The 43,437-nt window shown below is 44.4% G+C and carries 37 protein-coding genes and 2 tRNA genes; 2 read left to right on the top strand and 37 right to left on the bottom strand.

Annotated features, from left to right (window positions below; all coding sequences use genetic code 11):
* Window positions 1-303: 303 nt before the first annotated feature.
* The 14 genes from Q8P28_08365 to rsxC form a co-directional block, all read right to left on the bottom strand.
* Window positions 304-606, bottom strand: a complete 303-nt coding sequence (locus Q8P28_08365; GenBank protein MDP2682800.1) for a glutaredoxin family protein — start codon at window positions 604-606, stop codon at window positions 304-306.
* Between the two features lie 56 nt (window positions 607-662).
* Window positions 663-1,385, bottom strand: coding sequence for a cytochrome c biogenesis protein CcdA (locus Q8P28_08360; GenBank protein MDP2682799.1), 723 nt, complete (start codon window positions 1,383-1,385; stop codon window positions 663-665).
* A complete protein-coding gene (locus tag Q8P28_08355; GenBank protein ID MDP2682798.1) occupies window positions 1,382-1,885 on the bottom strand; it encodes a redoxin domain-containing protein in 504 nt (167 codons plus the stop codon). Before Q8P28_08355 ends, Q8P28_08360 begins: the two co-directional genes overlap by 4 nt.
* Before the next feature lie 53 nt (window positions 1,886-1,938).
* Window positions 1,939-2,553, bottom strand: a complete 615-nt coding sequence (locus tag Q8P28_08350) for a TlpA disulfide reductase family protein (GenBank protein MDP2682797.1) — start codon at window positions 2,551-2,553, stop codon at window positions 1,939-1,941.
* Between the two features lie 15 nt (window positions 2,554-2,568).
* The gene (gene ccsB, locus Q8P28_08345; GenBank protein ID MDP2682796.1) at window positions 2,569-3,414 is read right to left on the bottom strand and encodes a c-type cytochrome biogenesis protein CcsB; all 846 of its coding nucleotides are present in this window, start codon (window positions 3,412-3,414) and stop codon (window positions 2,569-2,571) included.
* A complete protein-coding gene (locus tag Q8P28_08340) occupies window positions 3,411-4,907 on the bottom strand; it encodes a cytochrome c biogenesis protein ResB (GenBank protein MDP2682795.1) in 1,497 nt (498 codons plus the stop codon). The genes ccsB and Q8P28_08340 overlap by 4 nt, the downstream gene beginning before the upstream one ends.
* A gap of 31 nt (window positions 4,908-4,938) precedes the next feature.
* Complete coding sequence (locus Q8P28_08335) at window positions 4,939-5,535, bottom strand: tetratricopeptide repeat protein (GenBank protein MDP2682794.1); 597 nt, start codon at window positions 5,533-5,535, stop codon at window positions 4,939-4,941.
* Window positions 5,536-5,546: 11 nt separating this feature from the next.
* Window positions 5,547-5,819 carry a CYCXC family (seleno)protein gene (locus Q8P28_08330; GenBank protein ID MDP2682793.1) on the bottom strand — a complete coding sequence of 91 codons (273 nt, stop codon included), beginning with the start codon at window positions 5,817-5,819 and terminating at the stop codon, window positions 5,547-5,549.
* 254 nt (window positions 5,820-6,073) lie between these two features.
* Complete coding sequence (locus Q8P28_08325; GenBank protein ID MDP2682792.1) at window positions 6,074-6,943, bottom strand: RnfABCDGE type electron transport complex subunit B; 870 nt, start codon at window positions 6,941-6,943, stop codon at window positions 6,074-6,076.
* A gap of 95 nt (window positions 6,944-7,038) precedes the next feature.
* A complete protein-coding gene (rsxA, locus tag Q8P28_08320) occupies window positions 7,039-7,632 on the bottom strand; it encodes an electron transport complex subunit RsxA (protein MDP2682791.1) in 594 nt (197 codons plus the stop codon).
* An 87-nt stretch (window positions 7,633-7,719) separates the two neighbouring features.
* Window positions 7,720-8,343: an electron transport complex subunit E gene (locus Q8P28_08315; protein MDP2682790.1), complete on the bottom strand. Its 624-nt coding sequence runs from the start codon at window positions 8,341-8,343 to the stop codon at window positions 7,720-7,722.
* Entirely contained in the window at window positions 8,343-8,906 is a 564-nt protein-coding gene (locus Q8P28_08310; protein ID MDP2682789.1) for an RnfABCDGE type electron transport complex subunit G, read from the bottom strand. The genes Q8P28_08315 and Q8P28_08310 overlap by 1 nt, the downstream gene beginning before the upstream one ends.
* 205 nt (window positions 8,907-9,111) lie before the next feature.
* Entirely contained in the window at window positions 9,112-10,152 is a 1,041-nt protein-coding gene (locus Q8P28_08305; protein ID MDP2682788.1) for an RnfABCDGE type electron transport complex subunit D, read from the bottom strand.
* Window positions 10,153-10,245: 93 nt separating this feature from the next.
* A complete protein-coding gene (rsxC, locus tag Q8P28_08300; protein MDP2682787.1) occupies window positions 10,246-11,565 on the bottom strand; it encodes an electron transport complex subunit RsxC in 1,320 nt (439 codons plus the stop codon).
* 185 nt (window positions 11,566-11,750) lie between these two features.
* Between rsxC and Q8P28_08295 the strand changes: the two genes are divergently transcribed.
* Window positions 11,751-12,977, top strand: a complete 1,227-nt coding sequence (locus Q8P28_08295; GenBank protein MDP2682786.1) for a radical SAM protein — start codon at window positions 11,751-11,753, stop codon at window positions 12,975-12,977.
* Window position 12,978: 1 nt separating this feature from the next.
* Here Q8P28_08295 and Q8P28_08290 read toward each other — a convergent pair whose 3' ends face one another.
* The 16 genes from Q8P28_08290 to Q8P28_08215 form a co-directional block, all read right to left on the bottom strand.
* Window positions 12,979-13,422, bottom strand: coding sequence for a CBS domain-containing protein (locus tag Q8P28_08290; GenBank protein ID MDP2682785.1), 444 nt, complete (start codon window positions 13,420-13,422; stop codon window positions 12,979-12,981).
* Window positions 13,423-13,506: 84 nt separating this feature from the next.
* Window positions 13,507-15,045: an ethylbenzene dehydrogenase-related protein gene (locus Q8P28_08285; protein ID MDP2682784.1), complete on the bottom strand. Its 1,539-nt coding sequence runs from the start codon at window positions 15,043-15,045 to the stop codon at window positions 13,507-13,509.
* 72 nt (window positions 15,046-15,117) lie between these two features.
* Window positions 15,118-15,879, bottom strand: coding sequence for a cytochrome c (locus Q8P28_08280; GenBank protein ID MDP2682783.1), 762 nt, complete (start codon window positions 15,877-15,879; stop codon window positions 15,118-15,120).
* 82 nt (window positions 15,880-15,961) lie between these two features.
* Window positions 15,962-16,837: a cytochrome C gene (locus tag Q8P28_08275; protein MDP2682782.1), complete on the bottom strand. Its 876-nt coding sequence runs from the start codon at window positions 16,835-16,837 to the stop codon at window positions 15,962-15,964.
* Window positions 16,838-16,914: 77 nt separating this feature from the next.
* Window positions 16,915-18,792, bottom strand: coding sequence for a cytochrome ubiquinol oxidase subunit I (locus tag Q8P28_08270; protein MDP2682781.1), 1,878 nt, complete (start codon window positions 18,790-18,792; stop codon window positions 16,915-16,917).
* A gap of 611 nt (window positions 18,793-19,403) precedes the next feature.
* Complete coding sequence (locus tag Q8P28_08265; protein ID MDP2682780.1) at window positions 19,404-20,021, bottom strand: 4Fe-4S dicluster domain-containing protein; 618 nt, start codon at window positions 20,019-20,021, stop codon at window positions 19,404-19,406.
* 20 nt (window positions 20,022-20,041) lie between these two features.
* On the bottom strand, window positions 20,042-20,926 hold the full coding sequence (locus tag Q8P28_08260; GenBank protein MDP2682779.1) for an Mrp/NBP35 family ATP-binding protein: 885 nt from the start codon (window positions 20,924-20,926) through the stop codon (window positions 20,042-20,044).
* Between the two features lie 53 nt (window positions 20,927-20,979).
* On the bottom strand, window positions 20,980-21,975 hold the full coding sequence (locus Q8P28_08255; GenBank protein MDP2682778.1) for a hypothetical protein: 996 nt from the start codon (window positions 21,973-21,975) through the stop codon (window positions 20,980-20,982).
* Between the two features lie 6 nt (window positions 21,976-21,981).
* Window positions 21,982-23,370 (bottom strand): 6-bladed beta-propeller, encoded by a 1,389-nt coding sequence (locus Q8P28_08250; protein MDP2682777.1) that lies wholly within the window; start codon window positions 23,368-23,370, stop codon window positions 21,982-21,984.
* A 76-nt stretch (window positions 23,371-23,446) separates the two neighbouring features.
* On the bottom strand, window positions 23,447-25,234 hold the full coding sequence (locus Q8P28_08245; protein ID MDP2682776.1) for a radical SAM protein: 1,788 nt from the start codon (window positions 25,232-25,234) through the stop codon (window positions 23,447-23,449).
* A 113-nt stretch (window positions 25,235-25,347) separates the two neighbouring features.
* Window positions 25,348-26,229 (bottom strand): ethylbenzene dehydrogenase-related protein, encoded by an 882-nt coding sequence (locus Q8P28_08240; GenBank protein ID MDP2682775.1) that lies wholly within the window; start codon window positions 26,227-26,229, stop codon window positions 25,348-25,350.
* A 31-nt stretch (window positions 26,230-26,260) separates the two neighbouring features.
* Entirely contained in the window at window positions 26,261-27,139 is an 879-nt protein-coding gene (locus Q8P28_08235) for a molecular chaperone TorD family protein (protein ID MDP2682774.1), read from the bottom strand.
* Window positions 27,140-27,206: 67 nt separating this feature from the next.
* Window positions 27,207-28,535 (bottom strand): nitrate oxidoreductase subunit beta, encoded by a 1,329-nt coding sequence (locus tag Q8P28_08230; protein MDP2682773.1) that lies wholly within the window; start codon window positions 28,533-28,535, stop codon window positions 27,207-27,209.
* Window positions 28,536-28,627: 92 nt separating this feature from the next.
* Window positions 28,628-32,098, bottom strand: a complete 3,471-nt coding sequence (locus Q8P28_08225) for a molybdopterin-dependent oxidoreductase (GenBank protein MDP2682772.1) — start codon at window positions 32,096-32,098, stop codon at window positions 28,628-28,630.
* A 709-nt stretch (window positions 32,099-32,807) separates the two neighbouring features.
* Window positions 32,808-34,139 carry a sigma-54 dependent transcriptional regulator gene (locus Q8P28_08220; GenBank protein ID MDP2682771.1) on the bottom strand — a complete coding sequence of 444 codons (1,332 nt, stop codon included), beginning with the start codon at window positions 34,137-34,139 and terminating at the stop codon, window positions 32,808-32,810.
* The gene (locus tag Q8P28_08215) at window positions 34,111-35,916 is read right to left on the bottom strand and encodes an ATP-binding protein (GenBank protein ID MDP2682770.1); all 1,806 of its coding nucleotides are present in this window, start codon (window positions 35,914-35,916) and stop codon (window positions 34,111-34,113) included. Before Q8P28_08215 ends, Q8P28_08220 begins: the two co-directional genes overlap by 29 nt.
* A 178-nt stretch (window positions 35,917-36,094) precedes the next feature.
* Here Q8P28_08215 and Q8P28_08210 point away from each other — a divergent pair.
* Window positions 36,095-36,186: transfer RNA gene (locus Q8P28_08210), tRNA-Ser, on the top strand.
* Here the strand turns inward: Q8P28_08210 and amrA are convergent.
* The 7 genes from amrA to Q8P28_08175 all read right to left on the bottom strand — a co-directional run bounded on the left by amrA (window position 36,187) and on the right by Q8P28_08175 (window position 43,184).
* Complete coding sequence (amrA, locus tag Q8P28_08205; protein MDP2682769.1) at window positions 36,187-36,753, bottom strand: AmmeMemoRadiSam system protein A; 567 nt, start codon at window positions 36,751-36,753, stop codon at window positions 36,187-36,189.
* Window positions 36,754-36,774: 21 nt separating this feature from the next.
* Window positions 36,775-37,215 carry an NUDIX hydrolase gene (locus tag Q8P28_08200; GenBank protein ID MDP2682768.1) on the bottom strand — a complete coding sequence of 147 codons (441 nt, stop codon included), beginning with the start codon at window positions 37,213-37,215 and terminating at the stop codon, window positions 36,775-36,777.
* A 201-nt stretch (window positions 37,216-37,416) separates the two neighbouring features.
* Entirely contained in the window at window positions 37,417-39,864 is a 2,448-nt protein-coding gene (lon, locus tag Q8P28_08195) for an endopeptidase La (GenBank protein ID MDP2682767.1), read from the bottom strand.
* A gap of 33 nt (window positions 39,865-39,897) precedes the next feature.
* The gene (gene clpX, locus Q8P28_08190) at window positions 39,898-41,160 is read right to left on the bottom strand and encodes an ATP-dependent Clp protease ATP-binding subunit ClpX (GenBank protein MDP2682766.1); all 1,263 of its coding nucleotides are present in this window, start codon (window positions 41,158-41,160) and stop codon (window positions 39,898-39,900) included.
* A 22-nt stretch (window positions 41,161-41,182) separates the two neighbouring features.
* The gene (clpP, locus tag Q8P28_08185; GenBank protein ID MDP2682765.1) at window positions 41,183-41,779 is read right to left on the bottom strand and encodes an ATP-dependent Clp endopeptidase proteolytic subunit ClpP; all 597 of its coding nucleotides are present in this window, start codon (window positions 41,777-41,779) and stop codon (window positions 41,183-41,185) included.
* Window positions 41,776-43,071 carry a trigger factor gene (gene tig / locus Q8P28_08180; GenBank protein MDP2682764.1) on the bottom strand — a complete coding sequence of 432 codons (1,296 nt, stop codon included), beginning with the start codon at window positions 43,069-43,071 and terminating at the stop codon, window positions 41,776-41,778. The genes clpP and tig overlap by 4 nt, the downstream gene beginning before the upstream one ends.
* Before the next feature lie 30 nt (window positions 43,072-43,101).
* A tRNA-Leu gene (locus Q8P28_08175) sits at window positions 43,102-43,184 on the bottom strand.
* Between the last annotated feature and the right edge of the window lie 253 nt (window positions 43,185-43,437).

Below are 43,437 nucleotides of genomic sequence, written 5' to 3'. Positions count from 1 at the left end.
TAAGGCTATGGAGCATATGCTGAAACCTCCTATAGCCTCCCATTCTACTAAATATCGGTTATGCCTTCGCATAATGATCCATTATTCCTTAATGTCGCATATGTATCTTAACTTATTCACCCCGTTAGAAGTCTCTTTCCGAAGGAGATAAACTATCCTGAAGCAACAACATTATCAACAGGAACTTCTAACGGGGTCAACCTGCAGATTTTGTGGGTATCCTGTAGAAAAGGATATTTATGAGATATTAGAGGAATGAAATATAATGTTGTGGAAACGGCTATGTGAATTGGCAATATCTAACTAAAATACTCTTTTTTGCTCCACACTTTTTTTACTCCACATCCGGGACAAGCCGCTCTTTATCAACTCTATTCTCAGCTTCTTTCTGAATTCAACCTCATCCACCTTAAACTTGAATGCCTTTTTGCCGTTTATAAAAACAAGAGGTATATCTCTCTCGTATTTTCTGAGAAGTTCTTCACTATCAGCGATATCCACCTCTTTGTAAGAGAACGGCACCTCTAAGCCAACTTTGTTTATAAGCTCTTTGACCTTATTACAGAGGCAGCAGTCTTTTTTTGAATATATCTCAACTCTGACCATAATTTAAGAAGAACGGTTGGAAACAAAAGATAAAACCGTATTTTTTAAAAACAGCATTATGAAAACAGACTGTTTATATGCCTGGTGAGTATAGCAAAAGAATTAAAATAAATCAAGATGCCTGTGATAATCAAAAAACTGCCGGTTACTATTGAAACAACCCGCATGTGTTTTTTAAGCCTATTGAAGTGTTTGAGAAATGTAGTGATGCCAAGAGAGGTAAGAAAAAATGGTATGGCAAGCCCGAGGGAGTAAATAATAAGAAGGAGCACCCCCTGCATTAGGGTATCAGATGAAGCCGCCATCATAAGGATAGCTGCAAGTATCGGCCCTATGCATGGAGTCCAGCCTGCTGCGAAGCCGACGCCGATTAGAAATGAGCCTAAAAGACCTGCCGGCTTTTCCCTAAAAAAGTGCAGTCTTTTATCCTGCTGCAGTATCCTGAAATTTATTATGCCTACAATATGGATGCCAAGCAGTACAATTACTATGCCTCCCACCTTTCTGATTACATCCTGATAGGTGCGCAAGATCTCACCAGCAAAGGTTGCAGATGCCCCAAGGCTTACAAAGACTGCGGAAAAGCCCAATATAAACATGAGCGAATTTATAAGTATGACTTTCTTTAGTTCTTTACCGCCGTTACTATCTGTCAATTCTTCAAAGGATATACCTGTAACAAACGAGATATAGGACGGCACAAGCGGCAGGACGCATGGGGACACAAATGAAAGAAGGCCGAATAAAAATACTATGGGTATTGAAACATCTTGCGTCACCTTTTTAATATCTCCTCTATCAATCGAAACGACTCCGCGGAATCCCACTCCCTTGCCCCCTCTGCCTTGCCAACCACCATGCCTTGCCTGTCAATCAGGTATGTGGTGGGAAGTCCGACTGTCCTGTAAGAATCGCTTGTTACTGAACCATCGGTATCCAGGAGAACAAGGAATGTGTAACCTTTCTTTTTAATAAATTTACTGACCTTTTTCTCACCCTCTTCAGAATTTACCGCCACAACAATAAGCCCTTTGTCCTTAAATCTTTTATGAATGGTCTCCATAGAAGGCATTTCTATTGTGCAGGGCGGGCACCATGTAGCCCAGAAGTTTAAGAATACTGCCTTGCCTTTAAATCCCTTTAAGGAAACCTTTTTGCCGTCAAGTGTATTAAGCACAAAATCAGGGGCCTCTACCGGCTTTTTCTTCCCGACCCTGACCACTCCTGCATCTGCCCAGTAATCCTGCCCGGCAGCATTTATATTTAACGGATATGTCAAAAATGAAACGCAAAAAAATAAGAAAAAGATACTTGGATAAAATCTTAATGACATCAATACTCTGCCTTCTTCTGCTTATACTTATCAGCCGCTCTTGGCCCGTTTGTTAAAAGTTCAACAATTGTTCTTATGCTATCCTGTTTACTCCAGTCCCTTGGCCCCCATACTTTTTCTGCTATAATACCATTTTGGTCTATTATAAAAGTCTCCGGAACACCCGTAGTCTTATAAATCTCTTTTATCTTACCATTTCTATCATGTAGTATGGGAAATGTAACCTCATATTTCTTTGCAAAGGACTCTACTATATCAGGGGCCCCTTTATCAATGCTTACAGCCAAGATTTCAAAATTCGGATACTGCTTTTTAAGCGCCACGTACATCACCTGCATAGACGGCATCTCTTCTTCGCACGGTTTGCACCATGTTGCCCAGAAGTTCACAAAAACCACCTTGCCCTTGTAGTCAGAAAGTTTGACCATTTTGCCGCCGAGTGAACCTATCTGGGGCAGGGTAAAATCAGGGGCAGTCTTCCCTTCCAAAACAGGCTCAAACTTATGCCTCTGCCCTGTTATTATTAATAATACCACAGATACAATTATCGCTACAACAACGGCAATTGCCGTCTTGCTGGATAAACCCTTGTTCTCAGTTGATGGAGTGTTCATAGAAAGAAACCTCTTTTATTGCGATGCATAAGCATGCAGACCGGGCAAGACAAAACTTACGCCCCAATAAAGGAATATGGTTGATAAAAACCCAAAGACGGCAACATAGGCAGCCTTTTTCCCTCTCCAACCCCTTGTAATACGCGCATGGAGGTAGGCTGCGTAGACAAACCATGTAATAAGGCTCCATGTCTCTTTGGGATCCCAACTCCAGTAAGTCCCCCATGCCTTATTTGCCCAAACAGCGCCGAGTATAAGCGCTCCGAGCGTAAAAAATATAAAACCCCACGCTATTGACTTGTAGCTGAGTTCATCCAGGATTGCAGACGCTGGGAACCTGTCTATCAAAAAATGAGATGACTTCCTTTCCTCAAACCTTGCCTTTATTAAATACATTAAGGCCATGCCAAATGCCAGACCAAAACCGGCGTATCCTATAAATGCCGCGAACACATGCAGTTCAAACCAGATGCTCTGAAGCGCCGGATTGAGCGGTTGGATATCCTGAAAACGATATGGCAGCTGAGATGTGGCAATCATTGCTATAAATGCAATAGACATTACAAATGCGCCCACGACCTTTATCCTGTATTTAAACTCCATGACAAGATAGGCGATGGATGTTATCCATACAAAAAAGGCCATTGATTCGTAGAGATTTGAAAATGGGGCATGACCGGATTCCTTAGTCCTGAATATCAGCATCATTGAGATTGCAAATGTGGAGATAATTGCCAGAACAGTTGCGGCCTGGCCAAGCCATTCTTTCCTGAATATCCAGTAACCGAAATATAAAATCATTGTGGCCAGATAAAAATAGTATGCCATGTCAAAAAATAAAAGACTCATTATAACTTTCATTGCTTTATCCCTCCGGAACTGCCGGATTTAATCTCGTCAACTATTTCCGACAACTCCCTCTCAAAAACAAACTTATTTTTATTTATCATCCCGCCGATGTGCACCTCTGTTTCCAGACTGCCTTTTCTTATATTGACCCATATCCTTTGATGGAAGATAAAAAAGGCCATAAAAAAGCCGACTACCATCAATGCAGACCCAATCCACACAACATTTGTCCCCGGATCTTTATTGATGGACAGACCTGTATATAATATACCCTTATAGCCACTAAATACAAGCTCATAATCAGAATCAGGCATGGCTGCGAAGAGGTCGGCATAATTGTAGAACAGCCACGGTCTGGATACAAGTTTGCCCATTTTATACACTTCTATATTTATCGCCGGGTTATTATGCTCTGCTGACTTTGGAAATACTGTCCTGGTTGCAGGGTCAAATGCAAAATCAGACACAAAACCAACAACCTTGATTCTATAATCAGTGCCAGGAATATCATACGGGGTATTCCAGAGGGCGGTAAAAGGCGGGGTTATTGTCTTATGTGTCTTACTGTTCTTTAAATAAAATTCAGCCTGCTTCACCCTGTCGTATGCCGTCCCGTAACTGCTCTGATAGAAGGTCATGCCCTTATAAGAGAGCGGCGCATTAACCCATATCTGCCTTCCTTTAATAACCTCCCTGCCGCTGTCACTAAGCGTCAGGACGCTGTTATACTGTTTTATCTGTCCCGATTCATAATAGTCTATCCAGAATTTATCAAGACGCAGTTGGATATCGGACGCTTTTTTCTGCCTATCTATCTTTGGAAGCGGAATACCGTGCCATGAACGGTCTATGCCTAATCTTAATTCTGTTACAGGTACGGTTATAACCTCTCCTTCATAAAATGCCCCAAAATCTTTGAAGCCGGTTATACTCCCTATTATAACACCACAGAGTATCAGGAGAAGGCTCACATGAACAACATCAGAACCGAACCTCCCTGTCCTTCCCTTCCATGCGTATATAGACATACCCTCTGCCCCCCGATTGGATCTTGCCTCTTTTACATTATACCTTCTTTTTCTGAGGATATTCAGTATCCTTTCCCTTACAAAGGCGGGTTCGTCCTGAAGAATCAACGTATGCTTATTCAGCAGATTTTTAATGAACCTTGCGTCAACATCTGCCTTGCTTTCTAAAGTGGTCTTCCATTTTGGAGGAAATCTGTCAATGGTGCATACAATTATATTCAAAATGAGGAGCAATAGGAGGGTTGAAAACCACCAGGCATGATACATGTCTTCCAGACCAATGCGCAGGATTAAAGGCGCCCATTTGCCATATTCCCCGCTATAAAATTCTGTTGGCTGGTTTTGCTGTATAACTGTGCCTACCACAGAAAATGCAGCAAGGGAAAAGAGCACAAACAGCGTAAGCCTCAAAGAGCCAAAAAAACCCCATATCCTGCTGCCAATAGTCTGCACTACTCTTTTATCGGATATTGTCACTGCCGCCCCTTAAGTTGAATCTTGCAGCATGTCACTTGGCGGCCCCTTTATACTGCTCAAGAAAACCTGCAGCCGACCTTCCAACATCAGTATTAGGGTCAAGGCGGTAGGCCTTTTCCCATGCAGACCTTGCATCAGCAATATTTCCCCTGATAGCAAGTATAAAACCCTTTGTCAGCCATAGCCTCTGATAGGCAGGATTCTTTTTTATTCCTTCTTCCACATATTTAAGCCCATCATCTGACTTGCCTATGTAGTGATAAGAAAGCCCCATATCATTGTATGCATCAATATCCTGAGGGTCCATGGCAATCGCTTTCTTGTAATATTCTATAGCGTCAATAAATTTGTGCTGGTCAAAATAGATATCTCCAACCTCTGCAAATGCCTTTGCATCGTTGGGTCTTTCCTTTAATACCATCTGAATCTGCGCTGTGTAATCATATTGCCCAAACGGCGGCTGATTGATTGGAGACTGCGCTGCTTCTTGAGCCTTGTCCTGATATGCAGCCGGCGGTGAGGCAATATCCTTTTTAGCTGATTGGCCTTTCATCTTTCCAATCACAACGCCCACAACTAATGAAAGTATAACCAACCCTATAATAATCAGAATCTCTTTTTTGCCCAAGGCTCTTCTCCTTAATGGGAAAATTGGGAAAACTCTTTGTCTATAGTTTTTCTAATAGTGAGTGTGTCTTTGCCTTCTTTATAAAGTTCATATGCCCTGATCGCCTCATCTATGCAGATGTCGCATTCGGCGCCGTGTTTAGTCACATAACAGGTCAGAAGACTTTTGTGATTGTGGTGTTTCTTGCATTCACAGTAGCAGTGAATATGGTCCAATACCTCCGGTATCTCCTTTGCTACAGCGTAGGCTGCCGAAGCCTTGCCGACAAAGAGCGCCGGCGACATGGTCGGCCTGGTTTCTCCGCCTTTGATGGAGGCCAGATCCGTTATCTCCTCCGAATGATTGCCGCCGAAATAAGAAGATACCCAGTAGCCGCCGCCAAGGCCGATAACCGAGAGGGAGATAATTACCGGCGTAAACCATTTTTTGCTGTTATTTTTTTTAATCTTATTCACCATCTTTAAATAATTATATCAAGAATACGGTTAAGTTTCAGTTAAGATTTAATTAGCTTTTTTTAATAATTTGACGGAGGGATTTAAACCGCTTTTTTTGGCAGAGATACCTCGTATGCCTCTTTTGTCATACTTTCCTCTTCCCCGAAAAGGATGCAGGCGGTCGGACATCTCTTTGTAGGCTGGTCGTCCTGAGGGCATTTATTGTAATTTATAACAGCGAGGTTGTCTATCACCTCTATGCCGCCTTCTACTGCGCAATCCTTTACACACAGACCGCACGCGATACATGACACCTTGCATATTTTTCGCGCAACAGCCCCTTTATCTTTGTTCCTGCAATAGTTAAAGAGCTTATGCTCAATCGGATGCATCTCTATAATATCCCTCGGACATGCCCTTGCGCATGCGCCGCACCCGTTGCAGACATCATGGAATACAACAGGCAGGCCGTTCTCATTCATAGTCATTGCGTCAAACTGGCAGACGCGGACGCAATCGCCGTATCCGATGCAGCTATAAATGCAAGTTTTTTCACCGCCTGTCAGATTGGCGGCAACGCATGTTCTCTCACCTTTATAGACCGCATTCCTTACCGCTTCTCTATTGCCACCCCTGCACAGCACAACAGCCGCAATACTGTTGGCCTGAGCAGATCCCACACCGAGATATTCTGCAATATTATCAGCTACAGCCTGACCGCCTGCAACACAACCTGTTACAGAGGCTGTCCCCTGTACCAGCGCCTCTGCAAACACCCTGCACCCTGCCCTGCCGCAGCCGCCGCAATTTGTATTGGGAAGGATATTTAAAAGAGCCTCAATCCTCGGGTCTTCCTCAACCTTGAGTTTTTTATCCGCATAGGCAAGAAAAAGCGATAAGGCCGCAGCAATGCCGCCCATACTTACCATTGATATGATTACTATGTTGCCAGTCATGTCGCTTTGCTCCATTGGAAAATGCAAAGTGCAAATTTCAAATTGAAAATCTGGAAATGCCTCCGTAATTTTGCATTCTGCAATTTGCATTTTGCAATTTGCATTTTAACTTACCCTCTTATCAGCCCTGCAAATCCCATAAATGCCAGCGCCAGCATGCCGGCAATAATCAATGTTATTGAGACGCCCTGAAATACCTCCGGCACATCCGCAAATTCCAATTCTTCCCTGATGCCCGACATCATAAGTATGGCAAGGGTAAAACCTGCCCCTGTGCCGAACCCAAAGATTATGCTCTCCAGATAATTATATTTTCTCAAAACCATGAAAAGCGCAAGACCCAGGACAGCGCAGTTTGTTGTAATCAAAGGGAGGAATATGCCCAATGCCCTGTAAAGCGCCGGGCTGCTCTTTCTTATATACATCTCAACTAATTGCACAAGCGCGGCTATGGTTATGATGAAAGAGATATACTCGAGAAATGGCACATTAAACCTGACTATCAGATAAGTATAGATGGGCCATGTTATCGCGGCGGTCAGTGTCATAACAAAGGTAGTAGCAAGCCCCATATTGAGCGCATTCTCTGTTTTGTTGGACACACCGAGAAACGGACAGATGCCGAGGAAGTAGGTCAGCACAAAATTATTAATCAGCGATGCTGATATGAATATAAGTATTAGTTTCATGTCGCTTTGCTCCATTGCAAAATGAAAATTGAAAAGTGCAAATTGTAAATTTTAAAGTCTCCTTTAACTTTGCATTTTTCAATCTTCAATCTGCAATTTTCCTTAATGGCAGATTGTTTCAGCCTTTCTTTTTGACAGATAATTTACCAGCGCCACCAAAAATCCGAACACAATGAATGCGCCGCCCGGGAGTATCATGACTATCCACGGCTCAAACCAATCACCCAGAAGTTTTATATTCAGTATGCTGCCAAATCCAAGCAGTTCTCTTATTGTCCCCATTACAGCAAGGCTCATTGTGAATCCCATGCCGATACCGAATGCATCCATTATAGAGGGGAATACCGGATTCTTTTGCGCAAATGTCTCTGCCCTTCCCAAAATAATGCAGTTTACCACAATGAGCGGCACATACGGCCCAAGCGCCTTGGATATTGGCGGAAACATGGCCGCAAGAAACATATCTGCGACCGTAACATACATGGCTATGATGACAACATAGGCCGCAATCCTTACCTGGGCAGGCACAATCTTTCTGATAGCAGACACAGTTATATTTGAGCAGAGTAAGACAAACAATGTAGCCAGCCCCATTGCAACCCCATTGATAACAGAATTCGTAACAGCAAGAGTAGGACAAGTTCCAAGCACAAGCCTGAACGGCGGTATCTCCTGCCAGAACCCTTTTTTTAATTCATACCAGAGATTGTAATTGTTGTCTGCCATTATTTCACCGTCTCTTCCTGCGGAAATGCCTTCAACACCCTTGACACTGCGTTGTTTATATTTTTTACGACCGCATCCGATGAAATTGTGGCGCCGGTTATTGCTGTTATCTGATTAGGTTTTTCAGGCTTGCGGTATTTAATATATTCTATCTTCGGCTTAATCTCAAGACCTTTAAACTGGTCTACAAATGCAGGTTCTTTTATTCTGTTCCCAAGTCCAGGGGTCTCGTTCTGTTCAAGAACCTTTATGCCTCTAAGCTTTAGATAATCCGTGTTCAGCCCCACCATAATTCGTATGTTCCCCTGAAATCCGCCTCCGTCTGCAATGAATGCCAGTCCTACTGGTTTGCCATCTGCATCAACACCTTTGTATATAGTAATCTTTTCTTTATCAATCTCTTTTTCCATAATCTTGTAATCCTTTGCCCCCGGTAATACAATAAATATTGCCTCCTTGAGTTCTTTCTCCCTGTTTGCCTGAATAAGCGGGTCAGCAACATGAAAAACCCCTGCAAGTATGCCGCCTGATATGGCACCAATAACCGTTAAGACGAGAAACATTTTTACAACAAGATTATTCAATCTGCTCCCATTTTTCTGTAACTCAAGCCTCGTAAGACCTTCAGTCTCTTACGGGGCTTTTGCGGGAGCAGGTTTGTAACCTGCTCCTGAATATTTCACATCTCTCAAAATCACGAACTTATGGGTTCAGGTTGCAAACCTGAACCCGCCTCAGCCTTGAGACCATCAAACCTAAAGGTTTGAGTTACACCTTACTTCCCTCTCCGAAAAATCGCGGCCTTGTATGTTTATTTAATAACGGCACAAAGGCATTCATCAAAAGTATGGAATACATCACTCCCTCAGGAAGGCCGCCGAATAAACGGATGATAATAGCGAGGAACCCCCCGCATATCACAAATATCCATTGTCCAAGCGGCGTTACCGGCGATGTCACCATATCTGTCACCATAAACCATGCGCCGAGCATTGCCCCGCCTGCAAGGATATGGAAGAGCGGATCAGGATACTTTGAAGGGTTTATAAGCCAGAATATCCCGCCTAAAAATGCCATTGAGCCAAGATAGCCCAGAGGCATCTTCCAGTTTATATAACCCCTGTATCGGAGATAAAGCCCGCCCATAAGTATTGCAAGCGCAGATGTCTCTCCAATAGAACCAGGTGTATTGCCGAAGAAAAGGTCAAGATGCGATGTCCACTTACCTTCAAATTTCATAAGCGCCAGCGGTGTTGCCGCAGACACGGCATCCACACCTGCCTTTGCAGCCTTAGAAAGCGGCTCGCTCCATGTGGTTATCATTACAGGATATGTTGCCTGTAAAAATACCCTTCCGAGGAGCGCGGGATTAAATATATTGTAGCCTATTCCGCCGAAAAGCTGTTTACCGACGCCTACGGCAAATATTGAACCCAGAACAGCCCCATAATAAGGAAAACTCGGCGGCAGGGTCAAAGCCATGAGAATGCCTGTGATAGCCGCGCTGCCGTCTCTAATTGTTACAGGCTTTTTTCTTATCTTCTGGCAGGCATACTCTGTAATAAGGCATGACACGGCAGATACGATTATAAGCATGAGCGCCCTAAAGCCAAAGAAATATACGCTTGCAGCCACAGCAGGTAAGAGCGCTAAAATGACAGCATGCATAATCTTTGGGATATCCTCATCCCTCAGAAAATGGGGAGAAGAGGATACAATAAGTCGCTCTATTTGTTTTTCCTGAGCCAATTTTTCTTGCGGTTTATCTGCTGTTTTCTCTTCCATAGCTTTTAAATTATTACGCTCCATCGAAAAATGCAAATTGCAAATTGTAAATTGCAAAATTTTTAAAATTCTATCTTGTAAATTTGCATTTTACATTTTGCATTTTTCAATTTGTACTTACACCTTCTCCCTCTCCCTTATCTTAACCTTTCCTACCCGTATCCAGTGCAGGAGCGGCCTTTTAGAGGGGCATGTATAAGAGCAGCAGCCGCATTCTATGCAGACCATGCCGCCCCATGCCTTGAATTCATCCAGTCTGTAAAGCCGCCCTAAATCGCCTAACTTATACGGCATGAGGTTTACAGGACAAACTTCAACACAGCTTGCGCATCTTATGCACGGATCGTATTTAAACGGCTTTATCTCTTTACCCGTTAGGACTGTTATGCCTGATGTGCCTTTTATTACAGGCGCTTCAAGGGTTGTCTGGGCAATCCCCATCATCGGGCCGCCGTTTAAAACCTCTTTTTCGCCTTCCCCTGTTATCCCGCCGCACTGGTTTAAAACATCTTCAAAGCTTGTCCCTATCCGGACAAGGAGGTTCTTCGGCTCTCTTACACCGTTTCCGCTTACAGTTATAACCCTTTCAATCAAAGGCTTCTTGTATTTGACTGCCTCATAAACAGCAAACGCTGTCCCGACATTGTTTACCACACAGCCCACATCCATGGGGAGCTTGCCGACAGGCACCTTCCTGTCTATAACGGCCTTTACAAGCATCTTTTCAGCGCCCTGCGGATACTTTGTTTTCAATGCAACAACCTTTATATTGCTGCCTCTGGTTACTCTCTCAAGGGCATCTATTGCATCAGATTTATTTTCCTCTATGCCTATAAAGCCGTTCTCAACCCCTACTGCCTTCATCATGGCCTTCATACCCCACAAGACCTTTTCAGGCTCTTCAAGCATCAGCCTATGATCGGATGTCAGATACGGCTCGCACTCACATCCATTGAGGATGAAGCTATCTATCCTTTTTCCCTTTGGCGGGCTTAATTTCACATGCGTAGGGAATGCAGCCCCGCCCATGCCTACAATCCCGGCCTCTCTTATAATATTCCTTAGATCTTCCTTTGCGAGCGATTCAAGCTCAATGTCTGTGTCCCCGCTCCCCCAATCCTTTACTGTCCCGTCTCCTTCTATTATGACAGACAAGACCTTGCCGCCGCCGGGATATGGGAGTCTTTCTATTTCCTTAACCTTTCCTGAGATTGAAGAATGGACAGGGGCGGTAACAAAGGTGGTTGTCTCGCCTATCTTCTGCCCCTCTGCTACCGTATCTCCCTTTTTAACAAGCGGCTTGCAAGGGGCGCCAATGTGCTGTTGAAGAGGGATGACAACCTTAGATGGAAGGGATGCCTTCTCTATCTTTTTGCTTTGAGTTAACTCTTTATTATAAGAAGGATGTATGCCGTGATTAAATGTCTTTAAACTCATAAAATATTCTGACTTCCAATAAATAAAATAATGTAAGATGGTATCAACCTTGATATATTTGTCAAGTCTTTTTGTATTTTTTGTATCATACATAAATTTACCACACTGTCAAGCCACCAGAAAATCATTGACTTTGTCTCCTCTGAGGTTTTAAAATACGACCAAGATAATTTCACAAGGAAGTTATGGATTTTATACCTTTTCTCATATCCTGGAATATAACAAAAAGATGCAACCTGAGGTGCAGGCACTGCTACCTTGACGCATCAGAGTTGGAACATGGGAACGACGAGCTATCTACTAATGACGCAAAAAGGGTCATAGACGAGGTAACTGCTGTCAACCCGCAGGCAATGCTCATCTTTACAGGCGGCGAGCCTCTGCTCAGGGATGACTGCTTTGATCTTTTTTCCTATGCAGCGAAAAAAGGGTTGATGGTTGTGCTTGGAACAAATGGAACGCTCATTGATGCTCAGACTGTAGAAAAAATGATAGAAAGCGGTGTCAAGGGCGTTGGGATAAGCCTTGATTCAATAGGCCCATCATATCACGACAGGTTCAGGGGAGTGGAAGGGGCTTGGGAAAAGACCATTGCTGGAATGGGTATCTTAAAAAAATACAACCTTGATTTTCAGATTCAGGTGACTGTAACAAAGGACAATTATTCAGAAATACCGGATATAATAGAATTTGCGTATAAAAAAGGGGCCAGGGCAGCAAACATATTCTTTCTTGTCTGCACAGGCAGGGGACAGGAAATGACAGACATAACACCCAAACAATATGAGGAAACCCTGACATATCTTGTAAAGGCAGAAAAAGATTATGAAGGGAGAATGATGGTAAGGGCAAGGTGCGCGCCGCATTTTCTGAGGATCGCTCATAAGCTTAATCCTGAAAGCCAGCTTTTAAAAGGCGCAACAAGCGGCTGCATTGCAGGCACAGGATATTTCAGGATTACCCCTAAAGGCGATGTAACGGCATGCCCGTATATGCCGACAAAAGTGGGAAATCTTATGGAGGCAAGCCTGTCTCAGATATGGACAACATCGCCGGTATTTCAGTCTCTCAGAAATCCAAATTATGAGGGGAGATGCAGGGAATGTGATTATAAAGAGGCCTGCGGCGGATGCAGGGCAAGGGCGCTTGCAGCGACTTCCAGTATTATGGGAGAAGACCCGTGGTGCGAATATGAACCGGAGGGTCAAAGAGTCAAAGAGTCAAAGAGTCAAAGAGTCAGAGGGGCAGAAGAAATACTCTGGACAAAAGAAGCGCAGGAAAGGCTCTCAAAAGTGCCTACCTTTCTCATGGGCATGGTTAAAAAGGGCGTGGAAAGATACGCAAGGGAAAAATGTTTAAAAGAAATTACCCCTGAGATTATGGCTGAACTTAGAAAAAGGGCTGGAAAATAATTTATAACCAGAGCGGTGGTTTTGAAGTAGCTCTCAAATAGCCAAACAGGAGGTCCCGCCTCGCCACAACCCCTACGAGTTTTCCACCCTTCACTACAGGAACCCTTATAAGGCGCTCCTTCTGGAGGAGGGTTCCAATCTCCCCTGCATTTGTATCCTCAGTAACGGTAACAGGTTTTTTCCCCATAATATCCAGGGCTGTTATCTTACTCAAGTCTTTTCCTTCTATAAGCGCTGAGAGCAGGTCTTCTTCTCCAACAACTCCCAAAAGCCTGTCTTCCGCATCAACAATGGGAACACTCCCAAAATGCCATTTTGTCATAGCCTCTGCCATCTCTTCCCATGCGGCTTCAGGGGTAAATGTTTTTACATCTATCTCCATAAGCTGCGCGGCAGTCAACCTTTTAAAATCTTCACCGCCTAATATAAATTCGGAACGTTTCATATATGTAACACCTCCTGCCTCTCTATATATTTTATCATTTCTTTTTAGCTAAGCTTAATGACAGCTATCAGTCAATTTGGGCAGCTACTTTCTTGGTTTCCTGATAAGTAAAAGCTCGCCGCCAAAAACTAACAATCCTACAATAACAGGAATAATATATACGGTATTGGATGTTACGGGTTTCATCTGTATCCAGTACCATGTTGACAGGACATGCTTTGAGCCTGTTTCCCCGTTGCTGCCATCCCATGCGGCAAATGCCAGAGGTATGAATTTACCCTCTACAAACTGTATGTCCTTGTCTTTCTCTTCAGTTGTAAGCGGCCTCTTCATAACAACCCGCCATGTGCCGTTACTGTAGGCGCTGCTTGCCTTCAAACCTGCCTTTGCAGCGTCTCTCTGTTCTATCTTCTGGAAGCCGTTGGCATTGATAAGTTTCACGCTCTCGGGTGAGTCTTTTTTCCCGCCTTTCCACTGCCAGATATTGACGGGCTTTGCGCTGTCACCCATGCCGAAATACGGCTTTTCCATCTCTTCAGGTATTGTTACGGAAAATTGCAGAGCCACGCTGTCCTCAAACACATCGCTGCCTTCTGCAAGCTCTTTTGCCTTTTCATCCCCAGGTATGCTCTTTGTCCTGTCATCCCATTCAAGCAGTATTGAAATCTCCTTATCATTAAAAAATGCCCTGGAAGTAATGCCATCTATCGTGGGCGTAAAAAACCTCTCCTTTGCAATTATCTGGGGGATGAGATAGAAACTTGTGGGTTGTGCTTCCTTCCATCTCGGATCATCAGGCTTGTCAGGTAATTCCCCTTCAAGCCTTATGGCCTTCAGGACAGTATCCGCGTCATTCGGCTTTTTTGTATCATCACCGATGGAGTTTACATAGTTTGCAACATTCCATCTCTCTTCGTCAGAAAGTGTCTTTTTGCTGGCTGGATCTGCAAATGACGGCATCTGCGTTCCAGGGATACCAACGGATATGCGGGTATATATTTCTTTGGGATCGTTATTAATCCTGAATGTCCATGGTTTTGTAAGATTTCTCGGCCATTCCCTGAAGCCGAGGTCGTCCTTTAATTTCTTTGTGCCACTGCCCTTCCCTTCCTCTCCGTGGCACTCTACGCACAACTTTTGGAAGATTTCTTTGCCCTTTCCAATGCTTTCCTTTGATGTCTTTACCTGATTCTTATAATCAATTGACGGTTTTTTAGGTTTCTCCAGATGGCCGAGTGAATCAGTAATATACGCAACCAAGTCCCACCTCTCCTGCTCCTTAAGCTTATCGTCCCAGTTTGGCATGGCTGTGCCTGACAGACCACCCCATGAAGAAGCGTGATTCGTGCCTCCGCTTATCACCCTGAAGATGTCTTCATCGGCGGGAAAAAGCTCATCAAACGGTGTTGACTTAAATTTAAACCAGCCTGCCGTAAAATCCCTTGGCGGGGGACTTAAAAAATTGGCAGCAGGCCCGTCGCCTGCGCCGTTCTCACCGTGGCACCACCAGCATTTTTTGTCGTATATTACCTTCCCGTTTTCTTTATTGCCCTGGGCCGCAATAGCCGGGATTGAAACCAATATAATGCTTAAGGCAACTAAAATTAGGAGTTTTTTCTTCATAGGTTTTTGACCATCCTTTTCATAATATTGATATTAGAGGAATCCTAACCCCTTAACTTCTTAATACCTCTTTTATTTTTCCCATGACCTCGGCACATACCCTGTGTAGTTGTATAGGAAGAGTATAACCTTCCACACCTCATCCTCTGTCAGGAAATTCTGCCAGATAGGCATGGCAGATATCCATGGAGCCCCTTCTTTGGGCAAACCAGGTCCCCCCGTTGTGATCCTCCAGAATAGAAACGATTCCTGCAGCTGAGCGATGGTTCCCACATCCGTGAAATTAGCCGGAATGGGATTAAGGCCATGCGCATAATGCCCTCTGCCGTTCAGCTTATCGCCGTGGCAGTAGAAACAATTTTTAAAAAATACTTCTCCCCCCTCTTTGACAAGCTGCGCAAATTTCTGAGGGTCTTCCTTTTCTATCTTTCTATAAGGGTTTTCCAACGTCATCAGATTAAATGTCTTGCCAAATACCTTAATTGTAGACGGCGGCGCAGGGTGGATGGACCGCAGTTCCACAGGCGCCTCGTAGGTGGGCCTTAACTGCGCATAGGTTATCCCTGCTCCAAGCAGCGGGACAATAAGAAACACGATATTCCTCAATATCCTTTTACTAGGGTCTTCTATGAGAGCCTTTATCGGTCCCACAAGCCCATTCATACCCTCTTCCGTGGATGTAATCCACAAGAGGCTCATAACCGTAACAAAAAACATGTACATCTGCACAAGACTTGTTGGGATTGGTTGTTTCACTATAATCCCGAATAGTTTAAATACGCTGTATGCAACAGATAGGATAATTACAAACAGCAATAATCTTGGTATCTTCATCCAGTTGGACCTCCTCAAGATTTATCATATCCCGCTAAACATAATAACAAGGCCTAACGGGGATTATCTCTAATAATATCTCTTATTTGGAATTTGATAGAAAATTAACCATCATATTAAACTCCTGCGCAAGGATTTTAGCCCCGAAATCCTGGGGCATGACACCCGGAGGAAAACCAGGCGCTACAAATGTACCTGGTTCTAAAATAGACTCTGCTATATATCCAGCGGCATCCTTTGCCTTACCCTTGTAATCTTTATCCTTAATCCGTGTCTTTGCTACTGCGCCTATGTGCATAAGATCAGGACATATTGGACCCTGCTGGCCAGCTACCTTGTGGCAGACGCCGCAACCGTACTTTGCTACAAACTCTTCCGGGGTCTTTGCCGGCGCAGCAGGCGGGGCAGCCGCTTCTGTACTGGCAGGAGCCGGAGCCCCTGTCGGTATCTTAACAGTAACAGGGACACCCGCATTTGTCTGGAAATAGGCAATAACAGCATCCACTTTCGCGTCTGTTAAACCAATGGCGCCGCTGGTAGTAACAGGCATTGGGCTCACGGTGTCATTGGTACCCTTGACACCATAACCCGGAACAACAAAGGCAGAGGGTTCATTCTCAGACTCCCGTATATATTCCTCGCCATTCTTTGCCTTACCCTTATATCTTGGGTCTTTTACCCTTTCCTCAGCCCTGGCTCCAATAGGCGGGCCGTCCTTACCTGCCTGAATCATGAGGGGCGCCCTCCCTCCCACAGGGTTATGGCACAATGTGCATATATCGTTGAATACCTTCTCTCCAAGTCCTACAAACTGCTCCATAGTCATGGAACCTAAATCAAGCTTTTCCTCTACAGGGGGCGGCGCTGGCCTAACCTGCGGAATAACTATGTTTGCAAAAAACGCATAGACGCATGTTACTCCTAAGCTGAAAATCACTATCTTTAAAAAGGTCTTCATCTCATACCCCCTCTAAAATCGCTGCCGTAACTGATATTGTTTCAAAGATTTTAGCTGCGGCAGCATGGTTTCTTGGTTTAATGGTTAGCTGCCTTAAAGCTCTTTTTCGCGCCAAACTGGGCAAGCCAGAATATGAATATTATAATGGCCATGAATATAATAACACCCGTGGATATTACCCGCGCCCCATATCCAATGGTCGGGGTAAAGGCGTCAGGAGAAGCATCCCTGAATACGCCGTTCACATGCCAGTGCTGTCGTATGCCAGACCGTATAAAACCCATAAGACCCATGAGCCATGTAAATGTTACTGCGAGAACGAACAAGGCATACTGACTCCTGTCAGGCATCTTGCCCCATTCAAGCGGCGCTGCTTCCTTAGCGCCTTTGAACATGAATATATCTATAATTGTAACTGATATAAGCACCGTAAGGGTGGATGAAACCTGCAGGACCGAAGACGCGACCTTATATACAGTATTGGTAAAGTAGCCGAAATAGACGCCGCATATGACTACATTGATTACGGCGGCCGTAAATATTGCCATCTGTATGGTGTTACCCAGAGGAGCCCATGAAACTGTGGCAATCTTACTGCAGCGCTTGTAGAGCGTGAAACTCAGGAAGGTAAATATCAGCATTATGTTGACAGCCGTATTCTTGGCAGGCATAATTCCCAGTGGACCAAGATATTTATGATATGGTCCGCCGAGGGCCTTTAATTCCCCTGGTTTCAGAACCAATGTATGAGGCGTAAACCATACAAGGAAACACATAACTATGACAAAGGCAATATATTTGGTGTATTTGATGTACCTCTCCGCGCCCTTGGTTCTTTCCATCCCGCACCACAGATAATAATTGGCAGAAAGAAAGAGTCCGCCGATAAGAATTGCCTGCATGATAAACCACCATGCAAATGAGCCGCCCATAAGGGTTATGCCCATTTGCTGGCTAGTTGCGTATATCTCTGCCACAAGCCAGTAACCTGCAAAGGGGAGCGGGAGCAGGCCTGCTATGGCTATGAAGTTTGCCGTATAGCCCATCCAGTCATAGTGGGCCTTTTCTTCTTTTGTCTGCACGCTTAAAAATTTATAGGCCGCGTATGCGCCGACGACCCCGCCGCCGAATGCGACATTTGCCACAAATCTATGGAGGTTTAACGGATTCCACAGATGGTTATGTATGGCAGCCCATACATTCCCCTCAAATACGCCGGTGGCGCTTACACCATGCGGCGCCATCATAAATGAAGCCCACGCGCTGGTAAGGAGCATCATCGTTGTACCTACCACATTCAACATCCATCCTATGGTCAGATGCATCCACTTGCTGAATCCTGTCTCCATTGCATGCCAGCCATAATAATAGATGTAGAGACATAGACTCTCTGCAAAGAAAAGAAAGGCATAGGCAAGCATGGTTGAACTGAAGACACCTGACATGTATTTTATGAAATCAGGATAAAATATTATTAATGTAAATAAGAGAAGACCGCCTAATACGGCAGTTACGGAATACGCTGTGAGGCTTACCTTAATAAATTCATAGGCCATCTTGTCATACCGCTCGTCCTTTGTGGCCATACCAATGGCCTCTATAATAAAGACGAAGATGGGAACGGCAAGGACAAACGCAGCGAACCAGAGATGCAACTGCGCTGTAAGCCATGCCATAACCCTGCCGTTTATATACTTGTTCTGAGGATAATCGCTTGCTTTAAGTTTTGGCGCCGGCTGGTATTCTTCTTTTTTGGCTTCCGGCTTTGCCTCTGCATCTGCGGGTTTTTCAGCCTGGACAGCCTGTTCAGAGGCATGTGCCGTATTAGTTCCAATCAGAAAAAATTTTGCTGGTTTTAAAAGCGGGAGGGCAAATAGAAAAGCAAAAAAGAACAGGGCTGCTATAAACCCCCTTTTAAAGAGGCCTTTACTGATAACAACTGAAAATAATTTCATCGTCTCTGCTCCTTTAAGTTATTTTTTAGTAAGACAGGCATACCACCCCTGATAGCTATCTAAACAAAAGCCTCTAAGGTTTATATATTGGCGACAATCCCTGGAGCTTTAAGAGCGCTGCATCAAGCCCTATAAAATATACCGCGACTATTGCCAGGGCAATGATAAAACTGATAACTGTTTTCATGGCCTTTCTCCTTTGCTATTTTCAAGGCTAAAGCCTTGAGTTACTCCATGCTGCAACTCAAACCTTTAGGTTTGAGATTTTTTTACTGCGCCTTGGTAAGAATCCAATAAAAGAATATCAATGTGGTTATTAATACTATTATAAATACGGCCGGGCCTGCCTTACCTGACTTTTTTTCCTGCATCTTAACCTCACCTCAAATTTAATTTGACAAACTTATCTTTTAATACTATACTGTCTTCCATGTTTAAAAACTGGAAAACAACACCTGCTGATTATCTTATATTCATTGGACTTGTTGTCAATGTGGTTGTAATAACCTTTCTGCTTATCTATTACTTCACCAGATAAAAAACATTTTCAAATAAGTTGGTCTTCTATAACAGTTTAAAATATCCTTGTCAAGCTTTTTTTTACTTATTTTTTATTGAGTAAGAATTAATTTTTGAGCAGGGGTTATACTTATGGCGCCAGGAGAGTTTACAGCCTGGCAAATATTTTCACATATGCCACACCCTACACACTTTTCAGCCCTTAAAACAGGTCTATAGTCATCATCAAGGTATAAAGCCTCGTCCTTCAAGGGGCACTGTCTATAGCATTGCTGACAGGCTGAGAACTTCTCCTCAGCATAATCAAGACACCTTTTCTTATTAATAACTGCCACCCCCATCTTTACATCTCTCATATTATTAACAGGTTTCAATGCGCCGCCCTTACAAGCCGTTATACATGAAAAGTCTGAACATAATCTACAGGCTGAAACCCTTGCCACTATTACAGGGGTGCCTAACCCGGTATCTGAGTCAGCATATCCTATGCACTGATAAGGGCATACCTTTATACATTCATCACACCTTGTGCAAAGGGAAATAAACTCACTTTCCGCCACTGCGCCAGGCGGACGCAGATAAACAATCTTTTTATGCTTTTTATCTGATTTCTTATCTTCCTTATGCAACAATTCTGTTGCATAGCTTGCAACAGTTACAAAGGTCTCTTTAAAGAATTGCCTCCTGTCAGATAATCTTTCTTTTTCCATTAAAATCCACCCCGAACAAATTATGACATTACATTAACTACATTACTATTTACAAATTTATCACACTTATCCACAATCTCCTGAAATATCTCTCCTGCCGGCGAATCCGGGCAGGCAATTATATAAGGCTCGCCGCTGTCAGCCTTCACAGCTATCATTGGGTCTATAGGTATCCTGCCTAAAAAGGGAACCCCCATTTCTACTGCCGCCCTTTCACCGCCGCCTATCTTGAATACCTCTACATCCTTGCCACAATGCGGACATGTGAGACCGGCCATATTTTCTATGATTCCAATTATAGGAAGATTGTTTATTTTGGAAAAGGTAATAGACCTCCTTGAGTCTAAAAGCGCCACATCCTGCGGCGTGGTAACTATCACAACCCCGCCCACCTTGTTAACGAGTTCTATCGTAGTTATAGATTCGTTGCCGGTTCCAGGAGGCAGATCAACAATCAGGTAGTCAAGTTCACCCCAGTTAAATGACCCAAATAACTGCTGGAGGAAATCGTATTTCCAAACATCCCTCCAGACAATTGGTTCATCTGTCCCCTCCATGAGAAAGGCTATAGAGGCAATCTTTAAGTTAAATGCCTCATAAGGCTGTATGCCGGCATCCGTTATCCTGAGCCTCTTACCTTCAGCCCCAAACATCTTAGGGATATTTGGACCATGTATATCAGCGTCGGCAATACCAACCTTATATCCCTTCTTTGCAAGGGATGCCGCAAGATTTGCAGAGACTGTGCTCTTTCCCACGCCGCCTTTATTGCTCATGACAAGCACCTTATGCTTAACCTTGGCCATCCTGTCCGCAATAATAGTTTTATCGTGGGCTTCCTTATCTTCCTTGCAAGCCTCCTGATTATCGCATAAACTGCATGAATAAAGACGTATACAAGCCATTTTATCTATCTACCTCCAGCCCTTTGCCCATATGTTACCATTGTTGTCCGGGTTTATAAATTAGCTTCCCTTTCATCTTCCTCTACATTAAATTTATAAAGCTCTGCGCACCTTTCACACAGGCCTTCTTCTACCGTCCACTTTGGGAAATCCGCCTTTATGGCATTTTGCAGTTTCTTTGCCTTTTCATCCTGAAGCTGAACATCCTCTGCCCACTTATAGGTAGGAAATTTACATAATGGACAGGGCCTGCCTGACCAGTAGGTTTGCTTCTCCTTTTCCAATTCTGCATCAGTGGCATCCCCACCCAATAACGGCACCGCCTGCATCATGTCGGCCGCCATATCCAGTATCTCTTTATGGGTAATCTTCTCCTTATTCCAGAAGTTGTCAAACATAACGACCTTCTGCTCATTTGGAAGCTTCCTGTATATGCCGCTAAACCATGCAAACCTCTTCTCCTTGGTCTCCATGGTTTCTTTGCCTTCCTTTATAAGGCGGCTGTCAATATATATATCCCACAATATCTTGTATCTATCCCTTAAAAAGTTTTCCTCTGTAGTATTAAGGCCGGCAGGAACCTTTATATCATAGCCATAATCGTCATCAAACATATCCTTAACATGCATAAGTTCGTGTCTTATGGACTTTCTCAGTTCATTTTTGTCGTCAAATATCTCAGGCCTCATCTTAAATTTTATTTTTCTTAAATTGCCAGGCTCGTCAGGGTCCTTTTTCATTAAATTGGCCTCTTCCCTCATAAGGTCCATATTAATGTATATATCGCTTATCTTCTCGTTTAAAAAAGGGAATTCATCAAAGACCTCTTTTATCACCTTCTCGTAGCCGAGGTTGTTTAAAAAAAACTTTTCGTATAGTTTGTCAAACTCCTCTTCCCTGTCTATAACATCGTCAATATCGTATATGGGGTCAACCTCTTTATGGTATTCCTCCATAAGGCTTAAATCACCCGCCCGCTCCTTTTTGTCTACCTCCTGGCGCACTACCGCCTCTGTTAATTTAGTGTCGTATAATATAGTTATAGCCATATTTTCTCACCCCTTATTATTAGTTTGTTCCTCTTTTGGCCGCGGCACATACTTGAATTTCTGCACTGTTGCATTAGTTCTGTCCAGGACATAGATATATCCCTCTTTGTCGGTTACAACAAAGACCGGGGCATTGAATTCGCCTTCGCCGGCGCCTGTTAAGCCAAAGCCGTCTATAAAATTACCGTCTTTGTCAAATTTATGGACCCGATGGTTGCCGGAATCCGCCACATACAGGTGTCCTGAGGCGTCGATTGCTATGCCTAACGGCAATTTAAGATTTGTATCACCTGTCCCCTTTCTACCCCATTTCCCGATAAACTTTCCCTCTTTGTCGAATTTCTGGATACGATTATTGCCCATGTCAGAGACGTATACAGTCTGCGAATCATCTACCTCAATATCAGATGGATAATGCAACATGCCGTCAAGGCTCCCGTTAATCCCCCATGCTAAAAGCAGTGTGCCTTCTTTGTCGTATTTCTTGATTCTATGATTGCCGGAATCCACAACAAATAAATTCCCATTCTTGTCAACCACTGCATTTAACGGGTCGTAGAGCTCCACACTGGGATCTCCACCCCGGCTAAAAGTGGTTTCATTGCCGTCACTGTATGACATCTCACCGGGCTTCTTTTCTTCCACAGGTTTTACGACATTGCCCCATTGCTTAATAAAGTTTCCTTTGGCGCTGAATTTCTGTATCCGGTTATTTCCGGAATCCACTACATATACATCCCCTGATGATGCGTCTGTTGCTACACCCCTTGGGTAATAAAACTTTCCATCGGTCTTGCCTCTGCCTTCGCCCAATTGTCTGATAAAATTAAAATCCTTATCAAATACCTGGACCCTGTGATTATCTGTGTCAACAATATAAAAACTGTTGTCCTGGCCTTGTGCAATTGCAGATGGCGCAGTAAACTCCAGCGCACCGGTGCCCGGCTGGCCCCATTTTTTGATAAATTCGTATGAGGTTAAAAGTATAGTAACAACAGCCGCAGTTGAGACATTCCACTCCCCATCCCTGCACCACACATAGATGGTCTTCATCCCGTCTTTTGGGTCTAATGTATATCCAATCGTTGTTGAGTAAAAGGTGGCTAATGGGTAACTCTGGGGTATGACAACCCATTTTGAGTTTGTTGTCGGCGGGGTCTTATCCTCTGAAACAAAATATCCTGCAATCCCAAAACCCCTTTCCTCTTTGGCAGAGATAAGAAGCATAATATCCATTGAGGTAGTCCATTTGGCGCCACCTTCAACCTCTATTGTTATCTTGGGTTTTTTTGCCTCCTCCTCTGCTGCCGCCGCTGCTGCCTTGGGATCTTCCTGTACAACCACAGGTTCTTCTGGTTTCCAGTATTCCTTATGCCTTTTTTCTCTTATTGACATATCTTTGTTACCTCCTGTTATCTGATTGTTTATTCAATTGATAATTTAGGCCTTAATATAGACGAAGTCAAGTCTCCTAAGACACTGTTGTTTCTTTTTGACCCTCTGCCTCTGCAGCCTGGGCAGAAATCCCTTCGCCTTTAGACCTTGCAATATATAATAACCCGTCAGACATGGAGTAGGTAAAGGGGAAGGGGGAGAGCTTTTCATATGTCTTATCCATTATCTGGTTATATGTCTCTTCTGCCTCTTTAGGCGTCATACCCTTGTCAACTTCATAACGGTAGCCGAGGCTTAGGTCATGCCCCTTCGGCTCCATAATCTTGGTAATGCCGTAAGATGGCGGCAAATCCATGATTGGAGACGACTTTTCAAGCTCAAAGAGCGACGGCTGGCAGGAAAACCCTAAAGAATTTACAAGGGTCTCGTTGTTTAAAATGTAATCCACTGATTCAATGGCCTCATCCCTGGTCTCGGTTGGAAAGCCTGTAATAAGATAAACATGTATTGCCATCTCCTTTTTAAGGCAGTCTTTAATAATCCTGTCAACGGTCTCCCTCTGTATCCCCTTTTTCATCATGTCAAGCACCCTTTGATTGGACGACTCCAGGCCGAATACAAATTTAAGACACCCTGCCTTTGACGCCTTTTCTATAAGCCCTGCGTCTAGTTTATTCTCAAATCTCATGCCGGTTATCCATTTTATGTCAATCTTATCCTCTATAATCCTGGTTGAAAATTTCTTAAGGGTAGGAAGCGGCATTGCCTCGTCGGTTATGAAAAAATATTTTGTATTGTATTTCTGCGACAGCTTTTTAATATCCTCCACAACCGTATCAACCTTTCTTGTCCTGAATACCATCTGGTCAACATGGAGGTTGCAGAATGCGCACTTTTTATAATAACACCCCCGCGAGGTCTGCACCGGGAGAACCAATTTCGGCGTAAAATAAAGCGATAAGGGAAAACCGTCGTAATCAGGCGTGGGGAGATAGTCTACATCCTCCACTATCAATGGCTCGTTCATTGCCGTCCTTCCATTATGTCTGTAAACAAGATTCGGGACCTTGGTAAAATCCCTTTTATCTTCAAGCTCGCGTATCAGCGTAAGGAGGGCATGCTCACCCTCATAGACTATAAAACTATCTATAAACGAGAAGAGGGCATCTTGTTTGAATATATTATCTATGAGTCTTGTAAAGACGCCGCCGCCGATTGTTATGTGGATATCCTTTTTTGCCTCTTTTATAAGCCTTGCCATTGTAAAGGCTGGTATTATCTGCGATGTGGATGTAACGGATATGCCTACAAGTCCCGGGGCGTCCGCAAGGATTGATTTTAGAAAGTGCTTTCTGAATATGTCAAGGAAGATGTTTTCCTTTTCATTATTTATTGCCTCAAAGACATCCTTTGATGAGTAGACAGAGTAGTTGGTCAGGTTATTGCCGACAAGCGTTAATTCCGAAGGGTAATACGCATGAGATATCAGGTTAAGCCATTTGCCGATATTACCGAGGCTTTCCATATATTGGTTAGAATCATAAAAACCCTCGCCTCGTAAGACAGCCTTTGCTTCATCCAGTTTCCTGGCAAAAACAGGTATCTCTTCGAGTGCGTTTATAAGGCTACTGTAATCTTCTTTTTCTCCTGTGGCTGTAGGGGTCCTCTTAGAAAGCCTGTTAGCTATCCTTTCTAAAAAATACTCATGATTGTCCTTGTTAAGGAGAACCTCTAAAAACTCTATGTTAATATCTCTCTGTGTAACATCAACCCCTTCCCTTCTTAAAAATCCGGTCAGCGCCGGAAGGCTTAAATAGGGCTGGGATGGATGCCATGAGGGGGGAAATAAAAGGGTTGTTTTCATTTTTGTCCTTTATCCTTTTTCGGGTCAGTGTGGTATAAACAAAAATGCCCTGAGGGACTTTATAGGCAAAATATTAAGCCCCTCAGGACATAATGCTTTGAAAAATGCTTTACTTACTTTATCTCAATATAGTTCCACTGCGATATGGACTTAAGTCCGTCCCTCTCGGCGTTGCTGCCATCCCATACTGCAAATGCAATCGGGAATTTACCGGTGCCAAACTGCACATCATTTGCATCCTTGTCGGTAAGGGTTCTCTTAAACACGACACTCCAGCCGTTTTTATCCCATGTCCCATATCCATCTACATCCTGGCTCTTCTGGGTGGTGAGAGAACCAAATCCCTCTGCGTTTAAATCTTCCACAGGTGAATGCCTTAAATCAACCTGGGCAAATATATTATGGCTGTAAGCAGCAGGGTCAAATGAGCCTAAGTTTTTTCCCTGTCTGTCATGATATGATATCTTGCCGTCCGGCTGCTCGTCCACATACCAGTCTGCCGACATATTGGGATATACATCCTCCATGTCCTGCCTTCTGGCGCCGTCTTTCTGCCACTCTGCCTTCCAGTGCCATATGTTTACCATATCACCGGAATTCCCCATTGTGTATGCTGGCTCCTCGCCTGGGGTTACAGCCTTAACAGCGAATTCAAGGGCTGCGGCATCCCTGTATTGCTCATGGACAATATTCAATTCATCCTTTGACTGGTCGCTCCATCTAAGCCTTACGGCAAGCTCCTTGCCGTTTGTAAGAGCGGTTACCTCTACAACCCTTGTAGCGCAATTCATGTTCTTGGGCTCTGCGAGAACCTGGCAGTTCAGATCAACATATGTAATAGGGACCGGCCTCCATGCAACATTGGCAGGGTCAAGCGGGATATCCCCTGAAACCTTCACTGCAGTTATCGTAACCTCTGCAACAGCATCCCTTTCATAGCAGCCGAAAACAAATGCCGCTAAAACCAAAAATACCACTAACAAAATCTTTCTCATCGCTTTTAACCTCCTTATTATTAGTTTGGATTCAATTGGGTTTCCCCACTCCGCGAGCATATGTCGCTGTTGTGTCGCATGTTATTAATTCATCTTCAGGGGGTTCGACTGAAACCTCCTCGCTCTTAAGCCTTCTTGGTTTAACCTTCAGATAAGTTATCTCCTGCTCTACAAATGCCTTTGTAAGCTGTGAGACCTCTTTATAAAAACCGGTCTTTGTCTTCTTTGCCAGATATTTGGCGAAGACAGGCACCCACATGGCTATATGCTCCCTTACAAATTTCTTCTGGGCAGATGTAACAATATCTAACTTATCCTCAGCATCCTTATTTTCTATGCCGTATGCCTCTTTATTGGCAAGAAAATACATAAACTCAAATTCAACGCTGATGTGGTCAACCCGCTCCTTTGTAGCCTGGGAGTCGGTTAGATCAAGGCCAAAGGCATTGTAAAAACCTGCTATATCCCCTAACTCATGGCATTTATGAAAGACATCTTCTGCCTTTATCCCAAACTGGGTCTCATACTGCGGACACTCCTGGCTTATAGTATGGGTAAAGACCTTTGCAAACTGTCCCTGAAAACCAGTTAAGTGCCCTTCCTTTAATATCTTAATAGCTTTATCAAGAGACTCTAAATTGTCTAATATCTCTTCTGCCTTTCCATCATCTTTTATATAATTCAACAAAAGATAAGAAAAAGAGTTTCTAAGCTCTTCTACGAATCCATTCTTAATCAGAGAATAACTCCCCTCATTAGGATACAGATACGCCTGAGCAAGAAGGTGATATATGCGGCTTCTAACCTTTGCGGTTATTATCTTCTTTTCTTCCTCTGCCGCAGTATCTATGGCAACTTCTTTTTCTTTTTTGTCCTTAACAACTTCTTTTTCTTTTTTGTCCTTCTTCATCTGATTAATCCTCTCTTAATTAAAGCCCCCGCCTTAGGCGGGGGCCATAAACGCCAGAGACATCACATTATATTGTATTATAATGTATATCTCCACGCCTTATATAGGTAGGCTCCTCTATCGGTGTTCTGAAGAGCTCCTCGCCCTTTTTATTGTAGGCGACGACCGTGTCGTTATAGAGCTCAAACTTCTTCCCGTGGAAATTGGGGTTCTCAAACACCTTTGGTCCCTCTATACGTTTAAACTTGAATATTATAGACTGGTGTTTACGGAAGAGGTTCATGCAGGCAAGGAGGTCCCTGCTCGGATTCATGAATGTCTCAACCGCAGCATCAGCGCCTGGCCCAAACATCTGCCTCAGATATGCCTTTGGCACGTGTCTTGGCGGGATGTAGTAGCCGTTTGGCTCTGTGCCAAGGACTGGGTATATGGGCAATGCCACCTTTGCTACCCTGATCAGGAAGTAGAGGGGGTTTTCAGGGTCATGAACCCATTTCCCGTCCTCGCCTATCTGCACAAGTCCCTGAAGCCTTATCTGGCCTACGCAGACTGCCATACAGCGCGTTTCCATCGGGTCGTTCTGCGATGGGGTTGTCATGCTGTACTGAAGCTCATGAGGCCCTTTGGTCCCTTTATACTGGGATACAGGGTCTTTACCCTCTATACGCGGGTAACATGCGATGCACTTCTCAGATACCCTTGTGGTTCCTCTGAACATCGGCAGCTTATAAGGACACTGCTCAACGCACTTCCTGTAACCCCTGCAGCGGCTCTGGTCTATTAGGACTATGCCGTCTTCCTCTCTCTTGTAGATTGCCTTTCTCGGACATGCGCCGAGGCAGCCTGGATATGTGCAGTGGTTGCAAAGCCTTGCAAGATAGAAAAACCATGTCTTGTGATGCGGCAATTGCGAGCCCTCATGCATTGTGTCAGGCGCTGCAACAGGATACCCTGTGGCAGTGTCTTCATAGAAGTTTGGCGCCCTCCACTCCCTATCTGTCGGGACATAGCCGAGCGCATTCTGGCCTGTGCCGGCATGGACTGCAGCCTCAAATATGGTCATGCCGTCAAATATGCCGTATGGCTTCTCAGGCGATGTTGACGCTACTGCCCATCTCTGCCTACCGGGGTTTTCCTTATCCAGGATATTTAATATCTTCTTGTCCCATGACTGGGGATACCCTCCGTATGGCATATGCTCAACACGGTTCCACCACATAAACTCCTGTCCCTTTGAGAATGTCCATGTAGACTTGCATGCCATTGTGCATGTCTGACACGCGATACAGCGGTTTGTATTGAACACGAATGCAAACTGCCATTTCGGGTGCTTCTCCTTATACGGATATGCCATCGTTCTTCCTAAATGCCAATTATAAACCTCTTGATGTGCCATATTTTTTTCTCCACCTCCTTATTTAAGTTTCAACTCCTGCGTTTTTATGCGGGGATGGCGCTCTGCCATCCCCATTCCAATCCAACAAACATTTAATCGCGCTTTACATTCATTATCGTAACGAGCTCGCCATGCAGATACCTCTCCATAAAGTCGCTCTCATGGCCTGGTGTATATCCTGTCTTTACCGGATCCCATACGCCCTTGCCGTTCATGCCGCCGTCCTCTGCCTTGGATACCTTTACAACGATCTCCTTTGGCACTGAATTGATGCCATGGTTGTCCGCCTCATAGCCGAATGTCGCGGCATACATAACCTTTTTCTTGTGGAAGAGGTTGTCTGTCTGATGCATCGGCATAAGCCATGATGTGGTAAGAGACTGCTGTGAGCCTGACCTGAAGTTTGACGAATATCCTGTATCCTTTGATAACGCCCTTCCGTCCGGCCTTGTCTGGGCAGCCTTATAGCTTCTCTCAGTAGAGATATTAGCGCCGCCGTGCTTCATCATGAGCACATTGTATGGATACGCAGGGTTGTATTTAGCCCTGAGCATACACCTTGTTGCCTTGTATCTCTCCTCGTTCGGCTTCCAGCCTACATAAGGACGGTCAGCAGGATTTGCGTCCACATACATGTAATCGCCGTCTTCTATGCCGAAGTCCTTTCCTGCTGTTGGGTGGATATGGACCTGATGCTCGCCTACGCTCGGCATCCTCTTATCCATCCTGTATGGGTCTCCATAGTTTGACGCCCATATAAGATTCCAGTCAACCTCATTCCATGACGAATGGGTAGAGTGCCTTGTCTTTGGCGTTACGCACCAGAACCTGTAGCCTGCCTCCCAGAGGAAGTTAGTTGTCTGCTTTGCCTCGCCCCATGCCATCTTGATATTACGCACTGTCCTCTCATCCCTGCCTTTGGCGTCCAATGGTATGCCGTTGTCGTCAGGGCGGAGATATGGGTTTGTGCTTATAATGACGTTCTGCATAAACTGTGTTGCCTCAGGCCCTTCTCTCTGGACGATAAAGTTTTCGCCTGTTGCTATGGCCTCAGGGATATCGCAATATGCGTCAAATCTCCCTGTGGATGTCCAGACCGGTTTTGATTCGTGGACCTCCTCCCAGAACGGCTGCCTCGGATATGTCCTGAAATTCAGAAGGGCTGTCCCACCCTTTGCCACAATATCCTTTACCTTGTAACCCCTGCATGTTGTTGACCCATCCCAGAGTCTCTGTAGATAGACAGAGTGCTTTCCCTCAAGGGCAAACTTATACATATTATAAAACCTCTGGTCGCCTGTAACCTTTGCAAGACCATTTGCAATACCTGCCTGGATATTTAAGTCATCCAATGTATCCCCAAGCGGGTCTATGCTGATGCCCTTTCCTCCCCAGACCTCAACAAATGGATTGGAGCAGGAGGATGTTGTTTCATGAACCTGCTTTTCCACCCATGTGTTTGCCGCAAGACCAATATCGGCATATTCAATGGAAGATGTCATTATAACATCCGAGGAAACTATCATATTTATCCTTGGATTTACATTAAAGAATAGGTGATAGGCCCATTTTGCCTGATTAAAGAGGTTCACATTGGCGAAGTGAAGGGTCTTTGTAGGTGTCGGCATATGCGTATCGCCTGTAAAACACTTCCTGCCGTATTTAGGGGTGTTTACAACCAGCGGCATATCCCCATGCGCCCAGTATCCAACCTCCTCATCCCTTGCCCTGCCATGGGCATGTATCTCTTTTCCATCTGCATTCTCATCGAGGTTCGGATGGAACACATCCTCTCCTATCCAGCCGTAAAAGCCAGGGCCTGAGTGCTTCGAGCCCTGCCAGTTTGCGGCCTTGTAATTGCCAGACCATCCATGTGAGCCTGAGCCGAATATGCCTAAGTTGCCTGTGAGCATGAGCGGCAGATATGTCGCCCTGTTCATTAAGGTGGCATGGAAATAGTGACCGACACCCTCGCCGCAATGGATTGACACCGGTTTAATAGTGGCGATATCATGGGCAAGCTTCACCATCAATTCCTTTGGCGACCTTGTGATCTCTGCCACGGTATCCATGTCATAGTCCTCAAGATGGACCTTATACATCTGGAACACAGGCATTACCGGCACTTCATGGCCGTTTGCCAGTTTTACCATGTATGTCCCCTCAAGGGCCGGGTCTATACCGGTCGCGGTAAGTTTATCACCCACCATATCCCTTGTTACAGCCTTTACTGAATTGGTCTTCTTATCCCACACGCAATAATCCCCGCCTATCTGGTCATACTGCGCCTTTGTAATGCCCTGAATCTTTAAAGAATGGCCCTCCGGCTTAAGGCCAGGGGTATAGTTCGGGAATACATCCCTTGCAAGGAGCCTCTTTAGATTGTCGGTCCTTATCAATATCGGGAAATCGGTAAAATTCTTTACAAACTTCACATCATAGAGGTTTTCATCTATGATAATCTTTGTGATGCCAAGGAGAAGCGCTGTATCAGAGCTTGGCCGGACAGGGATCCAGTAGTCAGACTTGGTGGCTGTCGGGTTATACTCAGGCGATACAACTACAATCTTACCGCCCCTCTCCATCATCTCATTTAACCAGTGGGCCTCTGGCATCTTGTTCTCAATCATGTTTTTACCCATGTGGATGGTAAGCTTGCTGAATCTGTGGTCATTTAAGTCCATGTCAGACTGCTGCAATCCATGTATAAATGGATGGCCTGGGTCTTGGTCTCCGTGCCATGTATAGTTACACCAGTTCCTGCCGCCGAGGGCCTCGTCTTCAAGCTCATGTGTCAAATTCCGGGTAATTGAGTCAAGGATAGCCATCGTGTTTGCTACACGGTACATGCCGTATATGCCCAGTACCTGCAACTGCCCCATGCCGCCGCGGAATTTAAATGTCCTTGTGCCGGCGCCCTGGCATGCGCGTATCATCTCCTCATGATACCCCTCATCCCTTAAAAGCTGTGCGCCTGCCTCCCCGCTGTATCTCTTTGAGGTTACCACATAACACTTTGCCATGTAGGTAAATACCTCATCCCATGTTACCCTTACAAAGTGATCAGATGCCCTGTCGCTAAATTTATATTTGTGCATCACATCCTTGCTCAGATATGGAAACCCGTCGTCTGCCCATTGCTTCCACTGACTCCTCATGATTGGATATTTAAGCCTGTATGGGCCGTAAACCTTTCTGTGGAAGGTGTAGCCCTTAAGACACATCCTCGGGTTCCAGTTCCTTGTGGCCTTGTTACCATATAAATCTTGTGCCTCCTGATGGCCGTAGTTGCTCTCCACCCTCATGATGATTCCATTTCTTACAAATGCCCTTACCTTGCACCCGTGGGTATCGTTCGGGGAGCAGTTAAATGTATAGCTCCTGTCATAACGATACTGGTCGTGATAGACCTTTTCCCATGCCCTGTCAGGGTAGACCTCCAACGCATTCTCGATGCTTACCACCGGCTTTAAGGTAGTGAGCGCAAGTGCCTTGCTCCCTATAGCGGCAACACCTGCTGCAGCTGCGCTAATCTCTAAAAAACTTCTTCTTGTTAAATCCATTAGTTTCCACCTCCTTTTAATAATTAACTGATTTTATTGCCTTATTTGACTTCTACTGCAAAACCTTTTAACCTTTCTTTCCTATAATCTACCCTTAATCTATCCTCCTTTCTTTCTTATATTCAATACACAAAAAGCAAATCCTTTAAGATAATAACTGATATGATAGAGAACATACTTTACTGCAACAACTATGCCAGAGTTTATAAAATTTAATAATTCTACTTAACCTTTTGATTTTAATGGGTATTTTAACAACGTAGAACGGGAGGGGGGTTTTGGAATCACCTATCGCTTTGGGCAATTACTGCACAGTGTTTTTGGATATATCATTTAACTTATTGAAATTAAAGGTATAATACGTATAATACAATGTGGGCTATATCTGCCCAAGTTATACACTAAGTGTGCAGAAAAACAACAAGCCATGTGCAATGTTTGCCCAAATTAAATATTAAGTGTATAAAAATTGCAATTCAGCAGACTTATTTATTCAAAACATGCATAAATATGGGGGTATAGCGGAGCCTGCAGGGGGAGGAAGGCACGCCAACACCCTCCGCCCCCTTAATCCCCCGCCAGCAGAGGACAGTTGTTTCGAACACTGGACTCCGGCCTTCGCCGGAGTGACGGTATTAAATCAGAGGTTCCATAATGTAGTGTATTATTTTCTGCTTAAGAAGGGGTTTGTAAAAAGAGGATTAGGTTTTCACTCCTGCTCTTTAATGCCATAGGCAATAATCTTGTCATAAAGGGTTCTTCTCCCTATACCGAGTATCTCGGCCGCCTTTGTCTTGTTCCCTTTCACAGCCTTGAAGACAGCTTCAATATGTTCCTTTTCCAGGTCATGGAGGTTTTTGTAATGCCCTTCATCAGGTTTGATTGTTCCCTTCATCCCTATGGATAAATTTTTTGGCGTTATCAACTTATCTTTCTCAAGGATAACAGCCCGTTCAATAACATTTTCCAGTTCACGGACATTGCCGTGCCAGTAATATTCCATCAAGGACTTAATCCCCTGCGCGGTAATACCGCTAACCTCTCTATTATATAGTTTGTTGTATTTTTTTATAAAATGCTGAATAAGCGCAGGGATGTCGTCTTTACGCTCCCTTAAGGGCGGCAGCTTCAAGGAGACAACACTCAACCTGTAAAACAGGTCATCCCTGAAACCTCCCTCTGCCACCTCTTTTGATAATTCTTTATTTGTAGCCGCTACTATCCGGACATTGACCTTTTTCAGGTCAGTGCCTCCAACAGGCCTTATCTCCCTATCCTGAAGCACCCTTAACAGTTTAACCTGGAGGGGGGGAGACATCTCGGCTATCTCATCAAAAAATAATGTCCCGTTCGTTGCTGCCTCAAAAAGCCCTTTCTTTGATTCTACTGCCCCGGTAAATGCCCCCCTTGTGTGGCCAAACAGCTCGCTCTCCAATAAGGTCTCAGGCATTGCGCCGCAGTTTATAGGAATAAAAGGGCCGTCCTTTCTCGTGCTATTTTGATGGATAGTCCTTGCTACAAGTTCCTTGCCTGTCCCGCTCTCACCTTCTATAAGGATATTGCAATCAGTCCCTGCTGTTTGTTCTATCATTCTATAAATTTCCTTCATAGCCTGGGTATCACCCACAAATAACTCAAACCCTGCTGTTCCTTCAGTCAGGTTAGTTTCTGTCAGTAATGGCTTCTGCTGGGAAATGACCTTTTTAACCACAGAACGGATATCGGATGCCTCAAAGGGTTTTACGAGATAGTCGCTTGCCCCTTTCTTTATGGCCTCAACCGCAGTTTCCACGCTGGCATAGGCAGTAATCATCACTGTATCCAGACCGATAGCTGTTGCCTCTTCCAGAACCTCCATCCCATTTTTACCAGGCATCCTTATATCAAGAAGGAGCAGGTCAAAGGTGTTTTCCCTAATCATCTTGAGGGCCTCCAGGCCATCCTTTGCTGTAGAGACCTCATACCCTTCCTTCGTTAAAACTTTGGAACAGAGGTCTAATGTATCAGGTTCGTCATCGGCTATAAGAATTTTGTAAGGCATATTTATCCCCCGGTAATATAATGATAAAGGCGGCGCCTTTCCCTAATGTGCTATGGCAATCAATGGCTCCGCCGTTGTTTTTTATAATAGTCTGGCTCACTGCCAGACCCAGGCCTGTTCCACTCCCCGGCTCCTTAGTAGTAAAGAAGGGGTCAAATATCTTGTCTATAGCATCCTTGGCTATTCCATAACCGGTATCGGCTATCTCAATCTTTACAGAGCCTCCTTCTTCATAGGCCTTTACAGTAAGCTCACCTCCATCCTTCATAGCATGGCAGGCGTTAATGACTATATTTACAACGGCCTCTTCCATCTGCTTTTTATCGGCCTTTACCCATAAGCCTTGCTCTGTTATCTCTTTCGTCACCTTAATCTTTTGAGAGAAAATGCTATGGTGGCACATGGAAAGAACGTCTTCTATCACCTCTTTTACATTTACAGACTCCATCTTTTTAGGGGTCTCCCTTGTAAGGTTTAAAAACTTCCTTACGCTTTCCTTGCATCTTATGGCTGCCTTTAGAACTTTGTCTAATTCCTCTTTTCCTGAGACCTCGCCCCGCGCCTCCAGCAGGTAGGAGACATAACCGGTGATAGAGTTTAACGGGTTATTGATTTCATGGGCAATACCTGCCGCTATCTGCCCCATTGCGGCCATTTTCTCAGACTTGACGAGCCTCTCTTGCAGCTTCTTCTCAAGGGTTATGTCTTTAGCAACATGGATGGTCCCTATCATTTTGCCATCTTCATTGAAGTATGGAAAGGTAGACGAGAGAAATATTCCCCCTAATGATTGATATTCTTTTTCGCTCACCGACGGCTTGCCTGTCTTTAATGTCTTTTCATTGGGACAGTCAGCACATTTCCGCTTAGAGTTATCATATATTTCCCAGCAGTGTATCCCCACCAAAGCCTCAGGGGTCGTATTGAGCCTTAGGGCAAGGGCGCTGTTGGCCTTAGCAAGCCTATAATCTATCTGATGGATGGAGATAATATCTGTTATGGAGTTAAAGGTATTTTCCCACTTTATATCCGCCTCCTTTAACCTTTTTACCATTGAAGAAAAGCTGCGCTCTATAACCCCTAATTCATCATTTCTCGGAACAATAGGGATATTTTTATACCTTCCATAGTCTATGTTGTCCATTACCTTTGCAAGCCTTCTTACAGGTTTTAACATCGCGTTAATCCCAAAGTGTAGCAAGAGGATTGCGCCTGAAATAGCAATCAGAGTCCGGAGGAACATATTCTTAGCGCGGAGGGTCAGCCTGTCATATAAATCCTTCAGGGAGAACTCTATCCTTAACGTGGCAAGCCTTTTTTTGCCGGCCATCAGCGGTGTTATGGCTTCCAAAACAGGCCCTCTCTCCTTATCCTTAATCTCACGCAAAAATGTAGACTTATGCGCAATGACCTCTCTTGCGTCTTTATAAAACTTTTTGTGCTCAAAAGAGTTGCTGTGCGCTATGGGCATTCCATTATTATCAAAGATGCTGATTGTAAGTATGCTCTTTTCTTTGCTTAAAAGGTCTTGTATATAATAGTCAATATTCTTTGTCCCCTCTGGGGCTACTCCCTGATGGAGGATGGTATTGCTAAAACTTGTCCCTGCGGTTTCCGCCAGAACCCTTGCCATATCCTCCCTGTCTCTGAAATAATAGGACCATTCGGTCGAAAGGATGATATAGACAGCAACCCCCATAAAAATAATTACAAAAAAGGTGCCGATTATAATTGCCTTACCTCTTAAAGAAAAAATAAATGCCTTAATCTTAGTCATCTATTAATAATACCTCTGCTGAATACCTTCTTCACAAAAAATAACTTTATCCCACATCCCTCTCTTAATCAAGATAAAAGGAAAAAATGTGAAGGAAAAAATTTAAAGATTTTGACTTTAATAAAAAAAAATGTTAGAAATTAAAAGCTGATGTGTATTTAGACTGTAAGGATTGTATGGAGAGGTGGCCGAGCGGCTGAAGGCAGCTGACTGCTAATCAGTTGTAGGGGTAAAACTCTACCGGGGGTTCGAATCCCCCCTTCTCCGCCATCAAAGACAGCGATCAGTTTTCATTCCTTCCCCAAACACCTCTGCCTCAAATGTATATATATCAGCGCCGCTCTCTTTCCAGCAGCCGGGTTGAAGGCCTGCCTTAAGGCAGGTGTGTTCTAAAAAGGTATCGCGGTCCCATCCGCATTCTGTTGCAACCTGGGGGAGAAGGACGCCCCTGCAATATCCTTTGACAATATAAATGCCGTGCCTCCCTACTTGTATCTCGGATACATCTTTTATCTTTTTCATCGGTGTAAGACATGAGAGTTCAATGGATATTTTTGAAAGTTTAGAAGGTATTAGCGGTGAAAACCTGGGGTCCTGGGTAGAGGCACAAACAGCCATATCTACTACCGTCAGATATAGAGGCTTATCTGATGTGAATACGCCGATGCATCCCCGTAGTTCCCCCGATTCCTTAATACAAACAAAAACCCCGCGGCTTTCCAGCAATGACTGGCTCTGCACATCAAAACATGGGATCTTTCTTGCCTTGATACAGGATTCAATGGTTTGTCTTGCTATATTTAAGAGAAGCAATTTATCTTCTTTTGAAAGGGGCATAGCTTATTTTTAATTTAAAATCTACAATTTGAATCCTTCAATTTCAAATACTTTAAACCCCTCCCTTTTCCATCTGAAATAATATTCCAATATCATCTTATGATCAAATGCCAGAGGCTCCGGCAAATTATCCTCTGTAAAAACGCCGATACCTTTTGCATCATCCCCTGCTGTTGGAGTTCCATCCGCCTCTGCAACAAAAACAGTAGAGACGGTATGAAATCTGTTATCCCTTTTTGGGTCCGAATAGGAATGGAGCTGACACTTCAACTTTACATTCAGAGAGGTTTCTTCCAATGCCTCTCTTTTTGCCGCCTCTTCAAGTGTCTCCCCGTAATCCACAAAGCCGCCGGGAATTGCCCAGCCAAAAGGCGGGTTTTTCCTTTCTATAAGGGCAATGCCCTGTTTTTTGAGTTCGATTATAATGTCCACTGTCGGGATGGGATTTCTGGGTTTTTGCATGTAGGTAGTAGAAACGCATTGCGATGCGTCTCTACAGGACTATACAGAGCGTCATAACTTCGCATACCTGCGTTGCTCCTCGCTCATCGTTGCGGCGTATGCTAAAAATACGCCTCACTCCTCGCTTCGTCGCGCCTTGGTCTGCTTTGTTCTGACGCTCTGTATGCGGATTTATTTATGTCGTTGTGTATAATTGGGCATTTAGTGGGTGATAATCCCCTCGTTTTGCGCCGGTGTGCCAGAGATACCTTCTTTTTGATATATATCCTTTTCCTGAGCCTTTTTAAATATCTCGTCAGGCCTTTCCAGAACAAGAGCGGCCTTTAACACATCATCCATATGCCCTACAAAAATAATTTCCACTTTTTTCAAAACACTTGAAGGGATATCTTTTATGTCTTTTTCGTTTTCCTTTGGCACAAGGACCTTTGGTATCAAACCCCTGTGCGCGGCAAGGATCTTTTCCTTTAAACCGCCGATAGGCAGAACCTTTCCGCGAAGAGTAATCTCGCCTGTCATGGCAATATCCTTTTTTACAGGAACCTTCATAAGGGCGGAGGCAATCGCTGTGGCCATTGCAATGCCGGCGGACGGCCCGTCTTTCGGTATCGCGCCTTCCGGCACATGTATATGTATATCAACCTTCTGGTATAAATCCTTTTCTATACCAAGAACATCCGCCCTTGAACGTATATATGTCAGGGCTGCCTGGGCAGACTCCTGCATCACATCGCCAAGTTTCCCTGTTATGATGAGTTTGCCTTTTCCGGGAACCACCGTTACCTCTATTGATAAAAGCTCTCCTCCGGCCTCTGTCCATGCCAGACCGGTTGAAACCCCTGTCTCATCCTTTTCTTCCATTCTGCCATAGCTATATTTTGGTATGCTAAGGTATTTAGCAAGACCTTTGGCAGATACTCTTATATTTATATCCTTGCCCTTTTGCAGAACCTCCTTTGCAGCCTTTCTGCAAATAGAGGCGATCTCCCTCTCCAGATTCCTTACACCCGCCTCTCTTGTATATCTTCTTATAATGGCCATAACCGCGCCGTCGGGGATTTCAAGATTCGTGTCAGAAAGACCATGCGCCTTTAATTGTTTCGGCATAAGAAATCTTTTGGCAATGTGGACCTTCTCCATCTCTGTGTAGCCGGCTATCCTTATTATTTCCATCCTGTCCAATAAAGGATACGGAATCCCCTGAAGGTTGTTTGCCGTGGTTATAAACATTACCTTTGAAAGGTCATAGTCTAAGTCAAGATAGTGGTCGTTGAAGGTATGGTTCTGTTCGGGGTCCAAAACCTCAAGCAGCGCAGACGCCGGGTCGCCCCGAAAATCTGTAGACATCTTATCAACCTCGTCCAATAAGAAAACAGGGTTATTTGCGCCTGCCTTTTTTAAAGACTGGATTATCCTGCCTGGCATAGAGCCTATATATGTCCGGCGGTGCCCCCTTATCTCAGCCTCATCCCTTACCCCTCCAAGGGATAAGCGGACAAATTTTCTGTTTGTCGCCCTCGCAATGGATTTAGCCAATGAGGTCTTTCCGACCCCAGGCGGCCCCACAAGGCACAATATCGGCCCTTTCATCTCCTCTACAAGGCCATGGACAGCAAGATGTTCAACAATCCTCTCTTTGACCTGTTTCAGGCCATAGTGGTCTTCTTCAAGGCGCTTCTCCGCTTCATTTATATCCTTTTCCTCTTCTGTCACCTCTGCCCACGGAAGGGATAACAACCAGTCCAGATAGTTTCTAACCACTGTGGCCTCAGCGGCCATAGGCGGCATAAACTTGAGCTTTTTTAATTCCTGCTTGGCCTTTTTTGCGGCCTCCTTGGAGAACTTCTTATTCTTTATCTTCTCTTCCAGTTCCTGCATTTCGCCCTTAAATTCATCTTTCTCGCCAAGTTCCTTCTGGATAGCCTTCATCTGCTCGCTTAAATAATACTCTTTCTGCGTCTTCTCCATCTGCTTTTTGACGCGCTGTTTTATCTTATGCTCAGCCTCAAGTATCTCTATCTCGCCCTCCATAAAACCATAGAGTCTTTCAAGCCTGTGTGTGGCATTTGCAAGTTCCAGAAGGGCTTGTTTATCATGGAGTTTTATCAGGAGGTGGCTGGCTATGATGTCTGCAAGCCTGCCTGGGTCATCAATTGAAGACACTGACATAATCATCTCAGGAGGTATCTTTTTGTTGAGTTTTACATATACCTCAAAGGCCTTGACTACATTCCTTATAAGCGCCTCTGTTTCTACAGTATCATCTACCTCTTCTGCTATTTCATCAACCTTAACTATGAAACATTCCTTTGAAGGAATAAATTCCTTTATCCTTGCCCTTTTCACACCTTCCACAAGCGCCTTTACGCTTCCGTCAGGCAGCCTCAAAAGTTGCAGTATATTGCCAATGGTTCCAATCTCATAAATATCTCCCTCTGCCGGGTCGTCTGTCTTTGCCTTTTTCTGCGCCGCAAGCAGAATGCTTTTATCCTGCGACACGGCAAGCTCCAGCGCCTTTACAGACTTATCCCTACCTACAAAAAGCGGCACAACCATATGCGGAAAAACTACTATATCCCGCAAAGGTATAAGCGGAACCGACATCTCTTTTATTTTCTCATCCATATCTTTATTGTCTTTAAAAAACATTATTCACCCCCAGACAATCTTTAATCACTGTCTTTATGCTGATTCTGCCTTTTTCTCGTAAACCATTATCGGAGTTCCCCTGCCAAGTATCATATCTTCATTCACAAGACATTCCCTTACATTAGCCTGCGACGGCATCTCATACATTACATCCAGCATGGCGTTTTCAAGAATGGCCCGAAGCCCCCTGGCGCCAGTTTTTCTTTTCATTGCCTCCCTTGCAACTGCCGCAAGGGCGCTGTCTGTAAAATTAAGCTTTACATTCTCAAGTTCGAAAAGCTTTTGATACTGCTTGACAAGCGCATTGCGCGGCTCTGTCAGTATTTTAATAAGGGCATGCTCATTCAGTTCATCCAGAACAGCTACAACAGGCAGCCTTCCGACAAATTCAGGTATCAGGCCGTATTTTAACAGATCCTGAGGCTCTATCTCGCGGAGGAGTTCATTTACCTGCCGCTCTTCCTTCTTTTTTATATCCGCGCCAAAACCAACGGTCTTCTTGCCTATCCTCTGCTGAATGATATTTTCCAATCCGGTAAAGGCGCCGCCGCATATAAAAAGTATATTGGTTGTATCAACCTGAAGGAATTCCTGCTGGGGATGCTTCCTGCCGCCCTTTGGGGGGATGCTTGCGATAGTCCCCTCAATTATCTTTAAAAGCGCCTGCTGAACCCCTTCGCCTGAGACATCCCTTGTAATAGACGGATTGTCGGACTTTCTTGATATCTTGTCTATCTCATCAATATAGACAATCCCCTTCTGGCACTTGTCTATTTCATAATTGGAATTTTGCAAAAGGCTTAAGATTATATTTTCAACATCCTCGCCTACATAACCCGCCTCTGTCAGGGTTGTGGCGTCGGCTATGGTAAACGGGACATTTAATATCTTTGCAAGGGTCTGGGCAAGAAGTGTCTTGCCTGAGCCGGTCGGGCCGAGCAGAAGTACATTGCTTTTCTGAAGTTCAACGCCGCCCATATTGAACTTCTTCTCCCTGCTTTCAATCCTTTTATAATGATTATGGACCGCGACAGAGAGGATCTTCTTTGCCCTATCCTGTCCTACAACATGTTCATCCAATATCTTCCTTATCTCCGCAGGCTTCGGAATCGTCAGTTCCCTGGCATGCAGGACTTCTTCCTTGTCATATTCTTCGCCGATTATATCATTGCACAACTCCACACACCCATCGCATATATAGACCATTGGACCGGCGATCAGCTTTTTTACCTCAGCTTGGTTTTTACCGCAGAACGAACAGATCAGGGTCGAATCTCCTCTTTTTTTATCTGCCATACAGCCTCCTTCCAGATATAATCTACGCTTTGAGAGTTGCCCGCTTCTCTATTACCGCATCGATTATACCATATTCCTTTGCCTGCCCGCCAGTCATAAAAAAATCCCTCTCAGTATCTCTGCTTATCTTCTCAATCGGCTGGCCGGTGTGCTTTGCGAGTATCTCATTCAGCTCTTCCCTGAGTCTTAATATCTCCCTTGCCTGAATGCCTATGTCAGTCGCCTGCCCCTGCGCGCCTCCAAGCGGCTGGTGTATCAAAATCCTTGAATGGGGAAGGGCGCATCTTTTACCCTTTGCCCCTCCTGCAAGAAGAAGGGCTCCCATGCTCGCCGCCTGCCCCATACACATTGTTGAAACCGTTGGTTTAACATACTGCATTGTATCGTATATCGCCATCCCCGCGCTTACAATCCCGCCGGGCGAATTTATATAAAGATGTATCTCCCTGTCAGGGTCCTCTGATTCAAGAAAAAGCATCTGGGCTATTACAAGATTAGCCACATCATCGTCAATAGCTGTGCCAAGAAATATTATCCTTTCTTTTAACAGCCTCGAATAAATATCATAGGCCCGCTCACCGCGGCCTGTCTGCTCAACCACCATTGGGATAAGCGTCATTTTGTCTCCACCGTTATATCAGCCTTTGCCATGATAAAATCAAACACCTTTTCCTCCAGCATTCCTACTGCCACCATAGATTCAGCTTTATGTTCCGCAAGCTGTTTTTTAAACTCATCAACACTTTGATGACGTTGAGCGGCCATTGCCTTTATCCTCAAATTTATCTCATCTTCCGAAACGGTTATATTTTCCTGCCTTGCTATGGCATCCAATATCATCTCTCCCTTGACCCTTGCATCCGCCACTACAGCATAATTCTCTTTCAGTTTTTCAGGGTTCGTCTCCATCTCTGAAAGCTCCTCCGGCCCTAAATTTCCTTTTCCTATCCTCTCCAGATCCTTTGAGACAAATGACTGCAAATAATTCGCCACAAGCGAAGGTGGGGCGTCAAACTTATTCTGTTCAATGAGCTTATCAATAGCCTCTTTTCTAAGCCTTTCCTTTTCCACACCCTCTTTCTCACGCGTTAGGCCCTCTTTTACCCTATCCTTTAACTGGGCAATATTGTCAAATTTTAAATCCTTTGCAAATTCATCATCAATGGCGGGCAATATCCTCTCCTTTACCCCCTTAACCTTTACCTTAAAAACCACCTCCTTGCCTGCAAGCTTTTCATGTTTAAATCCCTCAGGGAGTGGCATCTTAATCTCTTTTTCATCCCCCTTTTTCATCCCCTTTAATGCGTCCTCAATGGCAGGGGAAAGGGCATGCGTGCCAATTACCACAGGATAATCGGATGCCTTCGTACTTTCAATAGGCTTGCCGTCTGAATAAAACCCCTCAAAACCCATAATAACCAAATCCCTATCCTGCGCAGGCCGCTCAACCTCTTTAACGTAGGCGCTCCTTTCCCTTAACAGCTCCATGCCTTTTTCTATATCATCATCCCCAACTGTTACTCTCTCTCTTTTAAGTTTTATGCCGATATAACCTTCAACATTTACAATAGGCTTTATTTCAAGAGTCATGTTGTATGAAAAGGGCTGTCCTTCTTCTATGCTGCTAATAACCTCTATTTCAGGCTGCGCGACAAGAGACAGTTTTTTTTCTTCGATAACCTTTTGATATGAGTTCTCAATAAGCTTTGTACCAACCCCTCCAAGCACACTGTCCTTATAACGGCTTTCCAATACTGCCTTTGGCGCCTTTCCTTTCCTGAAACCGTCGATGGAAGCGCCCTCTTTAAGTTCTTTGTATGCAGCATTAAACTCCCTGTCAACATCCTCGGATGGAAGCTCCACCATTATCTTCTTTTTTACAGGGCTTAAATCTTCGATTGTTACCTTCATTGAACCTCCTTGTTTGATATGTGTTATATTTGGTGCGAGAGGGGGGAGTCGAACCCCCATGGTTGCCCACCAGATCCTAAGTCTGGCGCGTCTGCCAGTTCCGCCACCCTCGCATAAATACATGGGTTAGGGTGTATGGGAGAGGGACAAACATCCATTAGATTATTTCCTCACTTGCTAATAATATAGGTTAGCAGACAATCAAAGTCAAACAATAAAAAAAGGGGGTAATGTCAATTATTATGTGTCAGTAAGAAAGGGGTATTAGTTCCCTCCTTTTTGTTTTCATAGGTAAATACAGCATACAGTATTCTTTCCATACTCGTTCTGTCGCTGAACACACCCATAGGTCTTGTCCTTCTCCTT

This window comes from Deltaproteobacteria bacterium, assembly GCA_030690165.1.
In the GTDB taxonomy this organism is placed as follows: domain Bacteria; phylum Desulfobacterota; class GWC2-55-46; order UBA9637; family UBA9637; genus JACRNJ01.
This window is presented reverse-complemented; position numbering and strand designations above follow the sequence as displayed.

Coding starts and splice junctions, on each gene's coding strand:
- lon (MDP2682767.1), bottom strand. CDS start 39,864: ATGTTTTTTAAAGACAATAAAGATATGGATGAGAAAATAAAAGAGATG.
- clpP (MDP2682765.1), bottom strand. CDS start 41,779: ATGACGCTTATCCCAATGGTGGTTGAGCAGACAGGCCGCGGTGAGCGG.
- Q8P28_08245 (MDP2682776.1), bottom strand. CDS start 25,234: ATGAAAACAACCCTTTTATTTCCCCCCTCATGGCATCCATCCCAGCCC.
- Q8P28_08350 (MDP2682797.1), bottom strand. CDS start 2,553: ATGAACACTCCATCAACTGAGAACAAGGGTTTATCCAGCAAGACGGCA.
- rsxA (MDP2682791.1), bottom strand. CDS start 7,632: ATGGAGCAAAGCGACATGAAACTAATACTTATATTCATATCAGCATCG.
- Q8P28_08255 (MDP2682778.1), bottom strand. CDS start 21,975: ATGGCTATAACTATATTATACGACACTAAATTAACAGAGGCGGTAGTG.
- Q8P28_08265 (MDP2682780.1), bottom strand. CDS start 20,021: ATGGAAAAAGAAAGATTATCTGACAGGAGGCAATTCTTTAAAGAGACC.
- Q8P28_08275 (MDP2682782.1), bottom strand. CDS start 16,837: ATGAAGACCTTTTTAAAGATAGTGATTTTCAGCTTAGGAGTAACATGC.
- Q8P28_08200 (MDP2682768.1), bottom strand. CDS start 37,215: ATGCAAAAACCCAGAAATCCCATCCCGACAGTGGACATTATAATCGAA.
- amrA (MDP2682769.1), bottom strand. CDS start 36,753: ATGCCCCTTTCAAAAGAAGATAAATTGCTTCTCTTAAATATAGCAAGA.
- Q8P28_08260 (MDP2682779.1), bottom strand. CDS start 20,926: ATGGCTTGTATACGTCTTTATTCATGCAGTTTATGCGATAATCAGGAG.
- Q8P28_08220 (MDP2682771.1), bottom strand. CDS start 34,139: ATGCCTTACAAAATTCTTATAGCCGATGACGAACCTGATACATTAGAC.
- tig (MDP2682764.1), bottom strand. CDS start 43,071: ATGAAGGTAACAATCGAAGATTTAAGCCCTGTAAAAAAGAAGATAATG.
- Q8P28_08230 (MDP2682773.1), bottom strand. CDS start 28,535: ATGGCACATCAAGAGGTTTATAATTGGCATTTAGGAAGAACGATGGCA.
- Q8P28_08215 (MDP2682770.1), bottom strand. CDS start 35,916: ATGACTAAGATTAAGGCATTTATTTTTTCTTTAAGAGGTAAGGCAATT.
- Q8P28_08365 (MDP2682800.1), bottom strand. CDS start 606: ATGGTCAGAGTTGAGATATATTCAAAAAAAGACTGCTGCCTCTGTAAT.
- Q8P28_08235 (MDP2682774.1), bottom strand. CDS start 27,139: ATGAAGAAGGACAAAAAAGAAAAAGAAGTTGTTAAGGACAAAAAAGAA.
- ccsB (MDP2682796.1), bottom strand. CDS start 3,414: ATGAAAGTTATAATGAGTCTTTTATTTTTTGACATGGCATACTATTTT.
- Q8P28_08325 (MDP2682792.1), bottom strand. CDS start 6,943: ATGGAGCAAAGCGACATGACTGGCAACATAGTAATCATATCAATGGTA.
- Q8P28_08240 (MDP2682775.1), bottom strand. CDS start 26,229: ATGAGAAAGATTTTGTTAGTGGTATTTTTGGTTTTAGCGGCATTTGTT.
- Q8P28_08295 (MDP2682786.1), top strand. CDS start 11,751: ATGGATTTTATACCTTTTCTCATATCCTGGAATATAACAAAAAGATGC.
- Q8P28_08285 (MDP2682784.1), bottom strand. CDS start 15,045: ATGAAGAAAAAACTCCTAATTTTAGTTGCCTTAAGCATTATATTGGTT.
- Q8P28_08250 (MDP2682777.1), bottom strand. CDS start 23,370: ATGTCAATAAGAGAAAAAAGGCATAAGGAATACTGGAAACCAGAAGAA.
- Q8P28_08305 (MDP2682788.1), bottom strand. CDS start 10,152: ATGGAGCGTAATAATTTAAAAGCTATGGAAGAGAAAACAGCAGATAAA.
- rsxC (MDP2682787.1), bottom strand. CDS start 11,565: ATGAGTTTAAAGACATTTAATCACGGCATACATCCTTCTTATAATAAA.
- Q8P28_08290 (MDP2682785.1), bottom strand. CDS start 13,422: ATGAAACGTTCCGAATTTATATTAGGCGGTGAAGATTTTAAAAGGTTG.
- Q8P28_08270 (MDP2682781.1), bottom strand. CDS start 18,792: ATGAAATTATTTTCAGTTGTTATCAGTAAAGGCCTCTTTAAAAGGGGG.
- Q8P28_08315 (MDP2682790.1), bottom strand. CDS start 8,343: ATGGCAGACAACAATTACAATCTCTGGTATGAATTAAAAAAAGGGTTC.
- Q8P28_08310 (MDP2682789.1), bottom strand. CDS start 8,906: ATGTTTCTCGTCTTAACGGTTATTGGTGCCATATCAGGCGGCATACTT.
- Q8P28_08225 (MDP2682772.1), bottom strand. CDS start 32,098: ATGGATTTAACAAGAAGAAGTTTTTTAGAGATTAGCGCAGCTGCAGCA.
- clpX (MDP2682766.1), bottom strand. CDS start 41,160: ATGGCAGATAAAAAAAGAGGAGATTCGACCCTGATCTGTTCGTTCTGC.
- Q8P28_08330 (MDP2682793.1), bottom strand. CDS start 5,819: ATGTCGCCGGCGCTCTTTGTCGGCAAGGCTTCGGCAGCCTACGCTGTA.
- Q8P28_08280 (MDP2682783.1), bottom strand. CDS start 15,879: ATGAAGATACCAAGATTATTGCTGTTTGTAATTATCCTATCTGTTGCA.